This window comes from Curtobacterium sp. MCBD17_023, from assembly GCF_003224415.1.
In the GTDB taxonomy this organism is placed as follows: domain Bacteria; phylum Actinomycetota; class Actinomycetes; order Actinomycetales; family Microbacteriaceae; genus Curtobacterium.
Map to the genome: position 1 here is coordinate 1 of NZ_QKLJ01000013.1, position 57,671 is coordinate 57,671.

Consider the following 57,671-nt stretch of genomic DNA (forward strand, 5'->3'; position numbering starts at 1 on the left):
AGATGTGTATAAGAGACAGGCGCTACTCGGCGCGTCGGCGCCGAGCGACCTCCCACAGGGTCACGCTCGCGGCGATGCCCGCGTTGAGGGACTCGGTCGCGCTCGAGATCGGGATGGAGACGATCGCGTCGCACGTCTCGGTGACGAGGCGGGAGAGCCCCTTGCCCTCCGAGCCGACGACGATGACGATCGGCCGGTCGGCGAGCTCGAGGGCGTCCAGCTCGACGTCCCCACCACCGTCGAGACCGAGGACGAACAGCCCCATCGACTTCAGCGACTTGAGGGTCTGCGTCAGGTTCGGCGCCATCGCGACGGGGGTCCGGGCAGCGGCACCCGCGGACGTCTTCCACGCCGACGCGGTCACGCCGACGGAGCGACGCTGCGGCACGATGACCCCGTGCCCACCGAACGCGGCCGTCGACCGGATGATCGCACCGAGGTTGCGCGGGTCGGTGATGCCGTCGAGCGCGACGATGAGCGGGACCTGGTCGCGCGAGAACGCCCGCTCGACGAGGTCCTCGGCGACCGCGTACTCGTACGCCGGCACCTTGAGCGCGACACCCTGGTGCACGCTGTCGTGCCCCGTGATGCGGTCGAGCTCCGGACGCATGATCTCCATGATCGGCACGCCGCGGTGGTTGGCGAGCGCCAGGATCTCCTTGACGCGGTCGTCGACCTCGATCCGGGCGGCGATGTAGAGCGTCGTCGACGGCGTCTTCGTCCGGAGCGCCTCGAGCACCGAGTTGCGGCCGGTCACCAGCTCGCTGTCGTCGGTCTTGCGGGCGGGCGGTCGACCACCCGAGCGGGTCTGCGGCGCCGAGGCGCTGCTGCCGCCACGACGGGCACGCGCGGCCTCGAAGCGCTCCTTGGCGGCCTTGCGCTTGCCGGCCGGGTGGTACGGGCGGTCCTCGGCCTTCGGCGTCGGCTTGCGGCCCTCGAGCGCCTGCGCGCCCTGCCCGCCGGAACCGACCTGCTTGTTGCCCTTGCGGCCGGTCCGGACGGCGCCCGGACGACCCTTCTTGCTCCCCGAGACGTTCTTCATGCAGTTCTCCTGTTCGGCACTGCCGTGTTCAGGCGATGCTCCAGCGTGTTCCGGACGGTGTGTCCTCGATCGTGATGCCCGCGCCTGCGAGGTCGTCCCGGACGCGGTCGGCCGTGGCGAAGTCCCGTGCGGCCCTGGCGTCGGCGCGTTCCTGCACGAGGCGTTCGACGAGGGCGGCGAGCGGTGCTGCGGCGGTGTCGTGCGCACCACCCGACCAGTGCGGCGCCCGCGGGTCGATGCCGAGCACCTCCACCATCGCGGCCACCTGATGGTACGCGACACCGAGCGCTTCCGCATCGTCGGCGTCGAGCGCTGCGTTCCCGGACCGGACGGTCTCGTGCAGGACGGCCAGCGCCTGGGGCACCGCGAGGTCGTCGTCCATGGCGTCGGCGAACGCCTGCGGCACCGTCGGGGCGTCGGCGAGCCGGACCCCTTCGAGTCGTGCGGCACCGCGCTCGAGGAAGCCCTCGATGCGGTCGAGTGCGGCCTCGGCCTCGGCGAGGGAGCCCTCGTGGTGGTCGATCGTGGACCGGTAGTGGGCGGCGCCGAGGAAGTAGCGGACGACGACGGGGCGTGCGGCCGCCAGGAAGTCCGCGGCGAAGATCGAGTTGCCGAGGGACTTGGACATCTTCTGCCCGCCGACGGTCACGAGCCCGTTGTGCAGCCAGTACGAGGCGAAAGCGTCCCCCGCCGCGCTGGACTGTGCGAGTTCGTTCTCGTGGTGCGGGAACCGCAGGTCGAGGCCGCCGCCGTGGATGTCGAACGCCGGGCCGAGGTAGCGCCGGGACATCGCCGAGCACTCGATGTGCCACCCCGGGCGGCCGGCACCCCACGGCGAGTCCCAGCTGGCGGTGGACGGCTCCCCCGGCTTGCTGCCCTTCCACAGGGCGAAGTCGCGGGCGTCCCGCTTGCCCCGGGGATCGGCGTCGGTGGCGTCGACCATGTCGTCGCGTCGCTGACGGGTCAGGGCGCCGTACTCCGGCCAGCTCGCGGTGTCGAAGTACACGTCACCGCTGCCGTCCGCTGCCGGGTAGGCGTGCCCGCGCTCGATGAGGCTCGTGATGATGTCCTGCATCTGCGGGATGCTCGCCGTCGCGCGGGGCTCGTACGTCGGCGGCAGGATGCCGAGCGCGGCGTAGGCGGCGGTGAACTCGAGTTCGACGCGGTAGGCCCGCGCCCACCACGCCTCGTCGGTGCCCGCGGCGAGGTCGAGCACCTTGTCGTCGATGTCGGTGACGTTCCGCACGAGGGTGACCCGGTACCCGCGGTGACTCAACCAGCGACGCCAGATGTCGTAGACGAGCGCGGACCGGAGGTGTCCGATGTGCGGGGAGGACTGCACGGTCGGCCCACACACGTACATGCTGACCTGTCCGTCGACCAGGGGCACGAGGTCGACGACGTCGGCGGCGCGGGAGTCGTACAGGCGAACGGTCACAGGACAAGCCTAGAGGGGGACGCCCCCACCGCGACGGAACAGGGCAGAGCCTGTGGAGTGTTCAGACGGCCCGGACGACGGCCGTGGCGATCGCGGTGAGCCCCTCGCCCCGCCCGGTGAAGCCGAGCCCGTCGGTCGTCGTGCCGGAGACCGCGACGGGAGCGCCGACGACCGCGGCGAGGGCGTCCTGCATCTCCTCGCGACGAGCCCCGATGCGCGGGCGGTTCCCGACGACCTGGACCGTGACACGGACGGGGACGAGGCCCTCCGCGCGGAGCAGCTCGACGGCCCCGCGGACGAAGACGTCCCCGGTCGCTCCGGCGTACCGCGGGTCGGACGTGCCGAACCGCCCGCCGATGTCCCCGAGGCCGCCTGCGGAGAGGAGCGCGTCGCACACCGCGTGCGCGACGGCGTCCCCGTCACTGTGTCCGGAGAGGCCCGCTTCACCCGGGAAGTCGAGCAGACCGACGCGGCACGGGCTCGCGGCGTCGAAGGCGTGCACGTCGACACCGAGCCCGACCCTGAGGTCGAGCGACGGAGGCGTCGACGCGGCCGCCGCACGCTCGGCGACGACGGCCTCGGCACGACCGAGGTCCCACCGAGTGGTGATCTTGAACGCGTCGGCGTCACCGGGCACGGTCCGGACCGTCCCGCCGGCCGCCTGGAACACCCCGGCGTCGTCGGTCTCGGCGCGGGCTGCCCCGGCGTACGCGCGGCGGAGGTCCGCGAGCGGGAAGCCCTGCGGCGTCTGCACCCCGACCAGCGCCGAACGGTCGACGGTCTCGACCACGGTGTCCCCGTCGACACGCTTCACGGTGTCGGTGACCGGCAGGCCCGGGACGACACCGGCGCCCGACGCCAGCACCGCGGCGAAGACCCGCTCGAACTGGCTCGCCGGGGTGAGGCACCGCGCGGCGTCGTGCACGAGGACCGTGACGACGGAGTCCGGCAGGGCTGCCAGGCCGGCCTCGACCGACGCGTGGCGGTCCGCGCCTCCCGGCACGACCGCCGTGTACGCGACCGCGGCGCCCGCGACGGAGGCGACGAGTTCCCGGCACTCGTCGAGCCGGTCCGCCGGTGCCACGACCGCGACGAACGTCGGCTCGGTCAGCGCGAGCACCGTCCGCAGTGCGCGGACGAGCATGCGTTCACCGGCGACGGGGACGAACGCCTTGGCCGTCCCGAGCCCGAGGCGGGTGCCGGAACCCGCCGCGACGACGACGACCGCCCTGCTCACCCGATCGGGGAGCAGGACGGTCGTCGTCGTGTGGTCCAGCTGCGGTTCGCGCTAGGAGGCGAGGACCTCGTCGAGGACGGTCGATGCCTTGTCCTCGTCGGTCTTCTCGGCCAGGGCCAGCTCGGAGATGAGGATCTGCCGAGCCTTGGCCAGCATCCGCTTCTCGCCCGCGGAGAGTCCGCGGTCCTGGTCGCGGCGCCAGAGGTCACGCACGACCTCGGACACCTTGATGACGTCCCCCGAAGCGAGCTTCTCGAGGTTCGCCTTGTAGCGGCGCGACCAGTTGGTCGGCTCCTCGGTGAACGGTGCCCGCAGGACCTCGAAGACCTTGTCGAGGCCTTCCTTGCCGATCACGTCGCGGACGCCGACCAGGTCGACGTTGTCCGCCGGGACCTCGATCGTGAGGTCACCCTGCGTGACGCGCAGCTTCAGGTAGACCTTCTCCTCGCCCTTGATGACGCGAGTCTTGACTTCAGAGATGGTTGCCGCCCCGTGATGGGGGTAGACGACGGTCTCGCCGACCTCGAATTGCATGTATCAGGCTCCGTTCCCAGACCTTCAGTTTACCACAAGGGCCGTTCGGGTAATGGGCCGGGCCGGCGGCGACGGGCCGGGGCGCGCGGGGCACCGCCGACCCTGACCTCCGGCCGTGCCGGGGCCTGGGTAGGATGATCGCCAGGGCCGCACGGTCCGCCATCGTTGACTTCCGGAGGAACCTCTTGCGAGCTCGGGTACTCGTTTCCGTCGCCGTCGCCGCGTCCATCGCCCTCGGCGCCACCGGCTGCGAGTTCTTGTCGCCGGCGCGCACCAAGGAGATCCGCCAGATCACCGACGGCGTGGACGTGTCGACGGGCAGCATCGACGTGCGCAACGCCCTGCTCATCACGGACACCGGCGAGGACGCCCGCTTCGTCGGCACCCTGGTCAACACCGGGGACCGCGACCGCACCGTCACGCTCGAGCTCGACGGCACCGACCAGACCGTCGAGGTCCCGAGCAACTCGACCGTCGTGCTCGCCGACGACGAGCAGCACGACACGGTCGACTTCGACGACGTCACCGCGAAGCCGGGCTCGCTCGTGAAGATGTACTTCTCCTACCAGGGCGCCGAGGGCGCGTCGGCCACCGTGCCGGTCCTCACGAGCGCGCAGGAGGAGTACCAGACCCTCGCGCCGACCCCCACGCCGACGCCGACCGAGACCTCCCCCTCCGTCAGCGGCACGCAGCCGACCGGTGGCGCCGACGCCCCCGGCACGCAGGAGGGTCCGCAGACCGACTCGTCCGAGGGCGACAACGGCACGAACTGACGCAGCAGACACCCGGGAGGCCCGGGGCTGGTCCCGCAGGACCGGCTCCGGGCCTCCTGTCTGTCCGGACGCGGCTACGCCTCGATGCGGTACCCGAGCCCGCGGACCGTCACGAGGACCTCCGGGGTGCTCGGCACGCGCTCGATCTTCGAGCGGATGCGCTTGATGTGCACGTCGAGCGTCTTCGTGTCGCCGAAGTAGTCCGACCCCCACACCCGGTCGATGAGCTGCCCGCGGGTGAGCACGCGGCCGGCGTTGCGCAGCAGCAGCTCGAGCAGCTCGAACTCCTTGAGCGGCATCGGCGTCTCCGACCCGTCGACCGACACCGTGTGGCGCTCGACGTCCATCCGGATGCCGCCCACCTGCAGGATGCCGACGTCGCCCGGGTCGTCCTCGGTGCGACGGCGGAGGACGGCACGGAGCCGGGCCAGGAGCTCCCGCGTCGAGTACGGCTTCGTCACGTAGTCGTCCGCGCCGAGCTCCAGCCCGACGACGATGTCCACCTCGGAGTCCTTCGCGGTGAGCATGATGATGGGGACGTTCGACCGGGTGCGGATCTGCCGGCACACCTCGGTGCCGCTCAGGCCGGGGAGCATGAGGTCGAGCAGGACGAGGTCGGGGTCGTCCGTGTCGAACTTCGACAGCGCGGTGACGCCGTCGGCAGCGACGGAGGTGTCGTACCCCTCGCGCTGCAGCAGGAACTCCAGGGGTTCGCTCAGGGCCGGCTCGTCGTCGACGATGAGGATCTTGGTCACGATGGCTGCTCTTCCAGTTGCTCTTCGAGTGCTGTGGTCAGTTCGGGGTCTGCTTCGGGGAGCCGGATGGTGAACGTCGAGCCCTTGCCGGGCTGCGACCACACGCGGACGTCACCGCCGTGGTTGCTCACGATGTGCTTCACGATGGCGAGGCCGAGGCCGGTCCCGCCGGTCGCACGGGACCGTGCGGGGTCGACGCGGTAGAACCGCTCGAACACGCGGTCGAGGTCGGACTGCGGGATGCCGACGCCCTGGTCGGTGACCGCGATCTCCACGAAGCCCTTCACCCGCCGGACACCGACGCCGACGCGGGTGTGGTCCGGGGAGTACTTCACCGCGTTCGCGATGAGGTTCGACACCGCCACCTGCAGCAGGCCGGGGTCGCCGATCACCCGCAGCTTCGACCGCTTCGCACGGACGAGCTCGATGTCGCGGGCCCGGGCGACGACCTCGTTGCCGTCGATCGCGGCCTGCACGACCGCGTCGATCGCGGTCTCCTCGCTGGCCTCGAGCGCGTCGACGGACTGCAGTCGGGACAGCTCGATGATGTCCTTGGTCAGGGCGCCGAGCCGCTCCGACTCGGAGACGAGCTGCGCGGCGAACTTCCGCACGTGCGCGGGGTCGTCGGCGGCGAGCACCAGGGTCTCGGAGAGCAGGCCGATCGCGCCGATCGGGGTCTTCAGCTCGTGCGAGATGTTGGCGAGGAAGTCCCGTCGGACCTCGTCGATCCGCCGGCTCTCGGTGAGGTCGTCGGCCGTGACGAGCACGTACCGGTTGCCGAGCTGTGCCGCGCGGAAGCTGAGGTAGCCGATGACGTCGCCCCGTCCCCCGCGCGGGAGTTCGAGGTCCTCCGACCCCATCTCCCCGCTGCGCCGCACCTGGTCCACGAGTTCGGCGAGCTCGGCGTGCACGAGCTTGCGCCGGACCACCAGTCCGACCGCGAGTGCCTGCGGGGAGGCGGCGACGACGGTGTTCGACGGGTCGACGACGACGGCGGGGTTGTGCATCGTGGCGATCACTGCGGCGACGCCGTCGGGGAGGGTCCGTTCCGCCACGTCGGCAGCCCGTGCCGTGCGCTCGGCGGTGATGATCAGCACCACGACGCCCGCTCCGAACACACCGCCGAGGAGCATCGACAGTGGCACGAGCCACGCGTTGTCCATGCCGTCAGTGTAGGAGTCGTCACACGCGGTTCCGATCCCGTTCACCGCCCTCTCCGGGCCGGAACGCGAACCGTTCAGCCGCAGGTCACCGATCGTTCACCTGGGCTGACGACACTCGTCCGGTACGCAGAGAGAGGTTCTCCCCCATGCGCGAAGTGTTCCAGCAGGAGCTGCAGGACGTCCAAGAGCGTCTGACCGAGATCGCCGGACTCGTCGAGTCCGCGATCACCCGAGCGACCCAGGCGTTCAGCGACTCCGACGTCGCACTCGCCGAGGAGGTGATCGCCGACGACCAGAAGATCGACGAGGCTGCCTCGAACCTCGACGAGGTCGCGATCGACATCCTCGCCCGCCAGGCCCCGGTCGCGCGCGACCTCCGTGTCGTCGTGACCGCCCTCCGCGTGAGCTCCTCGCTCGAGCGCATGGGTGACATGGCCGAGCACATCGCGCAGCTCACGCGCCAGCGCTTCCCCGAGAAGGTCGTCCCGAAGGGCCTGCGTGGCACCTTCAAGCAGATGGGCGCACACGACGTCGCGATGTCGCAGAAGCTCACGCGCCTGCTCGCGACCGAGGACATCGCCCTCGCTGCCGAGATCCGCGACGAGGACGACGCCGTCGACGAGCTGCACGCGAGCGTCTTCGACTTCGTGCTCGGCGAGGCCTGGAAGGGCGGGCCGGTCGACACGGTCGACGCCACCCTGGCCTCCCGCTACCACGAGCGCTTCGCCGACCACGCGGTCTCCATCGCGAAGAAGGTCGAGTACCTGGCGACCGGCGACTGGGCCGGCGCCGCGGCGGTCACGACCTCGCCGGCCTGACGACTCCGGCCGCCTGACGACTCCGGCCGCCCGTCAGCTCCGCCTGCCGCTCACGCCGCCGAACCGGCGAGACGCCGCCGTACCCCGCGGCGTCCCGTGGGGTCGGCGGCGTCGTGCTGTCCCGGCGGTGTGCTGCGGTCGGAGACCTGGGAGGATCAGGGCATGGCCCAGGTCGCGATCATCGTCAACGGCATGCCCGGTTCCGGCAAGAGCACGGTGGGGGCCGCCCTCGCCGAGGTGCTCGGCTGCCCCTTCCTGTCGAAGGACCGGATCAAGGAGCCCCTGGCCGACATCGCCGGTCCGATGATCGCCCCGCGCACGCTCGGCGGTGTCGCCCTGGACACGATGTGGTCGATGGCCGGTGCGGTCGAGAACGGGGTCGTCGTCGACGCCGTCTGGCTGCCGTCCCGCGACCGCGGCTTCCTGGAGGCCGGACTCACCACCGCCGGGTCGCCGCGCGCGGTCGAGGTGTGGTGTGACGTCGACCGCGCCACGGCGGAGGAGCGCCTCCGCGACCGGTACGACCCGGGCACACTGCCGGTGCGCCACGAGGTGCACGGGGACCTGGCGTCGGTGCTCGCCTTCTGGGACGAGCACGGCGACGCGGCCGGTCCGGTCGGGGTGACGCCCGTCGTCCGGGTCGACACCGCCCGTCCCTACGACGTGGGCATGCTCGTGCAGGAGATCGCCGCGCACTTCGCCTGACGGACACAAGGCCCGCCCCGGCCGGGGACGGGCCTCCTGTCCGGACGCGACGCACGTCGCCCCGGGTGGTCCTACTTCTTCGCGCCCTGCGCGGCGACGGCCGCGGCGCCGGCAGCGGCGGCCTCGGGGTCGAGGTACACCGCGGGCTTCGTCGGACGGTGGTCGTCGTCGAGCTCGTACACGAGCGGGATGCCCGTCGGGATGTTCAGCCCCGCGATGTCGTCGTCCGAGATGCCGTCGAGGTGCTTCACGAGCGCGCGCAGCGAGTTGCCGTGCGCGGTGACGAGGACGGTCTTCCCCGCGGCGAGGTCCTGCGTGATGTCGGACTCCCAGTACGGCAGCAGGCGCTCGATGACGAGCTTGAGCGACTCGGTGCGGGGCAGCTGGTCGCCGAGTCCGGCGTAGCGGCGGTCACCGGCCTGCGACCACTCGGCGTCGTCGGCGATGGGGGGCGGCGGCACGTCGAACGAGCGGCGCCACTCCATGAACTGCTCCTCGCCGTACTGCTCGAGGGTCTGCGCCTTGTCCTTGCCCTGCAGGTCGCCGTAGTGGCGCTCGTTGAGGCGCCAGTCGCGCTTCACCGGCAGCCAGGCGAGGTCCGCCTCGAGCAGGGCGATGTCGGCCGTCTGGATCGCACGGGTCAGGAGCGACGTGTACAGGACGTCGGGCACGATGCCCGACTCGGCGATCAGCTCGCCGGCGCGCTTCGCCTCCTTCTCGCCGAGCTCGGAGAGCCGGACGTCGACCCAACCGGTGAACAGGTTCTTCTGGTTCCAGTCACTGTTGCCGTGACGCAGCAGGACGAGCGTGGAGGTCATGCGCCGAGTCTACCGAGCGGCGCTCCACCCGTACCCTGGTCCCATGCCCGGGAACGCCTCGCCGATCGGCACCGTCACGCGCGGGACGACCGGGCACAACCGGCTCCGCCGCGTCGACCGGTGGATCGCCACGCTCCCGGTGCTCCGCCGGACCGACGACCCGCTCGTCGCCGACGTCGGCTACGGCGCGAGCCCGACGACGACGCTCGAGCTCCGCGACCGGCTGGCCCGCGTCCGACCGGACGTCGAGGTCACCGGCATCGAGATCGAGCCCTCGCGCGTGGCCCTCGCGAACGCCGGCACCCGTGACGGCGTCACCTTCCGGCTCGGCGGCTTCGAGACCCCGACACCGGGCGGACGGCGGCCCGCCGTGATCCGCGCGTTCAACGTGCTGCGGCAGTACGACGAGTCGGCGGTCGTCGGCTCGTGGCGGATCATGCAGGACCGGCTCCAGCCCGGCGGCCAGCTCGTCGAGGGCACCTGCAACGAGGTCGGTCGCGTCGCCTCGTGGGTCACGCTCGACCGGGAGGCCCCGCACACCTTCACGGTCGCCCTGCGGTTGGCCGGGCTAGACGTCCCGAGCATCGTGGCGGAACGCCTGCCGAAGGCGCTCATCCACCGGAACGTCCCCGGGGAGCGGGTGCACGCGTTCCTCCGCGACCTCGACCTGGCCTGGGCGGTTGCGGCCCCGCTCGGCACGTACGGCCCGCGGCAGCGCTGGATCGCGACCGTCCGCGGGGTGCGGGACCGCGGGTGGCCGGTGCTGCACGGGGTGACGCGCTGGCGCCTCGGCGAACTCAGCGTCCCCTGGTCGGCGGTCGCCCCGGCGTGAGCGACGTCGGTGGGCGCGTCGCACCCGCCGACGGACATCGCACCCCGTCAGGACCGGGCGTGATGAGCGGGACGGGGCTCGGTGCGGGGCGCGGGCGGGGTGTCGGGCGCGGACGGGGGTGTGGGGCGCGGCCGCGCTCGGCCGGTCAGCCGCGGCGGACGGCCCCGAGCCGCGGGAGGCGCGGCACGTCGGCGGTCGCACCGGCCCCGGGAGGCACGATGACCTCCTGCGCGGCGGTCACCACGACGTCGTCGGCCGGAAGGGTCAGCACCGCCGACGGGTCCAGCGAACGCTTGACCACGGCGAGCCCCACCGGCCCGAGCTCGTGGTGCGTGGCCGAGGCGACGAGCCGCCCGACCTCGGTGCCGTCGAGCGTGACGGGGGTGCCCGGCGCGGGGACCACGCCGTCGGATCCGTCGAGGTGCAGCATCACGAGCCGCCGCGGCGGACGCCCGAGGTTGTGCACCTTCGCGACGGTCTCCTGCCCGCGGTAGCAGCCCTTCGACAGGTGCACGGCGGAGCGGAGCCAGTCGAGCTCGTGCGGGATCGTCCGCTCGTCGACGTCGGTGAGCGCCGGGCGCCAGGCGGCGATCCGCAGGGCCTCGAGCGCGAGGAGGCCGGCGACCGGCACGTCCGAGGCCGCGACGGCAGCGGCGGTGTCGGGGGTGACCACGGCGATGCGGAGGGTCCAGTCGGAGCCGGGGTGGGCCTCCAGGTCGGCGTAGCCCCAGCCGCCCGGCGTGACGGACGACCACGGGTCGACCCAGGTCGCGAGCGGCGCGGCGTCGCCGAGGGGGTCCGCACCCGCGAACCAGCCGAGCGTGGCGAGGTCGGCCGAACGGTCGGTGACCTCGACGCGGAGCATGAACCGCATCGACGACAGCCACGCGGCGAGCGGCGCGGCGTCGTCCGGCTCGGTGAGGAGCCAGGTCGTCTCGCCGTCGTCGACGACACGGGCGGCGTGTTCGACCCGACCGGACGCGTCGAGCACGAGCGTCTCGGTGCTGACGCCCGGCGCCAGGCCGAGCAGCAGCTGCGACGTGATCGAGTTCAGCCAGGACAGCCGGTCCGGGCCCGACACCGTGACGACCCCGAGCCCGAGTTCCACGACCGCGCGGCCCCGGGCGAGCAGGCGCTGCTCGCCGAGCGGGTTGCCGAGGTGCGCGGCCGGACCGGCCTCGGACGCCACGAAGCCGTCGTGTCCGGCGAACGGGGACGGCATCAGTCGACCTTCGCGAGCTGCCCCGAGGCGTGCGAGGTGAGCTCACGGCCGAGCGCGGCGATGTCCCACGCCCAGAACAGCTTGCCCTCGACGAGACCGTACATGCGCGTCGCCGCCGAGTACTCCTTGGCGTTGGCGGAGCGCATCACGGCGTCGGTGGCGAGGTCGATGCGGCCCTGCTTCACCCGGCCCACGTAGAGCTCGTTGACGCCCGTGGGGTGGATGATCGCCGCTTCGACGTCGAACCCGTCGGTCTGGTTGCGCAGCGTCTCGACGCTCTGCGTGGTCGAGAACGGCACCGGTCCGTCGCCGAGCAGCATCGCCGGACCGCGGTCACCGGGCTCGGACGGACGGTCGAGTCGCCAGTAGCCCATCTCGGCGGCGAGCGGCGTGCGGTCCTCGTCGAGCAGCCACGTCGTGGACGAGTAGTTGAGGTACGGCAGACCGTCGTGGCTGAAGCTCACGCGCTGGCCGAACTCGTACGTGCGGACGGTGTCGTCCTCGCCCACGGGGTACTCGACCACCCCGGTGCCCTCCCACACGCCGACCAGCCACGACAGCGGGACGAGTTCAGCCGAGAGGCCCTCCGGCAGTTCGATCACCGCTGGCCCTTGAAGAGCTTGACGATGACCGTCACCGAGATGAACGCGATGGCGAGCGACGCCAGGCCGAGCAGGCCCACGTAGAAGAGCTCGAGCGCAAGCAGCGAATCCATGCCGCAACTCTACGCGGCCGGCACCGACAGCGCAGGACGCTCAGCGAGCCAGCAGGACGAGCGCGGTGACGAGCACGACCACGAACGACCCGGACGAGGCGATGCTGATCCGCTCGACCAGACCGTCCTTCGTCTGCGTCGCGAGCTGGAGCACGAAGCTGACGAACACCGCCGCGACGAACACGAGCAGGAGCCAGGCGAACGAGTCCTTCGCCGTCAGGGTGAGCACGAGCACCGCTCCGACCACCGCGAGCAACCAGACCGGCACGACGGACGCCAGCCGCAGTCGGCGCTGGCTCGGCCCGACGGGCGGCTCGGCCGTCGCGGGGTCGCTCGTCTCGCTCACGTCCCCATCATGACAGTCCCGCGCTGGACCGTCCGTCCGGGTGGGTTCTGCGGGCTCACTAGGATGGCGCAACGACGTCTTCTCCCTCTGGAGGTCCTGTGGCACAGCTCCTGGTACTCACCTCGGCCGCGCCCGGCGACGTCCTCCCGAGCCTCGGCCTGCTGAGCCACCGGATCCGCCACGTCCCGGCCGAGGCCGCGCAGCTGGTGAACGCACCGCAGAGCGACCTCATGTTCGTCGACGCCCGCACCGACCTGGTCAGTGCCAAGGCCCTGTGCAAGATCCTCGCCACGAGCGGCTCGACCACCCCCGTCGTCCTCGTGGTCACCGAGGGCGGCCTCACCGCGGTGACGACCGAGTGGAACATCGACGACGTCGTGCTCGAGTCCGCCGGCCCCGCGGAGGTCGACGCCCGCATCCGCCTCAACGCCGGTCGCGCGTCGAAGAACCCGACCGGGTCGAAGATCCAGGCCTCCGGCGTCGTCATCGACGAGGCGAGCTACTCCGCCAAGGTGCGTGGCCGGCCGCTCGACCTGACGTTCAAGGAGTTCGAGCTCCTCCGGTTCTTCGCGTCGCACCCCGCCCGGGTCTTCACCCGCGAGCAGCTGCTCAGCGAGGTCTGGGGGTACGACTACTTCGGCGGCACCCGGACGGTCGACGTGCACGTCCGACGCCTGCGCGCCAAGCTCGGCGACCTCGAGTCGCTCATCGGCACCGTCCGCAACGTCGGGTACCGCTTCAACGTCCACGACGACGACGAACGGCTGCAGGGGCAGTGATGCTCGCCGTCGTCGAGCAGCTCGCCGACGCCGCGGTCGCGGACGGCGAGGCTCCCCCGTTCTCCGACCAGACGCTCGTGGACCTGCGGGCCGGTCGGGCGCGGGTGCTCGGTGACGACTCCGGCGTCGCCGTCGTCCGGGACGACGAGGTCGAGGTCGTCGTCCGCCGGGAGGCCCGGGGGCGCGGCATCGGGACCGGCCTCGTCGAGCAGGTGCTCGCCCTCGGCGACGACGCACCGGTCCGCGCGTGGGCGCACGGCGACCACCCGGCCGCACGCGCCCTCGCGGCCCGGTACGGCTGGTCCGCGGAGCGGACGCTGCTGCAGTTGCGCGCACCGGTGCCGACCGCGGCACCGGAGACGGGCCTCCCGGACGGCTACCGACTCGACGCCTTCCGCGCGGGCTCCACGGAGGACGAGACCGACTGGCTCGCGCTCAACGCGGCCGCCTTCGCCACGCACCCGGAGCAGGGCCGGATGACGCTCGAGGACCTGCGGGCCCGCGAGTCCGACGCCTGGTTCTCCGGCGACGACCTCGTGCTGCTGCGCGACGCCGACGGACGCCTGGCCGGCTCGTGCTGGCTCAAGGTGGAGGACGGCGTCGGCGAGTTCTACGCGGTCGCCGTCCGCCCCGACCTGCAGGGGCAGGGCCTCGGCGGCGTGCTCATGCGTGCGGGGTCCGCCCGGCTCGTCGGCCGCGGGCTCGACGCCGTCGCCCTGTACGTCGAGGGCGACAACACCCCCGCGCTGGCGCTCTACCGACGGCAGGGGTTCGTCGCCCACACGATCGACGTCCAGTACGCAGCGCCGGGGTCCGGCCGGTAACATGGGGCGGCCGGTGACGCGCCGGTGATCGTGGGTCTGGGGGATCTGTGGCGGAGGACGGACAGCACGCGCAGTACGGCCGTGGTGAGCCGCTCGGTGCGTCCTACCGCCTGGTCGAACTGCTCGGGACCGGAGCGTCCGGCGAGGTCTGGCGGACCGAGCACACCGCGACCGGCGAGCAGTTCGCCGCGAAGCTCCTGCGCGCCGAACTCGCCGCGGAGCCCGACGTCGTCGAGCGGTTCGTCCGCGAGCGTTCGGTGCTCCTCGCCCTCCGACACCCCTCGATCGTCCGGGTCCGTGACCTCGTCGTCGAGGGTGACCGGCTCGCGATCGTCATGGACCTGGTCCGTGGGGGTTCGGCCCGGGACCTGCTGCTCGCCGTCGGCACGCTCCCGCCGGCCGACGCGCTGACGATCACCGCGGAGACACTCGACGCCCTCGCCGCCGCACACGAGCAGGACGTCAGCCACCGCGACGTCAAGCCGGACAACGTGCTCCTCGACTCCGCGTGGACCGCGGGCAGGACCGGCGACGTGCGGGTGTCGGACTTCGGCATCGCCTCGGTCGTGGCCGAACGGGACCGCAAGACGACCGGGCTCCTCGGCACGCCGCAGTACATGGCGCCGGAGTCGATCAGCCAGGGCCGGTCCGGTCCGGCTTCGGACGTGTACGGCGCCGGCGTCATGCTCTACGAACTCCTGTCCGGGCGGACACCGTTCGCCGGACCGGGCACCGACTTCGCCGTCGCCTACCGGCACGTGACCTCGACCCCGCCGCGGCTCGACGTGCCCGACGCGCTGTGGTCGACGCTCTCGTCGCTCCTGGCCAAGGACCCGGCAGCGCGACCCTCCGCGGTCGACGCCGCGGCCACCCTCCGCCGGCTGGCACGCTCGCTCCGGGACGCGCCGGCCCTGCCGCGGGAGGACGACCCGGACTCGTTCGACGAGGTCGAGCGGCCGGCGACCGTGGTGCGCGGTGGGTCCGGCGCCGCGGGTGGCGCCGGTGGTGTGGGCGCCGGCGCTCTCTCGGCGGGTGCGTCCACGGCCGGTGCGGGTGACGGGGACGCGGGCAGCGCGCTCGCAGCCGTCGACGCCGGCCCCGAACCCGAGCTCGGGCAGGCCGGTTCGCAGACCGTCATCCGACCCCTCGCCCGCCCGCCGGTCGCCGTCGCCGCCGCCGAACCCGAGCCGCCCCGACGCCGCCTCCGTCGGCCGGACTGGCTGACGAACCGGATGCTCGCCCTCGGCGTCGTCGGGGTCGTCCTCGTCGTGGTGCTCGTCGTCGCCGCCGTCGTGTGGCTGCCCGGCGCCGGCCGGAAGGGCGCCCCCACCGGCACCGGCACCGCGCAGGCGGCGAGCGCGTACCAGCAGGACCGACCGCTCCCCACGGGGCTGACGACCACGCGCAAGGCCGTCGTCGACCCCCAGGCCGGCACCGTCGAGGTCTCGATCACGTACAGCGCGCAGACCGCACCGCTCAGCGGCCCCCTGCTCGAGGTCCTCCCCGGCGCGGACGAGGACGCCGAGTGCCCGGCGGTGACGTGGAACGGCGAGGGTGTCACGGCCAAGCGGAACCAGCCGTCCCTGACCGGGGTCGACACCGCGTGCGCGTGGAGCCTGACCGGGGTCGAGATCGAGGCGGGCGGCTCCGTCACCGTGCAGGCCTCCGTGCCGCAAGACGTGGTGGCGGCCAGTGGCTCGGGGGCGGGTTCGGACGGATCAGGGTCGGGTGCCACCAGGGCTGGCGGTTCCGGGTCTGGCGGTTCCGGGCTGCAGGAGTGGCTCGACGCCGTCGGCGAGGCGACCACCGCAGCGGTGACCGACCAGGAGGTGACCGGTACCGCGTACCCGGTGCAGCGCCTCCAGGGTGTCGACGTCCGCACCCCCGACCGCACCGTCAGCCAGACCACGCTGCCCGTGACGCTCGTGCCCGTGTGGCCGAGCGGTGCGGACGAGCTGAACCCGCTGTACCGCAGCCCGAGCGCCGGGAAGCCCTCGGAGATGCTGACCGACGTCGCGGGTGGTGAGTCCGGCGTGCGGTTCGCCGACGGCTGCTCGGGGGCACTCGCGGTGTCGTCGGACGGGCTCGTCGTGACCGCGCTGTCGGTCGCGCCGTCGTGCACGGTGCGGGCGACCGTGGGGAACTTCACGAACCTCGAGAGCCAGCCGTTCGGGATCACCACGCGAGACTGACCGGCAGGCCGCGGTCTCGGCGGGAGCCGCCCGGGCGGTCGGTCTGGGCGCGGAACCGACAGATCGCCGCGGGACCCTCGCGGTGATCTGTCGGTTCGATGTCTGAGTCCGGCTTCGGCCTCGGCCGCGGGCGCGGGCGCGGGCGCGGGCGCGGGCCGGTCCGTGCTGGCCTGAGCGAGCTGAGCCGGGAAGCAGTTCGAGGGGCGGAGGGGATCAGCTCGCGGCGGACGCCGTCTGCACGAGCCGCACCGCGCCTCCCGAGGCCGCGTACCCGCGCCCGGTCGTCAGCGCGACCGGAGAGCGTCGAGGCAGCGTGACGCCGAGGAGCTCGCCGTCGTAGTCGACGTCGGGCTGCAGGAGGACCCCGCAACGGGCCTTCCGGACCGCTCGGGTCCAGTGGCTGTACATCGAGCGGAGGTCCGCCGATCGCCCGGCGGCGACCACGCAGAGCCCGGGGCGCTCGGACGTCAGGAGCGACGCGATGCTCTGGTCGCCGTCGTCGAACCGTTCGGCGTCGTCGATGAGCAGCATCACCGGTCCACGCTCGAGCCGGAGGCCGGCCAGCAGCGCCGGGACCTCGTCGGCACCGACGGCGAGACGGTCGACCGCCCCGGTGTCGAGCGCGCTCGCGAGCGGTGAGCGTCGGTCGCAGACGGCCCACACGGCGGGTCGGGTCCCCTCAGCGCTCCGTGCGGCTGCGGCCAGGGCGAGGAGCACCGAGGACTTGCCGGAGCGCGCGGGTCCGGCGACGAGGACGTGCTCGCCGTCGTACACCTCGAGCACGGCGGTGCCGAGGTCGTCCTCCGCGATGCCGACCGGGAGCTGCCACGGCTCGGTGTCGAAGCGGGCGGGGACGGCGAGGTCGGTGACCGCGACCGAGCCCGGGAGCCGACCGACCGCGCTGGCCTTCGGCGTGACGTCGCCCCACTGCTCGCGGACCGCGCGGACAGCCTCGGCGAGGGAGCCCGTCGGCGTGCCCACGTGCGACTGCAGCTTCGCCGTCGAGTCGATGAACCGGCCGGGGACGGGCGGCGGCACGTCCTTCGGTCGGACGCCGATGGTCGCGTAGTCGTACGGGTCCGCGAGGCGGAAGAGCCACTTCTGCGTCGTCACCTCGTCCATCGCCGAGGGGACGGCCTTCGCCCGGGTGGTGGACACGGCGAACGAGATGCCGAGCGCCGGCCCCTCGGCGTAGACGCGGTAGAGCGCGTCGAGCAGCTGCTGTCCCTCGAAGTCCTGGTACTCGTCGCGGAGCGCCGCCAGACCGTCGAGGAGCACGACGGCACGACGACCACCCGGCGCAGCACGGCGGCGGTCGAGCTCGGTGCGGAGGTGTCGGAGCATGCGGGTCTGCAGCTCGGCAGCACCGGCACCGGACCCGACGTAGGCGCTCGTGTGCGGGAGGTCCGCCAGGGGCGCGAGGTCGCCGGCACCCATGTCGAGGACGAGCAGGTCGAGGTCGTCGGGGCTCGTCGTGCGGGCCAGCTGCAGCGCGATCGACGCGAGGGCCGTGCTCGTCCCGCTGCCGGGGATGCCCATGAGCATGAGGTTGCCCTCGGCGAGGTCCCACCCGGTCCGGACCTGGCGCTGGTTGTCGGGGTCGTCGGCCAGGGCCACCGGGACGCGGGTCGGTGCGGACGTCTGCTGTGTCGTGTCGGGTGCCGGCAGGAGCGCGTCGAGCGGGACGGACGTGCCGAGCGCTTCCGGCCAGATCGGCCGTGGCGGTGCGTAGCCGGCTTCGTCGTTGGCCGTGCGGATCGCGTCGATGAGGACGTCGAGGTCGGTGAGGTCGTTCGACGCCGGTGCGGAGAACGCCACGGGCGCGGGGACGCCGAAGACGTCGGTGGGGCGGACCGTGACGGGCTGCTCGGCGCGGGCGTCGCGGGCGCGACCGGTGACGAGCGCGGTCTGCACCGGCGTGATGTCGTCCTGGCCGAGCTTCACGTAGGCACGACCGGTCTGCTGCCGTCCGATGCCGGCGGCCGACGGCACGCCGATGACGTTCGTCGAGTCCTCGCGACTCTGCACGCGCAGGGCCACGCGCATGTTCGTGTTGGCGAGGATGTCCTCGCTGACGACACCGGCCGGCCGCTGCGTGGCGAGGACCATGTGCACGCCGAGGGTACGACCCACCGCGGCGATCGCCACGAGGGACGTCAGGACGTCCGGGAAGTCCTTCGCCAGCATCGCGAACTCGTCGACCACGAAGAGCAGTCGGGGCATCGGCTCGGACGGCTTGGTCGCCAGGTAGGCGTCGAGGTTGTCGATGTCGGCACCGGCGGCGGCGAACACCCGCTGGCGTCGCCCGAGCTCGGCCTCGAGCGCCCGGATGGCGCGGTCGGCCAGCTGCTCGTCGAGGTTCGAGATCGTGCCGATCGTGTGCGGCAGACGCTCACACGCGGCGAAGGCGGCGCCGCCCTTGAAGTCCACGAGCAGGAAGTTCAGGCGCGTCGGGTCGTTGCGCGCGGCGAGCCCGGCGACGAAGGAGCGCAGGAACTCGCTCTTGCCGGAACCCGTCGTCCCACCGACCAGGCCGTGCGGGCCGTCGCGGACCAGGTCGATCTCGAGGACGCCGCTCTCCGACGACCCGATCGGCGTCGAGAAGCCGGTCCGGGCGTCCCAGGCGGCACGGATGGCCGCGGGACCGCTCGGCTCGGAAGCAGAGTCGGGGGCAGCGCTCGCGAGCAGGTCGGGCAGCCGCACGAGCGACGGCAGCGAGGCACCCGGCACCAGGAGTTCCGGGTCGTCGAAGTGCGAGACGTGCCGGGCGCACTGCTCGGCGTCGGCCGGGCTGAGACCGGCGAGCACGACGTCGTCCACGCGCGTGCGGTCCTCCGGGCGGTACACCGTCGCGGCCGCGTCGGCCCCCACCGTGATGATCATCGTGCACGCGGCGGGGAGCTGCTGCTCGTTCGTCGCGATGACGATCCCGCTCGCCCGGCGGGGCCGCTCGCCCGGACGACGCACCTGGCCGAGCGCTGCCCGACCATGGCCGAGCAGGCTCCGGGCCGGGGCGTCGCGCCCCTCGGTGAGGACCTCGGAGTCGATGAGCACGAGGAGCTCCGGGGTCGGCAGCTCGTCGATGGACTCGCGCAGGCCGCGGAGCACCGCGGCGCCCTGGTCACGCTGCGCGGACATCCACCGCTGGCCGGTGCTGCTCCCCGCGACGCGGGTGTGCGGCAGCCAGGAGGCCCAGGACCAGTCGTCCTCGCGGCCCCTGTCGCAGAACACACCGACGGTCAGGTCGGCGGGTCCGCAGTGCACCGTCGCCTGGACCAGGAGGCTCCGGGCAAGTGCGAGGGCACCCTCGCGGTCGCCGACGATGCCCACGACGCCGGCGTCGCTGAGGTCCGCGACGACCGGGGCCGCCGTCAGCTTGCTCTCCTCGATGGCGGTCTTCGCCGCCTCCTCGAGCTTCATCTGCGTCGCGCGGGAGTCGAGCTGGGGACGCCAGGGCGCGTCGCCCGTGCCGGCGTGCAGGCTGAGGAAGTCGACGTCGTCGGCTCGGCGCTGCCACAGGGTCGTCGCGGGCAACAGCGCGCGCCGGACCACGGTCGCCGGATCGGGGACCAGTTCCTGGCGACGGGCGGCCTCGATCGCGGCGGCAGCGGTGATCTCCCCGCTGAAGTCGCGGACCGCCTCCGCGAAGCGCTCGTCCTCCTCCTTCAGGTTCTTCGCGCGCCGGTGCTTCTGCTCGAACCACATGCCGATCGCCGTGACGGGGCTGAGCAGGGCGAAGAGCGCGAAGCGGGCGTCCCCGAGCAGTGCGACCATCGCACCGGCGAGGACCAGCGGTGCGGCGACCGTGATCCAGCTGAACTTCGACGCCGGCGGCACGTCCCGCTTGCTCGGCGGCGACACGGGCTCCACGTCCCGGTTGCGCCCCGGACGCGGAGGACGGTTGAACGGCGCCGTGGCCGCGGGGGTGAGGTTCGGGAGCGAACCCGGAGCAGGAACCGGCGTCTCGTGCAGGTCCGGGCGCACGAGCAACACGGCGCCACCCACGATGACGCTCGTGCCGACCTCGACGAGGACGCCCTCCTCGTCGAGTCGCTCCCCCGCCACGACGGTGCCGTTCGTCGACCCGGAGTCCCGGATCCGGACCCCGTCGTCCTCGAGCTCGAGCGTGCAGTGCTCCCACGAGGCGCTCTCGGTGGGCAGGACCAGGTCGGCCTGCGGCGCCCGACCGACCACGAGCCTCCTGGACCGGGGGATCGGGACGACTGCCCCGGTGTCGAGACCGCCGGCCAAGGTGACGGTCCAGCCGTCGACCAGCTGGGGGCGTTCCTCGGGCGTCCGGGCGATGCGGGAGCCCTCGAGCAGGACGAGGTCGCGGATCGGGGTGTCCACGCTCGTCCGGTGTCCGTCGACCGCCAGGGTCGTGCCGGGCTCGAGGCTGATGCCCACGGCGGACTGGACGAGTTCGCCGAGACACGACGTGGCTGCCCACCCGTCGACCTCGACCGCTTCACGTCGGTCGTCGAGCTCGATCAACAGTCGCATGCTCGCTCCTCCTGGTCCGTGCGGTGGGGCGGGTACCGGCGGTCCGGTTGCCCGTCGTCTGGGGTGCGGCGACTCGTGCGCCGGTGCGCCGGTGCGTGGTCAGCGAGCGGTGGAGTCCTGGAACCACACGAGCGACGCGGTCGGTTCCGCGGTCGCCGGTCGGAGCCCGAGGGTCTGCGACGAGGCTGCGAGGACCGTCGCATCCGTCCGGAGTGCCTGCTGCTGGCGGAAGTCGAGCGCAGGTCCTGCGATCCCGTCGCCGGCGTCCAGACGCAGTGTGGCGAGCGCGTCGGTCACCTCGGACGGGTCGTCGCTGCGAGCCGAGCCGACGGCTCGCACCAAGGCCACGACCGCGTCATGGCTCCGCGAGTCAGCAGCCCAGGCCACCGCGGAGAACGGCTGGTCCGCGGTGAGGTTCTGCGCATCCGGGTCGTCAGCGAGCACCCGGACGCCGCCGAGGAACGCCGACATCGCACGGCCCTGCTCGTCAGAGGTGAGCGCACGCGCGTCGTCGGTCGCGACGCCCGCGGAGACGAACGTGCCCGACAGGCTGCCGTTCGCGTCGGCGAGCGCGGTGCCGAACGCCGGACTGGTCGCCTGCGGGGTGAGGACGACGGGCACCGTCACGTCCGCGGACTGCAGGGCGGCGACGAACGCCCCCTGTCGAGCCGCCGAGCCGCTGACGACGACCGCGTCCGAGTCCGCCGGAGCGGGGGCATCGGCCTGGTCGTCACCGGCTGCGGGCGTGGCGTCCGCCGTCACGGCACCGGTCCGCTCGGCGACGGTCGTCGCGAGCGCGGTGTCGTCGGCGGCGGCATCCGCGGTGAGCACGTGGGCGACCTCCAGCCCGGAGGGCGCACCGCCGCCGAGGTCGACCAGCAGCGGGGAGTCAGCGCCTCGGAGCGCGCGTTCCATGGCGGCGCTCGTGGAGGCCGGCGACGGCGCCGTCGACCACGAGTCGCTGCCACTGGATGCGTACGGGAGGACGACCGGCACCCCGGCGTCGGCGGCGGCCTCGAGTGCGCCGGAGACGTGTGCACCGGACGAGGCGACCACGATGCCCGAGACGCCGCTGTCGACGAGTGCCTCGACGGCACGCTCCCCACCGCCGGCGCTGCCGCCGTCGTTCCGCGTCACGAGTTCGACGTCCGTCCCGCCCAGCGTGAGACGACGTTCCGCGACGAGGGCACCTTGCGCCGCTTCGTCCCAGTCGGCCCCCTCGCCGTCGCCGAGCGTGACGACCACACCGATCTTCGTACCCTCGGGCACATGGGCGACCCGGATCGGGACCGGCACGGTCGCCGGGACGGCCTCGGCCGCGGGCGTGTTCCGGTCGACCACGAACACCACGACCGCCAGGACCACCGCGATGACGAGCACCGCGATCGCGACGATCACGAGCGGCTGGCGCGGCCGCCGGTCGTGCTGCATGTCGTCGACGGCGTGCGTCATCGTGTGCCCCCGATGGTGAAGGTGTACAGCGTCGTCGAGGTCGCGCTCTCCGGCACGTCCATCCGGAACGCCGGCAGAGCGGTCGCCGCGTCGAGCGATGCGCGGAACTGCTCCTGCTGGAGGAGGATGCCTGCCACGTCCTCGGCGCGCACGTTGGCGTACCCAGCTGCGTTCTGCGAGGCCAGGGCGAGCTGGTAGTCGGCGGAGTCGGACTTCGCCGCGCTCGTCGCCATCGCGCCGAGGATGCCGGAGCCGTTGACCTTGCGGTCACCCAGGTCGAGCATCACGCGGTTGAGGTCTCCGGTCAGCAGCGTGCTCGCGCCCTCGACGTCGCGGGTCGACGCCGTGGTGCTCGCGTCGATCCGCGCCAGGCTCTGCTTCGTCTGCTCGTCCACTGCGCTCGCGAGGGCCGAGTTCTCCCGCTCGAGCTTGCCGCGCTGCTCGTCGATCGTGCCCTTGGCTCCGGATGTCACCTGCTTCGACGTCGAGCGGAGGCCGGCGATCGACTGGTCGAACGCCTTGAGCACGGCGGCGTTGCTGGTCCCGGCCTGCTTCGACACGTCGCGGACCTGCTGGTCGATGAGGGCGTCGATCTTCTTCGCTGTCTCGTCGTTCGCCTCGGCGAAGGCGTCCTTCACCTTCTTGCCGAGAGCGTCCTGCTCGGTCTTGAGGGTGTCGAGCTTGGCGCTGATGTCATCACCCGCTGTGTTGGCCGCGGCGGACGCCGCACGCAGTTCGTCGAGGGTCCCACTCGTGCTGGTGTCGTTGTCGTCGATCTTGTCCACGGCCTCCACGCGAGCGCTCTCCGCCCGGTTGAGGGCATCCTGCAGGTCCGCGATGACCGCACTGATCCCGTTCTCCGACTTCGTGAGGTCCGTGCTGTCGATCACGGCGTCCCAGTCGCTCGCCTGCGCGTCGAGCCGCTCGTCCATCGGGTCGGAGTACCCGAGCGGCGGGCTCAGGGTCCTGCCGTCACCGTCGTCCACGCACGGCGTGCGAGTCAGGTACGACCGGAGTTCATCAGCCTGCTGCTCGGTGAGGCCGGGCAAGGTGGGGAGCAACCCGGTCGGGTCAGTGGGCGCGATCAACCGGCAGATCCGCTCGGCGAGGGCGGCGTTCTGCCCCTGCAACGACCGGTCTCCGGCGGAAGCGTCGAGTTCGCCGATGACGCCCCGGGCGCCGACCGCACGATCGTGGACCGCGCCGATCGCGCGGACGAGCGGATCGACCGTCTTGAGTGCGTCCTGGATACGCTCGCGGAGTGCGGTCAGCGCGACCTCGCGCTCGTCGACCCCGCCGGACGCCTCGGACGCCAGCTCGTCGAGGACCTGGTCGATGGCAGCCAACTGGGAATCGAGTGCGTCGTAGCTGTCGATCGCCTGCTGCGCCAATTCCGGCTGCAGGCTGGCCGCCAGGTCGTCCCCGGTCGACACGAGTCCGGTGAGCGCCGTCGTGATCGTCGTGGACGAGGCGAAGAGTGCGCACGTCAGAGATGACTTCGCGTCGTCGGCGGCGCACTTCTCCGCTGTCGGCTCACTGGGCCCGACGGACGATGCGAGCTGCACACTGACCTGCTGCTTGCACTCCTCGCTCGCCGTCGCGTACCCCTCCAACTGCGACGACACTCGCAGGAGGTTGCCGTAGACGCTCGCGCCACCATCCGCCTGCTGCGGAGCTGCCGCACAGCCCTCGCCGTCGATCGCCGGACTGGGAGCGGTGGCGGAGGTGTCACCGAGCAACGCGTCGAGGCTCGTGGTCGTCTCCTGCAGCTGCTGCAACACCGTGGACTGCGTCGCACTGACCGTCGAACCGAGGTCGGACTTGAGCGAACCGAGCTGGCCGGACAACGACTTCATCGTGCTGGCGAGCGACGTGCTGCTCTCCTTCAGCCGGTCAGCCGTCCGGACACCGAGTGTGGACGACGTCGTCTCGAGGTTCGACCGGACCTCGGTGATCGTGCTCCCGGCGCGCGCGAGGACCTCGTTCACCTGCGAGATCAGGTCGATGGTGCGCCGCTGGAGCGCCAGTTCAGAGTCCGTGTCGGACCCGAAGGCCGCGTTCACCACCCCGGTGGAGGACAGGTCGGTCGAGATGCCCGGCTGCGCGGCCAGGTCGAAGGAGGGCGTGGCGAAGTCGTCGACGTTCGCCACCAGGTGCAGGGTCGTGCTCGCCCCCGACGTGGGCGGCGCGAGCAGGCGCCCCCACTGCACGACGGCATCGCCGTCGCCGTTCGCGCTGACGACGCCGTCGGTCGCGGCCCGGTCGTCAGCGGTCTCGGTGACGACACTGTTCGGCCGGGTACCCGGCAGCACCGTCGACGCGGCGATGCTGAAGGGAGCACCGACGAGCGCCGGCGTCGTCCGGGAGGCCCCGGCCACGTCGTAGGTCAGGTTCCGCGACCGGACGGTCAGGTTCTCGACGGTCAGGTCGATCTCGACCCGACCGGAGTAGCCCGCCAGGTCTGCGAGGTCGGTCCCGCTCTTCTTCGCCGTCGTGTACTGCGTGGTCACGCGCAGCGGCAGGTCGCCCGCGGCCTTCGCCGCCTCGTGCTCCGTGACCGAGGACGACGAATCGTCCTTGCCGACCGAGATGGCGGTGTCGGAGATCGTGGTGATCGATCCGTCCGCCGCGAGGCGCGTGTCCACGGTCTGCAGGACACGGGACGGGTTCTCCACCGCGCGATCCGTCGACGTGCACCCCGCCAGGACAACCGCAGCAGCGCCCGCCATCGCGACCACCGCGAGCGCGCGGCTGTTCCTCGTTCGTACCCCTGGATGCAGCGTGCGCAACGACATTGGCGACCGTCCCCCTCAAGAACCGACAAGCGACTCGATCCTAACGGGGCTGCGCCGCGGAGGGACGACTGTGCACAGGCGCCCGGGTCCCCCGTTCGGGCGACACGACCAATGGCGACGACTCGCGGGCCGTTCGGCGTTCGGCGTTCGGCGCAGCGATCACCGAGACCCGAGCTACACCGACTGCGCGAAGGTCAGCACCAGCGCCCCGAGCTCGCTTCCGACAGGCCAGGAATCCGCGACCAGCCGTCCGGCCTCCCGCACCAACGACCGGGACACGGGGCTCCCGTGTTCCTGCACCAGAGCCCGGGTGAGGACGGACTGCACCGCGTGGATCTGTTCGTCAGAGGCCGCGTCTTCAGCACCGCGATCGTCCAGGGTGTCGATCAGGTCGAGCAAGCTCATGTCGTCCCTCCAGTCGCGCCTGCGCCGACCGAGCGCCGAACTCGAGAACGACGGTATCCGAGGAGTTCCGGCGCGGCACCGAACACCCGCGACGAAGCCCTCACCTCGAGGGAGCCGCCACCGGCATCAAGAATGTACTCCTCTCCGGTCTCGAAGCTGATGCGATGTCACCTCGGTTGTCCACCGTGACGCCCTCGCGCAGCACGAACCGCCCGCAACCGCCCTGTTCGATGAGCTCTTGAGGAACCGATGCTCCGACGCCGCTAGCCGAGCGCGTGGACCCCCTAACCGCCTCCGCTGAGGAGATGAAACACGACAAACGGACGCGATGTGCAACGTCGCACGACTGGAATACCGCAGAGCCTGCGAGGAGGAACGCACTCGCGAAGACGATCGCGAAGGCCCACACGAGGAACAACACCCACGCCTTGGCCTTCGACATCTTCGGTAGGGACCCGGTTGCTGTTGCCTTCGATGACTTCACGCTGACGAAGCGGACACGATCACTGGCGGCGAGTTGAGCCCTGATCGGCACGGGCGTCAGCGCTCAGATGCGATGAAAGTCCTTGACGTACAAAGCTTGGCGGTTGCTGTTGAGAAACGGGTGCAGACAGTACGAGCCCGCGCCGACATCGAAATCACACGCCATCCCCGGCTTACCTCCCTCCGGCTCGGCCGGACTGACGGGAATCCGACCGCAGTCGGAAGTCGTGACCTCAACCTCGGCGGATGACCGCCCTAGTCCTGGTGACGCCGCAACCGCTCAATCAAACGACGGACGCACTGTCAGCACCTGCGCACCCTCCCACCAGTCAGGCTCCGGCCGTACGGATTTGCCGAGCTCGAATGCCGTCGCAATCGTGACGGCTTTCTCGACATCGATGAGCAAGCCCCGATTCACGGGCGCGACGACGTTTCCCAGCCGCACTTCAACTTCTCCGACGTCAGTTGGTTTCGCTGGCATTCGCCAGGACGCATCGTCACGCACGTCTCCCGCTTCGAAGAGCACGAAACGCCCGGCAGCTCCATGACAAACATCCAGGCGCCCGTGGCCCTTAACCAACGAGACCAATGTGCGCTCCTGGCCGTCAAGAGCGCGGATCTTGGCTTCAACTTGAGGGACAGTCGGGGACCATTCGCGGAAGGACTTGCCCCTCACGTCCCAATCGAGGTGGTGCTGCTTGGCCTCTGGTTCCGTTCCCCGCTGGCCACGGAGTTGCCCGATCATGGCGCCGGCGAACCACCCCGCCAGGACAGACAAGAACCACGCTGCCCTCGCAAGAGGGAAGTTCGTCAGCCCGGCCACGTCGAGGAGAGGAATGCCAACCGCCACGAGCATGAGCACTCCCAAGAGCCATCCGCGTCCCATTGCTGCAAACACGGCGCCGACGACGAACGGGAGCACGACGCTTGACAACACCAGGTGAGTCGGTGTGAAGCCACGCATCGCTGAGGCAAGGGCCAGGGCGAGGAAGACGACCATGATCCCTGAGTTCCATATTGCCGTCGTCTGGGACATCGGCGTCATTCTCTGCCGACGCCGTTCGGACTTAGCCACTGAACATCTCCCAGACAGCGTCGCCGATGCCCCCGACAGTGGCACCCGACGCGGTCGAACCCCAGAGAGCAACGCTGTTCTGCTGGGAGCTGAACAGCCCGTCAGCGGTTCGGGGCTGTGTGTAGGGCATCTTCCTCAATACTTCCATGTTCGTCTGTTCGAATTGTGGGCGTACCGCTGGCAGGTGAACCGACCCGCCGCCCGAGATGGTACTGAAGGCCATGTCCTGCCAAGTCATGTCATGCCCGTCGATCATGGACGAAATGCCGGCACCGCCGACCGAGCTCGCCGAGCCGATCAATGAACTTGCTCCCTTCGCCACGAAGCCCTCCACAGGACGCCCCAAGGTTTCCGCGATGGTACCGCCAGCGGGACCGCTCAGGCCGCCCAGCGAGCCGCTGACGAATCCACCGACTGAGGAGGCCACAAGACCCCGACCGGTCACCTGCTCGCCCTTGGCAACCGATGTCCCTGCATAGACCGCCGTGGACATGCCCGATGAAATACCCCCGTTCACCGCCATGTTCGTCGCGAGGGACTTCACGACCTGACTGGTGGGCGCCACTCGCTGAGCGACGAACTGCGTGGCTGGTCCGCCGAAACGAGCGCCTTTGAGCAACGTGCCCATCCCCGCACCTACTCCGCCCATGACTGTCATAGCGCCAGCCTCAACCCAATTGACAGTGCCAGTGGTTGCCTTCTGGTATATGACGTCCGCGCCTCCGCTGATGAGCATCATGCCGAGCGGTCCACCGAATCCGGTGGCCATTGCCAGTACCCCGAGAGCAACGGCGCCACCACCGACCAGGTATGCATTGTCATTCATCAACGTCTTCAGACCGCCCTGGTGCGCATCCCGGTACGCCTGCAGGTCCTTGTCCGTCGCCGGCCGCAGCCCGAGTGGGTCGACCGCGTGCAGCGGATCGTTCCCCGCGTACGAGTAGGGGTTCCCCGACCACCCAGCTCCGACGACCGGAGCGAGCGGGTCCGTCGACAGGAAGCCCTTCGCCACGGGGTCGTACACCCGGGCCCCGAGCCACTCCATCCCCGCGATGCTCAGGCTGCCGCCCGGGGTCAGCCCGACGCCGGACGGCAGGGCAGCTCCGCCGCCGATCCCGTTCGTCGATGCGAGGAGCGCCCAGGGGTCGGTCGCATCGGTCGCACGCGCCCCGCGCCAGGTCGATGCCGTCCAGTTCCCGTCGATGGCCACGATCCCGCCCGGAGCCTCCAGGACAGGCGTCGCGCCGACGGAGGCCAGGACTGGGACACCCGCAGCGGTGTCCCACCAGGTGACGGATCCTCCGACCTCCGCGACCTCGCCCAGGGCGTCGGTCCACACCTCGAGTCGGCCGGTCTCGTCGTACGTCGCGTCTCGTTCGACGACGCCGGCCAGGAACCCGAGGTCCGACCATGCGTACTCGGTGGTCGAACCGTCCGGAGCAGTCCGCCGGACGCGCCGTCCGAGTCCGTCGTGCACGTACTCGGTCCGCGCACCGTCAGCACCGGTGGTGGCGACGAGTTGCCCGGCAGCGTCGTACTCGTGTCGGAGTTCGGCACCGCCGACGGTCTCGGCGACGAGGCGTCCCGCGGCGTCGTACCGCCAGGTCCGCCCACGGCCGCTGTCGTCGAGCGCACCGACCAGCTGCGCCGCGGCGTCATGGGTGTAGGTCCTCCGGCCGTCCGCGCCGGTGATCCCCGCGATGCGGTCGTCCTCGTCGCGGTCGATGCGGGTCGTCGTGCCGCCTTCCGGCGTGGTCACGGTGTGTTCGACGAACGCCCCGCGCTCGTAGGACCACGACTGGACGACGTCACCGGTCGAGGCCTGGACGATGCGCCCGAGGGTGTCCAGGGTGAACGCGGCGGGCGTGAGTCCTTCCCGTTCGACGCCGACGACGCGGCCTGCGGCGTCCCTGCGCCATGTCGTGCGATTGCCGTCGGGGTCCGTGCGCGCCGTACGACGTCCGTCGGCGTCGTACTCCCACGACATCGCCCGCCCACCCCGGCTCCGCCGGACGAGCAGACCTCGCCGGTCGAAGCACAGCTCGTGCTCGATTGCCCGTCCGAGGCCGCGCGTGTGGTCGGTGACGACCACGGTCCGTCGAGCCCTGTCGTGCATGGTCTCCGCCACGAGAGCACCGTCCACCGAGAGCCGCCGCTCACGTCCTGCAGCGTCGTACGCCCATTCGACCACCCCGCCGTCGGGGTCCGTCTGCTGGATGCGGCGGCCCGCGGCGTCGAGTCGTGCTGTGGTCGTCCTGCCGAGCGGATCCGTGATGGCGGTCAGCCGTCCGGCGCCGTCGTAGGTGTACCGGGTGATGCCACCCACCGGGTCGGTCGCGCTGGTCAGGCGCCCGTCGACGTCGTACGTGTACGCGGTCACTCCACCGACGCCGTTCTCGGCCTCAGTGAGCTGGCCCGCGGCGTCGTAGCGGAACCGACGTCGACCGTGACGTGCGTCGTGGACGGAGACGAGCCTCCCGGCCGCGTCCCAGCGGTAGCGAGCCGTTCCTTCTCCGGGTGCGGTCCGCGCGACGACGCGTCCGACGACGTCGTACTCGATGCGCTCGACGTCACCCGTCGGCAAGATCCGCGCGACGACCCGTGAGTCTGCGTCGTAGGTGATCGTCGTCCGCGCCCCGAGTGGGTCGGTGGCGGCCGAAGGCCGGCCACAGGCGTCGTACTCGTAGGTCGTCCGCCCACCGCTCGGCGACGTGATCGCGCTGATCCGGCCACTCGGGTCGCGCTCGATACGGGTGAGGCCACCCTCACCGTCCACCAGCTCGACCGGTCGGCCACAAGCGTCGTACGTCACGAGTTCGGAACCGGTCTCGTCGGACGTCACCTCGACGGGCCGTCCGAACTCGTCGGACCGGACGGTGGTCGTCGCGAACGCGTCCGACAACGTGGAGATGCCAGTGGCCGGGTCCTCCGAGAACTCCTTGCGGACTCCGGTGGGGTCGGTCACGGCGTGCAGGTCGCCGTTGACCCCGTACTCCCGGCGCCACACTGCGCCGGTGGGGTCGACGACGGACTGGAGGCGCGACAAGGCGTCGTGCGCGAAGGTCCAGGACGCGCCGCTCGGCAGGGTGACCTGCAGCGGGTTGGCCTGGTCGTCGTAGGTCCGGCGGGTGGTCCGTCCGAGCGCGTCGGTCGTGGAGGCGAGTTCACCGTCCGCCCCGTAGGCGAGGACGGTCCGCGCATCGATCGGGTCGGTCACGGCGCTGACGCGTCCACCCGCGGTGTACTCGACCGTCCACGTCGCGCCGTCGGGGTCACGGCGAGCGACGACCTGACCGGCGGCACCGTAGCGGTACTCCGTGCGGGCGCCGGTGGGGCTGATGGTCGCGACGGCGTGACCGGCGGCGTCCCGCTCGATCCGTGCGACGTGCCCGGCAGCGTTGGTCACGGCGACGAGCTCGCCCGACGCGTCGTGGTCGAGGCTGAGCGTGACACCGGTGGGGTCGACGACCCGGAGGAGCAGGCCGTGGTCCCACGTGAGTTCGGTTCGTCCGCCCATCGGGTCGATGACGACCGACGGGTCACGCTCGTCACCGTCGTACTCGTACGTGACGACGCTGCCGCTCTCCGTGACCACGGTCGTGACGCGGTCGGCGTCGTCGTAGCCGTACGTCAGGTCCCCACCGGTCGGCGTGACCGTCCGCGTACGGCGGCCTCGCGCGTCGTAGGCGTGCACGGTGACCGAACCGTCGCGTTCCGTCGCTGACACGAGGTTGCCGTGCGGGTCGTAGCTCATCGACTGTCGACGGTCATCCGAGTCGATGATCCCGACGAGTCGACCCTTCGGGTCCGCGATCCAGGCGTTCGAACGCGTCCCGTCCTGGTCGGAGACCACGGTCACGCGGCCGGGGAGGTAGGCGAACCGGACTCGGCGGCCGTGCGGGCTGGTCTGCTCGACGACACGACGCTGCGCGTCGTACACGTTGTCGACCTCGAGCACGCCGTCGGCACTCGTGACCGTCACGATGAGGTCGTCCTCGTCCCAGCCGTACGTCCTGGTCCCGAGCGGGGTCGCGGCCGAGACCAGGCGCCCTCGGTCGTCGTACCCGTACTCCACCCGACGTCCGTCGGAGGCCCGCAGCACGGCGACACGACCGTCGACGTACTCGACGTCCACGAAGCGACCGCGTTCGTGGCGGAGACGCACGACGGCGTCGGAAGCGTCCCGTTCCACCGCCACGGCTGTTCCGGGTCCGGCGCTCTCGCCGACCCAGAGACCAGTCGGGGTGAAGTCGATACGACCACCCTCGTTGTCCCGCACGACCAGGAGGTCTGCCTCCGTCGTGAGCCACCGGTTCTCGCCGACGCCGCGCGCCCAACCGGTGCCGGCCCGGGGGAAGCGGACGAGCCGGCCGTCGGCACCGACGAAGGACGCGCCCTCGTCGTCGAGGAGCAGGCGGGTCTCGAGGACGGACGCCCACCCCGGGCCGAAGACCCCGACCCGCTGGTCGAGGGAGTTGTACATGCGCGAGACCCTGAGGGACGCGGATGCGCCGTCGAAGGAGAGGTCGAGCTCTGGCTCGAGGAAGTTGCCGGTCGTCGTGTTGACCGGGTCCATCGAGTAACCGGTCGTCGGCTGCGCGCCGTAGGCGGTGGGCGGATCGATCTGCAGGTCGGTCCGGTTGGCCGACACGCCCGCGGCCTGCAGAGCTGCGCCGAGCGCTGCGTCGGACACGGTCGAGACCGCGCCTTCACCCCCGGCGGCGGCGAAGGCGTCGGCGATGGTCTTCGCCCAGGCGACGTCCTGGTCGTTGGCTGCGAGCCACCGCTCGAAGCCGGTGACGAGCCCGTCCGCGTTGATCGTGCCCCAGGAGCACAGGGACGCGAAGTCGGACAGCTTGCCCCGGAGCAGCCCGGGCTTCCCGGACAGCTCGGAGTTCAACGACGCCGAGCCCGTGGCGAAGGACCGGAGGTCTTCCGGCTTCGCGGACGACGTCCCGCCCCCGCCGCCGCCGGAACCCGGGGAAGGCGTCTGCCTCGGCTTCGGCTGCATCTCCGCGGGGCCGAACGGAGGCGCGGGCTTGTTCTCGATGTCCGGCGGGTTCCCGGTGCCGAACGTGTCGTCCCACCACTTCTCGAACCCGTTGCGTTCAGCCTGCTGCTCCTGCCACTCACGGGCCTGGCGACGCCGTTCGCGTTCTTCTGCGGCGAGCTTCTTCATCTGGTCGACCCACCCCGCGACCGTGCGCATCAGGTCTGAGAGGGTCGTACCGTCGCTCTTCGCGATCGTCGCGTTCTCGGTGAACAGCTGCGAGAAGTGGCCGCGGAACTCCTGCGAGGCCGTCGACACGTACGACTGACGACTCCCGATCTGACCGTCGATCGCACTCGCCGCGCCGCGCATGGCGCTGGCGAGCGCATCAGCGGTGGCGTCGTCGAACTCGATCGGATCGGTGTTGGCGTGCAGCTGTCCTGACACGGTTGTCGTCCCCCCGGAAGAAGTGGTGCTGGTCGTGATGGTCCGCGTCGAACGCGGGAACCCGGGCCGTCGAACCAGTCGACGACCCGGGCGCTGTCGGTCGGTGTTACGCGCCGCCACCCGCGGTGAAGATGTCCTGCGAGATCTTGTCGAGCTGCGTCCGGAGCTGCTCGAGCTCCGTCTTCGCCTTGTCCAGCGCAGCCTTGGTCTCCGGCCACGTCGAACCACGGAAGTTCGCAGCCAACGGCCCGTCCCACACGTTCGAGTCGGACAGGATGCGCCCCTGCGCATCGAGCTGCGAGATCTGGTCCGTGAACCCACCGTTCACGATGGACTGGATCTGACGGATGGCGGTCTTCGCCTGCTCGGTCGAAAGCACACGCGACATGGTGAACCCCTCTTCTCTTCGTACCTGCACCCCCGCGCAGAAGATCCCCCGGAGGCTCTGACGGGGTCCACAGTACCGAGTCGTCCATCCGCTCGTACGCTCCTGTGGACAGCTGATCCGCCGTCCCGACGACTGCCCGTTCACCCTCTGTCTCCACAGGCGCAACCCGGGCCGCTCCCGGTGCAGGGTGCTGGTGGCAGGATGTGGCCATGGACACCGAACCGCAGCTGGACGGCGACTCCGTCGCGAACGACCTCGACGACTTCGACGAGGTCGTGGAGATCGAGCACGAGTCGCTGCCCTCGGACCGGTACTTCGACCGTGAGCTCAGCTGGCTCCGCTTCAACCAGCGCGTGCTCGAGCTCGGTGAAGACCGGACGCAGCCGCTGCTCGAGCGTGCGAACTTCCTCGCGATCTTCGCGTCGAACCTCGACGAGTTCTTCATGGTCCGCGTCGCCGGCCTGAAGCGCCGCATCGACACCGGCATCGCGGTCCCCACCAACGTCGGTCGCGCGCCGAGCGACGTCCTGCGCGACATCGCGATGAAGGCGCACGAGCTGCAGGAACGGCACGCCAACGCCTTCATCGGGTCGCTCAAGCCCGACCTCGACGCCGCCGGCATCCACGTCGAGCACTGGTCCGACCTGGGCGAGGACGACCGCCTGCGGATGCGTGAGTACTTCAGCGAGCAGATCTTCCCGGTGCTCATGCCGCTCGCAGTCGACCCGGCACACCCGTTCCCCTACATCTCCGGCCTCTCGCTCAACCTGGCGGTGCGGGTGCGCAACCCGAAGTCGCAGCGGCAGGAGTTCGCGCGCCTCAAGGTGCCGCAGAACTACCCGCGCTTCATCAAGCTCCCGGACGACAACTCGGGGCGGCTGCGCTTCATCCCCCTCGAAGACCTCATCGCGAACCACCTGCCGGACCTGTTCCCGGGCATGGAGGTCCTCGAGCACCACGTGTTCCGCATCACCCGCAACGAGGACGTCGAGATCGAGGAGGACGAGGCCGAGAACCTCATCCAGGCACTCGAGCGAGAGCTCCTCCGCCGTCGCTTCGGTCCGCCGATCCGGCTCGAGATCACCGAGGACATGGACCCGGTGACGCTCGACCTCCTGGTGCGCGAACTCGACATCACCGAGCAGGAGGTCTACCGCCTGCCGTCGCCGCTCGACCTCGGCGGACTGTTCGAGATCGCCAAGATCGCCCGTCCCGACCTGCACTACCCGCGTCACGTCCCGACGACCCCGGTGCAGTTCCAGCCGGGCGAACCGAACACGAAGCCCGACCTGTTCCGCGCGATCGCCGCGCGCGACGTCCTGGTCCACCACCCGTACGAGTCCTTCGCGACCAGCGTGCAGGCGTTCCTCGAGCAGGCCGCAGCCGACCCGAACGTCCTCGCGATCAAGCAGACGCTGTACCGCACGTCGGGCGACTCCCCCATCGTCGAGGCCCTCATCGACGCCGCAGCTGCCGGTAAGCAGGTCCTCGCCCTGGTCGAGATCAAGGCGCGCTTCGACGAGCAGAACAACATCACGTGGGCCCGCAAGCTCGAGAAGGCCGGCGTGCACGTCGTCTACGGCCTGGTCGGGCTGAAGACGCACTCCAAGCTGGTGCTCGTCATCCGGCAGGAGGGCGGGACGCTCAAGCACTACAGCCACATCGGCACGGGCAACTACAACCCGAAGACCTCGCGGATCTACGAGGACATGGGCCTCTTCACCGCGGACGACACGGTGGGCAAGGACCTGACGCGCCTGTTCAACGAGCTGTCGGGCTACGCCATCGAGAAGAAGTTCAAGCGACTGCTGGTCGCGCCGCTGCACCTGCGGAAGGGGCTGGTCAAGCGCATCCAGACAGAGGCGCAGAACGCCCGCGAGGGGAAGCCCTCGGGCATCCGCATCAAGGTCAACTCGATGGTCGACGAGCAGATCATCGACGCGCTGTACCTCGCGAGCCAGGCCGGTGTCCCCGTCGACGTCTGGGTCCGCGGGATCTGTTCGCTGAAGCCGGGACTCGAAGGGGTCAGCGAGACCATCCGCGTCCGGAGCATCGTCGGACGGTACCTGGAGCACTCCCGGGCCTTCGCGTTCCACAACGACGGCGACCCGGTCGTCTTCATCGGCAGCGCAGACATGATGCACCGCAACCTCGACCGTCGCGTCGAAGCCCTGGTGCGGCTCACCGCTCCCGCGCACATCGACGAGGTCCAGGGGATGTTCGACCTGGCGATGGCCGAGACCACCAGTTCCTGGCACCTGGAGTCGGACGGCGAATGGACCCGCCGCTCGACGGACGAGGACGGTCGACCGCTCGACGATGCCCAGAACGTGCAGATGCGGACGATCTCGGCGCGGAAGCGCTCGACGCGGTGAGTGGAGGGCAGGCAGGCCCGGTCGTCGCGGCCGGAGCCGTGGTGTGGCGCGAGCAGGACGGCGTCCCGCTCGTGCTCCTCATCCACCGGGAACACCACAAGGACGTCTCGTTCCCCAAGGGCAAGGTCGACCCGGGCGAGAGCGTCCCGGAAGCAGCTGTACGTGAGATCGACGAGGAGACCGGGTACCGCGTGTACCTCGGCGCTCCCCTCGGTCGTGCCGAGTACGTCCTGCCCAGCGGGCGCGACAAGGTCGTGCACTACTGGTCGGCACGGGTGAGCCGGAAGGAGTTCGAGCGAGCGGGGGCCTTCCGTCCGAACGACGAGGTCGCCGCCGTCGAGTGGGTGTCGATCGACGACGCCCGCGCGCGGCTCACCTACGAGCGGGACGTCGCGATCCTCGAACGCTTCGCCGAGCGTGCGGCAGCGGGCGAGCACGACACCTTCGCCCTGATCGCCCTGCGGCACGCGAAGACCGTCCCCGGTTCGGACTGGGACGGGCCCGACGCGACCCGCCCCCTCCTGCCGGTCGGACGAGCGCAGGCGAAGGCCGTGGCGGCACCGGTCGCGGCGTTCGGCCCGAAGAAGATCGTCAGCAGCACCGCCGCGCGGTGCCTCGCGACCGTCGAGCCGCTGTCGACCAAGACGAAGCTCGGCGTCTCGGACACCCCGGACATCAGCCAGGACGCCCACGAACGCGGCACCGCCGACATCAAGGGCGTCGTGCGGAAACGCCTCGACAAGGGCAAATCCGCCGTGCTGTGCTCGCACGGCCCCGTGCTGCCGGACATCATCTCCCGGATCGCGAGCGACACCGCCGATGACCGGGCGCGGTTCGACCTCCGCCGGGCCGCCATGCTCTCCGTCGGGGACTTCGCCGTCCTGCACATCGCCGGCCGCAAGCTCGTCGCGGTCGAGACGCACCGCAACACCGTCAGCGCCTGACCCAGGGCCGGAGCAGCCCGTCAGCGAGCAGGACGGGCAGCCCGGAACCAGTCGTCCGTCATGACGGGCAGCCCGGAACCAGCCGTCCGTCATGACGGGCAGCCGGGAACCGGGCCGTCCGACAGGCCGGGCTGCCACCCGGCCGGGCCGTCGGACAGGCGAAGAGTCCAGCGTGGCAGGACCCGCGTCCGGCACGGACGCCGACCATCGGGACCCACCTCAGCCGGTGACAGGCCCGCGGTGTCCCCCCGAGCCTCCCGGCTAGAGGGCAGCTTGCCCCTGATCCTGCCCGCGCACGCCGACCCGCGTCCGCCGACCCGCGCCGGGTGAACCCCGCGTTCACCTCCCGTTCACCAGGGAGCGTCATCCCGGTCACCTCTCGTCCCTACAGTCACTCCCGGGTCAGCACCGGCCCGGGGACCACACAGCGGTCCCACTGCACTCACCTCCCGAAGGGACCCCTGTGAACATCAAGCGAATCGGCTCGGTCGCGGCAATCGCGATCGCCGGCGCCGTCGTGCTCTCCTCCTGCGCGGCGAACGAGGACACCGCGGGCAGCGACACCTCGTCGTCCGCCGCCTCCTCGGGTGTCGACTACTCGAACCTCTCCGGCACCCTGACCGGCTCGGGCTCCTCCGCGCAGCAGACCGCCGAGGCCACCTGGGCCGCCGGCTTCCAGGAGCAGGCCTCCGGCGTCACGGTGAACTACACGCCCGACGGCTCCGGTGCCGGGCGCGAGAACTTCATGTCCGGTGCCGCTGACTTCGCCGGCTCCGACGCCGCGCTGAAGGAAGAGGAGCTCTCCGGCGAGTTCAAGAACTGCGCCGCGGACTCCAAGGGCATCGACATCCCCGTCTACATCTCCCCGATCGCGATCGCCTACAAGGTCGACGGCGTCTCGGACCTCACCCTCGACGCCAAGAGCATCGCGGGCATCTTCTCCGGCAAGATCACCAAGTGGAACGACGACGAGATCGCCGCGCTGAACGACGGTGTCGACCTGCCGTCGTCGAACATCACGGTCGTCCACCGTTCGGACGACTCGGGCACCACGCAGAACTTCTCCGAGTACGTCGCGGCGAACGCCCCCGACGTCTGGACCGAAGAGCCCAGCCAGACCTTCCCGTTCCAGGTCGGCGACAGCGCGAAGGGCACCTCCGGTGTGGCCTCGGCCATGCAGGGCGCCTCGAACGCCATCACCTACATCGACGACTCCGGCGCCGGTGACCTCGACAAGGCGAAGCTGATGGTCGGCGACACGGCCACCGAGCTCTCCGCCGAGGGCGCTGCCCAGGTCGTCGCCGACTCCGACATCGCCACGGGCCGCGAGGAGAACGACCTCGCGATCGACATCGACCGCAAGGACACCGCTGAGGGTGCCTGGCCGCTCGTGCTCGTCTCCTACGCCATCGCGTGCCAGGAGTACGAGGACAAGGACAAGGCCGACCTCGTGAAGGCGTACCTCGGCTACGTCGTGTCCGAGGACGCGCAGAAGGCCGCGGCGACGGAGGCCAAGTCGGCCGCCCTGTCGTCCGACCTCGCGGAGAAGGCCGCAGCGGCGGTCGCCTCCATCAAGTAAGTCCCGCAAGCGCCCGGACGCCGGTCCCACCCACCTGACCGGCGTCCGGGCTCTCGCCCGTCCCGACGCGAGCTGCCTCCGCGCCCGTCGCGACACCCACGAACCACCTCTCCCCCGAACCCTCGCGCTCACCCCGACGCGATCCTCCGACAGGAGCCCCATGACGACCGCACCGGTCCGAGACCAGGACACCGCCACCCCGTCGAAGCCCAAGGCCGTCGTCCGCATCGGCGATCGGGTGTTCTCCACCGCCTCCGTCGTGGCGGGCAGCCTCATCCTCTTCGTCCTCGCGCTCGTGGCCGCGTTCCTCGTCTGGCAGAGCATCCCTGCGTTCTCGGCGAAGGCCGGCGACCTGCCGAACGACGCCGCGAACTTCTGGGACTACGTCGGCCCGCTCGTCTTCGGCACGGTGTGGTCGGCGTTCTTGGCGCTCGTCATGGCCGTGCCGCTGTCGCTCGGCATCGCGCTCTTCATCTCGCACTACGCGCCGCGCCGCCTGGCACCGGTGCTCGGGTACGTCATCGACCTGCTGGCCGCGGTCCCGTCGGTCGTCTACGGACTGTGGGGCATCGTGGTGCTGGCACGGTTCGTCCGCCCGTTCTACGAGTTCCTCAACGAGCACTTCGGCTGGATCCCGCTGTTCTCCGGTCAGGTCTCCGGGACCGGGCGCACCATCCTCACCGCGTCGATCGTCCTCGCGGTCATGGCGATCCCGATCATGACCGCCGTCATGCGCGAGATCTTCCTGCAGGCGCCGACCCTGAACGAGGAAGCGGCCCTGGCCCTCGGCGCGACGCGCTGGGAGATGATCCGGATGTCGGTCCTGCCGTTCGCCAAGTCCGGCATCGTGTCCGCGATCATGCTCGGACTCGGTCGTGCACTCGGCGAGACGATGGCGATCGCGCTGGTCCTGTCGGTGTCGACGAACATCACCTTCAACCTGATCGGGTCGCTCAACCCGTCGACCATCGCGGCGAACATCGCGCTGCAGTTCGCCGAGGCCTCGGGGACCGCGCTCAACGCCCTGGTCGCCTCCGGCCTGATCCTCTTCGTCATCACCCTGGTCATCAACATGCTCGCGCGGTACATCGTCCGCAAGCGAGTCTCCTGACGGGAAAGGTCGCACCCCGATGTCCCTCGCACTCCGTCAGCCCGCTGGCAACGTCTTCGCCAACGGGAAGCTCCACAAGTCCGTCCCGTGGCTGCTCCTCATCGGCAGCTGGGTCGCCCTCGGCCTGGTGTTCGCCCTGCTCGCCGCCAGCGGCGCCACGGAGGACTTCAACATCGTGGCCGCGGTCTTCCTCGGCACGGTCCTGTTCGACGTCCTCATCGTCGTCCTCTCCCGGATCGTCGAGGGTGGGCGGAAGGCCGTCGACCGGCTCATCACCTCGCTCGTCGTCACCGCCTTCGTGATCGCGGTGCTGCCGCTGATCTCCCTGCTCTACACGGTGCTCGCGAAGGGCCTGGCCCGCTTCGACGCCCGGTACTTCTCGTACTCGATGCGCGGGGTCATCTCCGAGGGCGGCGGCGCGGTCCACGCACTCGTCGGCACCCTGGAGATCACGCTCTTCGCAGCGCTCATCAGCGTGCCGATCGGCCTCCTGACCTCCATCTACCTGGTCGAGTACGGCAAGGGTCCGCTCGCCCGAGGGATCACGTTCTTCGTGGACGTCATGACGGGCATCCCGTCGATCGTCGCCGGCCTCTTCGCCTACTCGCTCTTCGCGCTGATCCTCGGCCCGGGCTCGCGCTTCGGACTGGTGGGCTCGATCGCCCTCGCGGTGCTGATGATCCCGATCGTCGTGCGCTCCACCGAGGAGGTCCTGAAGATCGTGCCGATGGAACTCCGCGAAGCCTCGTACGCGCTCGGTGTCCCGAAGTGGCTCACGATCGTGAAGGTCGTGCTCCCCACGAGCCTCGCCGGCATCACGACCGGTGTCATGCTCTCGATCGCCCGCGTCATCGGCGAGACCGCACCACTGCTCGTCACGGCCGGCTTCACCTCGAGCATGAACTACGACCTGTTCGGGGATCCGATGATGACGCTGCCGGTGTTCGCGTACACGCAGTACTCGCAGCAGGGCGCCAACCCGGTGCCGTTCGTCGACCGGGCCTGGACGGCAGCGCTGCTCCTCATCCTCATCGTGATGGTGCTCAACCTGCTCGCCCGCTTCATCACCCGCCTCTTCGCCCCGAAGCTCCCGCGCTAGCGCGGGACACCGGACTCCCCCTCCACCCGACTTCCCGCCCCGGCGGTTCGACCACCCAACCAGAAGGATCCACGTGTCCAAGCGCATCGAGGTCGACGGCCTCAACGTCTACTACTCGAAGTTCAAGGCCGTCGAGGGCGTCGACATGACGATCGAGCCCCGCACCGTCACCGCCTTCATCGGCCCGTCCGGCTGCGGCAAGTCGACCTTCCTCCGCACCCTGAACCGCATGCACGAGGTCATCCCCGGTGCGTACGTCGAGGGTTCGGTCAAGGTGGACGGCGACGACCTGTACGCCCCCGGCGTCGACCCGGTCATCGTCCGTCGTCAGGTCGGCATGGTCTTCCAGCGCCCGAACCCGTTCCCGACGATGTCCATCAAGGACAACGTGCTGGCCGGCGTCAAGCTGAACAACAAGCGCATCTCGCGGTCCGAGGCCGACGACATCGTCGAGCGCTCGCTGCAGGGTGCCAACCTGTGGAACGAGGTCAAGGACCGCCTCGAGAAGCCCGGCATGGGCCTGTCCGGTGGTCAGCAGCAGCGTCTCTGCATCGCCCGCGCGATCGCCGTGCAGCCGGACGTGCTCCTCATGGACGAGCCGTGCTCAGCGCTCGACCCGATCTCCACCCTCGCCATCGAGGACCTCATCGAGGAGCTGAAGAAGGACTTCACGATCGTCATCGTGACCCACAACATGCAGCAGGCCTCGCGTGTCAGCGACAAGACCGCGTTCTTCAACATCGCGGGCACCGGTCAGCCCGGTCACCTCATCGAGTTCGACGACACCGCGACGATCTTCTCGAACCCGTCGGTCAAGTCGACCGAGGACTACGTCTCGGGTCGCTTCGGGTGATCAACCGCCGGTCGGTCCGCTGACCACCAGCCGGGAGGCCCGGTGCACGTCCGCCACGGACGGCACCGGGCCTCCTGTCGTTGCGTCCACAGGCACGGCCTGCGTCCCACGAGACACACCCGTCTGAGCGGCACGCCCCCGTCGACACTCGACGCCCCCGTCCCCACACGACGCCCCGTCTGCGCGGCACGCCCCGTCTGCACGAGACACTCCGTCCCCACGGGACGCCCGCGTCTGCACGGCACGCCCCCGTCCGTACGAGACGCCCCGAGCGCAGCGGAACGCCGCCGATTTCGGCGGCGTCCGGCCCACTCGGCGGCGTCCGGCCCACTCCGGAGCGTCTGGCGCACTCGGCGGCGTCCAGCCCCCGGCGGCGTCCGGCTCACCCGGCGGAGTCCGGCTCACCCGGCGGCGTCCGACCCACTCGGCAGCGTCTCGCGTGCCTGGCGGCGTCTCGCCGCTCGGCGGACCGGCCGCACCACGAACGGACGGGAGGCTCCGCACCAGCTGGTGGGAGCCTCCCGTCCGTGGCGCAGGCGCGTCGGCGCTCAGGCCTCCGAGGTGGGCACGGCCACGACCGGCTCGGAGGTCGGCTGGTCCGACCCGCCCGCCGGCTCGACCGTGATGCCGATCGTGTCACCGGCGACCATCGTGCCGCGGAGCACGGCGGACCGGACGCCGCCGTCGACGTCGTGCATGAGCCCGGCTGCCTCGATGGTGCCGCCGGACTCCTGCGAGCCGATGTACCAGAGCTCGTAGGTCTTGCCCTTCGGCGCGGCCTTGACCCCGTCGAGGATGACCGCGGAGCGTCCGAGCTGCCCGGACCACACGACCGTGGCGGTCCCGCCGCCCTTGACCTTCGCGGAGCTGCGCTGGAAGTCCGGCGCCGCGTAGATCTGGTCGAGGCCAGAAGCCGCCTGCGTGGTGGCGGGTGCACCGCCGTCGTCCGAGAAGAGCGACGGGCCGACGCCGAGGCCGACACCGAGGAAGACGACGGCCACGGCGGCGGCGGCGCTGAGGGCGGCCGCGGGACGCTGGAACCAGCGGGCGCGGGCCTTCGTCGCGGCGCGACCGGTGTCGGAGGCGAGGTCGGCGACGGGCGCGGGTCGGGCCTCCTGGACGGGCTCGACGATGCGCTCCTCGTCGGAGGCTGACTGGTCGAGCGCCGGCAGCTGCGGCGTCTGGGCGATCTTCGCCATGAGCGAGGCCTTGAGGTCGGCGCGGGGCGTGACCGGGGGCACGGCGTAGGCGAGGGCGAGGGCGGTCTCGCGCAGCGAGTCGGCCTCGAGTCGGAGCTCGGGAGCGGTGCGGAGGGCCTGCTCGACCGAGTGGCGCTCCTCGTCGCTGAGCGCGTCGAGGGCGTGGGAGCCGGTCATCAGCTCCGGGTCGTCGTGTCGTTCGGTCATGAGTTCACCCCCATCTCGTCACGGAGTCGGATCATCCCGTCGCGGAGACGGGTCTTGACGGTGCCGATCGGCACCCCGAGTCGCTCGGCCATCTCGCTGTGCGAGAAGCCGCCGTAGTAGGCGAGTTGCACCGCCTGCCGCTGGAACTCGGTGAGTCGGGAGAGCGCCCGGCTGACGCGTTCGTGCTCGAGTCGGATCTCGACCGACTCGGAAACGGAGTCGAAGTCCGTCTCGAAGTCGCGGATGCCGATCTTCGTGTCCCGGTCGCGGGAGGACTGAGATGCCCGCACCCGGTCGACCGCTCGGCGGTGCGCCATCGTCAGCACCCAGCTGGCGGCACTGCCGCGGGCCTGGTCGAAGCGCGTGGCCTGCTGCCAGACCTCGAGGAAGACCTCCTGCGTGACCTCTTCCGACTGCGCCCGGTCCTTGAGGAGCCGCGTCACGAGTCCGAGGACCCGGCCGGACAGCTCGTCGTACAGGTCGGAGAACGCAGCCTGGTCGCCGGTCGCGACCCGGATGAGCAGGTCGTCCGCCGACACCGGTTCCGGGGCGGCGGGAGTCCAACCATCCATGTCGCCTTCCACGAGAGTGAGCATTGCAGGTTTTCCTCCTTCCCGTGTGTACGGCGTCCTCCGCGCGCACTGGACAGTGCGCTCGGCGACGGCGGTCGCGGTGGTCATCAGTCGGGTCCCGTTCGGATCGGGTGACGGCAGCGGTCGCTGCGCGGGTGGTGCCGGGTTCAGGTGCCGAGGCCCCGTGCGACCCACAGGGAATTGACCCGGGAGCGGGCCCGGGTCGCACGGGGACCTCGTGTGATCGTCGTGCGACGGTCACGCTGATGATTCGGCACCCTCGCGCCGTCGGTTTGGGTCAGGATCGCTTCGGATGTCCGCTGCGGTCGGCGGACAGTCCTGCGGGCGCTGCGGCGGTGGTCGGCGTGATCTGGACGGGCGTCGGCCGCACCGCGCCGACGCGTCCGTTGCAGGCCCGGTCGCGGGTGCTGACGGGAGGCCCGGTCGCGGGTGCTGACGGGAGGCCCGGATGCGGCAACAGCCCGGGCACCGCGGGTGGGCGCGGGCTGGGCACCGCGAGTGGGTGCGGACCGGGCACCGCCACGGGGTGCGAGCGCGGCACCGCGACCGGTTGCGGGCTGGGAGCGCGAGCGGACCCGGAGCGCTGTCCACGGCGCGCGCGGTGGCGGATCTGTCCCCCCAGAGTGAACACCTGGGTACGGACGGGGAGGTGTCTCGTACACTTGATCTCGCCGGGCCGCAGCAAGCCCCGGGCTCCAATATTCGCCGCTCCGAGCGGCCTCGCGCCGAGAGGCGCTTCTGCGGCCCGGTCTTCTCATGTCCGGGCTCGGACCCGGGTGACCCGCGTCCGCCCGACGCGGCGGCGTCCTGACGGACGTCTCGACCGCCGAACGGTGCTCGTGTCCGTCACCGTGCAGGCGAGCGGCAGGATACGAGGGCGGTCAGTCCAGGCTGTCGCGACGCCACAGCGCCGCAGCGGCGGACAGGTCCTCGGCCAGCTCCGCGAGCCGGTACGCGCGCGTCGTCAGCGCCGATGCCCGCTCCTGGGCCGTGCGGTCCGAATCATCCGCGACCGAGGTCGCCCCCGCGGCGGTCAGCCGCGCGAACGCGGCCCCGCGCTCGATCGCCACCGCGAAGTCGCCCGTGTACAACCCGTGCAGGATCCGGTCGGACAGGGTGAGGATCTCCGCCGGCCCGGTCGGTTCCTCGGCACCCGCGACGGCCTGGTCGATCGTGCCGATGAGCTGCGTGCCGCGCTCGAAGAGGTAGGCGATCTCCTCGGGGTTCTGCCGGATGACGGTCCGCACCAGGTAGATGCGCCAGAGCGCTCCCGGCAGGGTGTGCGCGCCGACGCGGGCCCACAGTTCGGCGATCGCGTCGATGCCGTGCACGTCCGTGTACGTGACCAGCCGCTCGACGACCGCGGGGTCCGGGTCCTCCCGCACGCGGTGGAGGAGCGCGTTCGCCGTGTCGTGCGCGACGCGGTTCACCAGCGCCGGGTCCTCGCCGCCCTGGATGGCGGCGAACTCGGCGTCGGTGAACTGGACGGGTCGGTGGTGTTCACGAGGCACCGCGACAGTGTAGGCGCTGCTCTCCCGATACCCTTGGTCGCGAGGGCCTCTAGCTCAGTTGGTAGAGCACCGGACTTTTAATCCGAGGGTCGTGGGTTCGAGCCCCACGGGGCCCACCTCTGGTCGGGACGCCCACCGCCCTCTTCATCCGAGGGTCGTGGGTTCGAGCCCCACGGGGCCCACCTCTGGTCGCCTCCCGTCCGACGGCGCCGCCCCGTTCTGGGGTCGACACGTGTCTCGCGAACGGGACATGATGCTCGTTGTGGGGGTACCACGCCGCAGCGCGCCTGTGGTGTGGTGCTGTCATGCCCAGCGCCACCATGGACTCCGCACAGCACGACGACGTCTTCACCCGCACCCAGATCGTCGATGCGATGATCCGCGTGCTCCACGAACTGCCCCTGCACGAGGTCACCCCCGCTCGCGTCGCCGCGGAGGCCTCGATGAGCGTCGAGACGATGACCGGCTCGTTCCCGAGCTGGGACGGCCTGCTCCTCGCGAGCATCGACCGGTGGAACGACCAGCGCACGACGGGGCTGATGCCGATCGCCGCCGAGCTGGGCACGGTCCGGTTCCTCCGCGCGATCGTCATGAAGAACATCGAAGACCCGTCGCTCATGCGGTTCCTCACCGCGATGCTGAACATCGCCGCGGCACCGAACCACCCGCTCGCGCCGATGCTGCACAGCCGGTGGCGCCGGTTCCAGAGCTTCGTGCAGGAGTCCCTCGTGCAGGACATCACCGTCGGCCGCGAACCGCACACGATGGAGCCGGCTCGCGGTGCCGAGCAGCTGATCGCGACGTACGAGGGCCTGCAGCTGCAGTCGATGGTCCGTCCGGAGATGGACCTGCTCGAGTCCTTCGACCGAGCCGTGACGCGTCTCCGCGAGGGATGGTCCCGCGCCTACGTCCCGCCCGTGTGGGACCTCTCGCAGGCGAGCTGATCCCGGGGTACAACTCGCCCCCAGGTGATCCTTGGTTGCCGCACTGTCCACATCGGTGCCCCGCTCAGCAGTCTGTTGGATTCACCCGGATATGGTCGTTCTCGTTCCGCTCACCGCGGGACGTCAGCACTGAACGAACCACACCGAACGGGGTACACCGTGATCGAGCCCATCGACGCCACGCAGACCAGCTCCACCGGTGACGCGCGCCGCCTCGTGGAGCTCGCCGCCGCCACCGGGACGAGCATGAGCGACGAGCTCCTGTTGGACACCCTCCGACGCAACGCGAAGGTCAGCATCCGGCACATCCGTGCCGACTTCGCCGAGGTCGCGACCGGCACCGCCGTCCTCGGGTACGTCTGCCGACAGCGCAAGGACTTCCTCGCGCTGCGCGGTGACGACCCGGCATGGGCGCAGGAGATCGGCCGCTACCCGAGCGAGTCACTCGCGGTCGAGGCCCTGCGGATGCGTCGAGCCTGACCCGACCGCCGCAAGCGACCGGCCTGCCGGTCCGGTCCGGTCCAGCCTGCCGGGCCGGCCAAGCCTGACCGGCCGGTCCAGCCCGCCGGCCGATCCAGCCGGCCCGGCCCGGCCCACCCAGTCGGCCAGGCCGATCCAGCCCGCCCGGCCGATCCAGCCCGCCCGGCACACCCCGCCGGCCAGGCCGACCGCGTCACCCCGGTCAGGACCAGACGCGTCGGATCCCCCACGAGCCGGTCCACGTCTCGTCGGCCTCGAGCCACCGCAGCCCCTCCCCCGAGTTGAGCGCGTCCGCGGGTGCGGTCATCGGCTCGACCGCCACGGCGAGCCCCTTCCCGTCACCGCGGGGGAACTCGCGAGACGTGAAGACCTGCACGTAGGGGAACGACGCGTCTTGCCACAGCTCGACGCCGTCGCCCTCGGGCCCGTGCAGTGACGTCCGACGGATGCCGTCCGCGTCCGGCTGCACGTCCGTGTACGCAGTGTCCAGGTCCGCGTCACCGGCACGGAGCCCCTGGCGCAGGTCGACGTCCGTCCCCTCGACCGGGCGGGTGCCGTTCGGGATCTTCCGCTCGTCGACCGTGAAGGCGGTCGCGGCGTCGAGGCGGATCACCAGGTCCTCCGCCGGGGTGTCGCCGGCCCGGAGGTACGGGTGCGACCCGACCGCGAACGGCGCCGGGCGACCGGAGCGGTTCGTGATCGTGTGGGTGATGCGGATGCCGTCCTCCACCAGCTCGTGGCGCACACGCGTCTCGAGGGTGAACGGCCAGCCGTGCTGCGGGTGGATCGTCGCCTGCTGCTCGATCGACGACTCGGTCTGCTCGACGACGCGGTACGGCGCGAAGCGGAGCAGCCCGTGCGAGGCGTTGCCGTACTTCGGCTCCGAGATGTCGAGCTGCTGCGCCGCCCCGTCCAGCTGCCACACGCCACCGGCCACGCGGTTCGGCCACGGCACGAGGACGATGCCGTTCGCCCCGGCCGGGGCCTCGCTCGCGGGGAAGGGCTCGGTGAGGTCGAACCCGGCGACCCGCAACTCGCGGATGCCGGCGGCGACCTCGGTGACGACGGCCTCGACGACGCCGTCGGGTCCCGCGTGCCGCAGGTGGTACTGACCGCCGGTGGGTGCCGCTGTGCTCATGGGTGCTGCTTCCTCTCCGATGTGCGGGTCGTGCCCGCTGGTCCGTCCGCGACCACCACGTGGACCCCGGCCGCCCGGATCGGGTCGACCGCGTCCGCGCTGGCTCCCGCGGTGACGACGACGTCGACGTCCTCCAGCGTGCTGACCACGCCGATGTCAGCCCGGCCGAACTTCGACCCGTCCGCGACCACGACGGTACGCCTGCCCGCCGCGGCGAGGACCCGCTTCGCCTCGGTCTCGGGCAGGTTCACGTTCGTCAGCCCGTGCTCGACGTCCAGCCCGGTCCCGCTGAGGAACACCAGGTCGGCGGACAGCATCGGCAGCACGGTGGCGTTGAAGGGCGCGACGAGCGAGTGCTGCATGGGCCGGAGCGTGCCACCGGTGACGACGACGGTGAAGCGCGGCACCGCCCGTTCGAGCGCGAGGGCGGTGGTGAGCGAGTTCGTCACGACGGTCAGGTCGACGAGGTCCTCGCGTGCGACGAGCGCCTCGGCGACGGCCGCCGGGGTCGTCCCGACGTCGAGGACGATGCACTGCCCGGAGCGCACGAGGTCAGCCGCCGCTCGGCCGATCGCGGCCTTCGCGGTGCTGTTCTCGACGGCCGTCACCTCGAGCGGACGCTCGCGTGAGCCGGCCCCGAGGCGGACCGCACCGCCGTGCACCCGGCGGATCCGGGCCTCCCGGTCGAGGGTGGCGAGGTCCTGCCGGACCGTCACCTCGCTCGTCCCGACCGCAGCGGCCAGGTCAGCGGTCCGGACCATGCCGCGGGCGCCGTCGAGGATCGCCACGATGCGCTCCTGGCGCAGCAGTGCGGGCAGCACGGGAGGCTCGTCGGTCGTCACAGAATGAGTTTCGTCTGCTTCCACTTGCTTTCGCAAGTCTTCGTACCGGAGTACAGTGATGCGGTGATCACGAAACGTGCGACGACGCTCGCGGACGGCCGCGACCTCTTCTACTTCGACGACGCGGACTCGACGCTCCCCGCCGAGCGGAGCATCGACCAGCGCGTCCTCGACCCGCGGCCCGAGACCGCGCGGATGCGGCAGGACGTCCTGACCGGTGAGTGGGTCTCCATCGCGGCGAGTCGGCAGAACCGGGTGTTCCTGCCGCCTGCCGACCAGGACCCGCTCGCACCGCAGACCGCTGCGAACCCCTCCGAGATCCCGAGCCGGTACGACGTCGCGGTGTTCGAGAACCGGTCCCCGTCGTTCGGTCCGATGCTCGAGGCGGACGACGCTCCGGAGTCCCTCGAGTCCCTGTCCGACGTCGGTCTCGACCGTCAGCTCCGGAGCGTCGGCCGCTGCGAGGTCGTGTGCTTCTCCCCGGAGACGAGCGGCTCGTTCGCGTCGATCTCCGAGTCGCGGGCCCGGACGGTCGTCGAGGCCTGGGCCGACCGCACCGCCGCCCTCTCCGCCATGCCCGGCATCCAGCAGGTGTTCCCGTTCGAGAACCGTGGCGAGGCGATCGGCGTCACGCTCCACCACCCGCACGGGCAGATCTACGCGTACCCGTACGTCACGCCCCGCACGCAGCGGCTGCTCGCGTCGATCGAGCGCTTCGGCCCGGACCTGTTCGAGCAGCACCTCGCGAACGAGCGTGCCTCCGAGCGCGTGGTGCTGCAGGGCGAGCACTTCACCGCCTTCGTGCCGTTCGCCGCACGCTGGCCGATCGAGGTCCACATGCTGCCGCACCGCCACGTGCCGGACTTCGCCGGGCTGACCGATGCCGAGAAGGACGAGCTCGCACACATGCACCTGCGGCTCACCCGCGGGCTCGACGCGCTCTACGACACCCCGACGCCGTACATCGCCGCGTGGCACCAGGCGCCGGTGCACACCGCGCGCGACACCGTGCGGCTCATGCTGCAGATCACGTCCCCGCGTCGCGCGGCGGACAAGCTCAAGTTCCTGGCCGGCAGCGAGGCCGCCATGGGCGCCTGGATCGGGGACCTCGTGCCCGAGAAGGCGGCCGAGTTCATCCGAGGAGGGATCGAACGCGCATGACGTTCCAGCAGGTCTACGGGTACGAGCCGGCGGTGCGGTACTCCGCTCCCGGTCGCGTCAACCTCATCGGCGAGCACACCGACTACAACGACGGGTACGTGCTGCCCTTCGCGATCGACCGGCGCACGGTGGCGTCGATCGCCCAGCGCGACGACCGGCTGATCCGGGTCGCATCGGCGTTCGAGCCGGACGCGGTGCACGAGCTCTCCCTCGACGAGCTGTCGCCCGAGAACATGGACGGCTGGTCGGCCTACGTCTTCGGCATCGCCTGGGCGCTCCGCGAGCAGGCCGGGGCCGACCTGTCCGACAGGACCGGCTTCGACGTGTTCATCGACTCGGACGTGCCCGTGGGCGCCGGCCTGTCGTCGAGCGCCGCGATCGAGTGCGGCGTCGCGCTGGCGTTCACCGACCTGTGGCAGCTCGGCCTCGACCGCAAGGTCCTCGCGAAGGTCGGGCAGTACTCCGAGAACCACGCCGTCGGTGCCCCCACCGGGATCATGGACCAGTCCGCCTCGCTCCTCGGCGAACAGGACGCCGTCGTGTTCCTCGACTGCCGCACGCTCGACACCGAGGTCGTCGACCTGGCGCTCGAGGCGAACGGCCTCGAGGTGCTCGTCATCGACACCCGCGTCGAGCACGCCCACGCCACCGGTGGGTACAAGGCCCGCCGCGAGTCGTGCGAGCGCGGCGCCGAGGTGCTCGGCGTCCCCGCGCTCCGTGACGTGTCCGTCGAGGACCTCCCGCGCGCGCAGGAGCTCCTGGACGACGAGACCTTCCGCCGCGTCCGGCACATCGTCACCGAGGACCAGCGCGTCCTCGACACCGTGGAGACGCTCCGCGCGGACGGGCCCCGCGCGATCGGGTCCCTGCTGGTCGCGTCGCACGAGTCGATGCGCGACGATTTCGAGATCTCGGTGCCGGAGCTCGACCTGGCCGTCGACACCGCGATGGCGAACGGTGCCGTCGGCGCCCGGATGACCGGTGGCGGCTTCGGCGGTTCGGCCATCGCGCTCGTCGACCGGGAGGCCCGTGAGCGCATCGCCGCGGCCGTCACCGCCGCCTTCGCCGACGCCGGGTACCGCGAGCCGACCGTGTTCACGGTGCACGCGGCGCAGGGCGCCCGGCGCGACGCGTAGCGGCGCGGCCGCGCGGTGCCCGGCGCGCGGAGCTGGCCGGGCGCGCTTCGCGCTGAGCGACAGTGCGCGGCCCGGCGGCCGCGCGGACTGTCGCTGACCGCGAAGGGCCATGCCGGCGGTGCCGGTGCCGGCCGGGCCGGCACCGGGCCTCCCGGCCGCCACGCTCCTGCAGACCGCGGCGTCACCTGCATCCGCACAACGAGAACCGGCTCGCGCCACGGACGTCCGTGGCGCGAGCCGGTTCTCGTTGTGCGGGGCCGATCTGCGCCAGCTGACGGCGGCGGGCCTACCGCGTCCGCGCACCTACTTCAGGTGGCGCTCCGCGGCCTCGACGACGTTCTTCATGAGCATCGCACGGGTCATCGGTCCGACCCCGCCCGGCGTCGGCGACAGGAAACCGGCGACCGACGCGACCGCGGGATCGACGTCGCCGCGGAGCTTCGCCTTCCCGGTCCCCGGGTCGACGATGCGACTGATGCCGACGTCGATGACCGCAGCACCGGGCTTGACCCAGTCCGGCTGCACGAGCCCGGCAACCCCGGCCGCGGCGACGATGATGTCCGCGCGGCGGCACTCGGCGGCGACGTCCTCGGTGAGCGAGTGCGTGAGGGTGGCGGTCGCCTCGAGCCGGGTGAGCAGCAGCCCGAGCGGACGACCGACCGTCAGCCCCTGCCCGATGATCGTGACGTGCTCGCCCCGGATCGGGACCTCGTACGCCTCGAGCATCGCGACGATGCCGCGCGGGGTGCACGGCAGCGGGGCGTCGATCGTGCCGGCACCACCGGGCACGGCGAGCACGAGCTCACCGAGGTTCGTCGGGTGCAGGCCGTCGGCGTCCTTCGCCGGGTTCATCAGCTCGAGCATCGGGATCGGGTCGATGCCCTGCGGCAGCGGGAGCTGCACGATGAACGCGGTGACCCGCGGGTCGTCGTTCATCTGCAGGATCGCAGCCCGGATGTCGGCCGCACTCGCGGACGAGGGCAGGTCGATGCGGACCGAGTCGAGCCCGATCTGCGCCGAGTCCTTGTGCTTGCCGGCGACGTACGACACCGAGCCCGGGTTCTGGCCGACCATGATCGTGCCGAGACCGGGACGGAAGCCGTGGTCGTGCAGGCGGTCGATGCGGACCTTCAGGTCGTCGAGCGTGCGCGCGGCGAGGGCGGTGCCGTCGATGCGGACGGCACTGCCCTCCCCCGCCCAACGCTCACGAGGGAGCGCGGCGCTCACGCGTAGAGCGGGAACGCGTCGGTCAGGGCCTCCACCCGGGCCGAGAGCGCTTCGATGTCCGGGTTCGGCATGAGGGTCAGCGCGATGATGTCCGCCACCTCGGTGAACTCGGCGTCGCCGAACCCGCGGGTCGCGAGCGCCGAGGTGCCGATGCGGACACCCGAGGTGACCATCGGCGGACGCGGGTCGAACGGCACCGAGTTGCGGTTCACGGTGATGCCGACCTCGTGTAGCAGGTCTTCTGCCTGCTTGCCGTCGACCTCGGACTCGCGCAGGTCGACGAGCACCAGGTGCACGTCGGTGCCGCCGGTGAGGACGTCGATGCCCGCGGCCTTGGCGTCGTCCTGCGTCAGCCGCTCGGCCAGTGCCTTCGCACCGCGGAGCGTGCGCTCCTGGCGGTCCTTGAACTCGGGCGTCGCGGCGAGCAGGAACGCGGTGGCCTTGGCGGCGATCACGTGCATGAGCGGGCCGCCCTGCTGCCCCGGGAACACGGCCGAGTTGAGCTTCTTGAAGAGCGACTCCTCGTTGGACAGGATGATGCCCGAGCGGGGACCGGCGAGGGTCTTGTGCACGGTCGAGGAGACGACGTGGGCGTGCGGGAGGGGCGACGGGTGCAGGCCCGCGGCGACGAGACCGGCGAAGTGCGCCATGTCCACCCAGAGCGTCGCACCGACCTCGTCGGCGATCTCGCGGAACTTCGCGAAGTCGAGCTGACGGGGGTACGCCGACCAGCCGGCGATGAGGACCTTCGGCTGGTGCTCGATCGCCTTCGCGCGGATGTCGTCGTAGTCGACCTCGAACGTCTCCGGGTCGACGCCGTAGGACACGGCGTTGTAGATGCGGCCGGAGAAGTTGAGCTTCATGCCGTGGGTCAGGTGGCCGCCGTGGGCGAGCTCGAGGCCCAGGATGGTGTCGCCGGCGGAGGCGATGGCGTGCAGGACCGCGGCGTTCGCGCTGGCGCCGGAGTGCGGCTGCACGTTCGCGTACGCGGCACCGAAGAGGGCCTTCGCGCGGTCGATGGCGAGCTGCTCGGCGATGTCGACGAACTCGCAGCCGCCGTAGTAGCGCTTGCCCGGGTAGCCCTCGGCGTACTTGTTCGTGAGCACCGAGCCCTGCGACTCGAGGACGGCGCGGGGCACGAAGTTCTCGGACGCGATCATCTCGAGGGTGTCGCGCTGACGGCCGAGTTCCTGCTGGAGGACGGCCGCGATCTCCGGGTCGACCTCGGCGAGCGGGGCGTTGAAGGTGGTCCGGGCTGCGTCGGCGGACGCGGCGGCGGGGGTGAGATCGGTGATGGACACGGGACTCCTCGTTGTCTGGCCGCCGCGCACACGCGTACGACGGGGTGGACGGGTGGGCGCGGCCCAGGCGTACGGCTGCGCTCCGTGTCAGGTGTCGCTCCCCGATGGTGACCCATCCAACGCCAGTCGCGACCGTTCGATCGTACCGAGGCCGCAGGTTCGTGTCACCCTTGTCCCCATGACCATGCTGAGTCCGGACCTCGACGAGCGCACGTCGGTGCGGGCCGACGTCCCGTGGACGACCGTGGTGTGGGACGACCCGGTGAACCTGATGTCGTACGTCACCTACGTCTTCGAGTCGTACTTCGGGTTCCCGCGGGCGAAGGCCGAGCGCCTCATGCACCAGGTCGACTCCGACGGTCGGGCGGTCGTCGCGACGGGGCACCGCGAGGAGATGGAGCGACACGTGGAGGCCATGCACGGGTACGGCCTGCAGGCGACCGTCGACCGGGCCCCCGCCGCGTGATCCCCTTCGTCCGTCGCGCCGACGGCGTGCACCTCGGACTGGCCTCCGGCGAGCGCGCCGTGTTGACGTCCCTCGTGGAGCAGTTGCGCCAGGTCCTCGACCACGACCTGGCGACGGACCCGGTGGCGACGCGGATGTTCCCGGACGCCTACCCGGGGGACGACGAGGCCAGCGCCGAGTTCCGCCGGTACACGCAGGACGACCTGCGCACCGCCAAGTCCGCCAACGCGGCCGTCGTGCACGAGTGGCTGACGGGCACCCGGGACGGAGCGCTCACCCGCGCCGACGAGCAGGCCTGGCTCCGGTCGCTGACCGACCTGCGGCTCACCATCGCGGACCGCCTGGGCATCGTGGACCGGGACACCGCGGACAACGGCCTGGACGGGGACGACGGCAGCATCGGCCTGCGGGACGTCTACGACTGGCTCGGGTACGTGCAGGAGCACCTGGTCGTCACGATCTCCTCCCGCTGACGGCCAGGAGGCCCGTTCCACCACCGCCACGTGCCTCCCGTCCGGTCGCGCGCGGACGCGCGCACGCCCCCGGTACCCTGATCCGGTGACGACCCCGACGCCCGAGACCCCCACGCACTGGACCCTGACGCTGGTCTGCGACGACCAGCCCGGCATCGTGCACGCCGTCTCCGGAGCGGTCGTCGCCGCCGAGGGCAACATCACCGAGTCCCAGCAGTTCTCCAGCGCCGACACGGACACCTTCTTCATGCGCCTGCAGGTGATGGCACCGGTGGACCGCCAGACGTTCCAGGAGGCCCTCGCCCCCGTCGTCGAGCGCTACGGCATGCGCGTGCAGCTCGACGTCGTCGGCCGGCCGATGCGCACGCTCGTCCTCGTGTCGAAGGCCGGCCACTGCCTCAACGACCTGCTGTACCGGCAGCGCGGCGGGCAGCTGCCGATCGACGTGCCGCTCGTGCTGTCGAACCACACCGACCTCGCCGAGCTGGCGTCGTTCTACTCGGTGCCGTTCGAGCACCGACCGGTGTCCGACGCCGGGTCGAAGGCCGCGATGGAGCGCCGGATCCTCGAGGCGGTCGAGGAGCACGACATCGAGCTCGTCGTCCTCGCCCGGTACATGCAGATCCTCTCCCCCGAGCTCTGCGCGGCCCTCGCCGGTCGTGCGGTGAACATCCACCACTCGTTCCTGCCCGGCTTCAAGGGCGCGAACCCGTACCGGCAGGCGCACGCCCGCGGGGTGAAGCTCATCGGCGCGACGGCGCACTTCGTCACGAGCGACCTCGACGAGGGCCCGATCATCGAGCAGAACGTCGTGCGGGTCGACCACACCAAGGAGCCCGCCGAGCTGGTGTCCATCGGTCAGGACGAGGAGTCCCGCACCCTGACCCAGGCCGTCCGCTGGATCGCCGAGGACCGTGTGCTCCTCGACGGCGCCCGCACGATCATCTTCAAGTAGGTCCGCCGATGCGCGACGCTCCCCGCAGTCCGGTCGACCCTGGCGACGACCCCGTGCCCGCCTCGGCCCCCACGCCGCGTCCCCCGGTGGACGTCTGGACCGTCCTCCGGTTCCTGGTGTGCGCCTTCGGCCTGCTGTCCCTGGCGTACTGGGGCTACCTGTCGTGGCCGTACCCGTTCCCGGCGGTGTTCTTCATCGTCGGCGCCCCGCTCTTCGCGGCCGTCGTCTGGTACCTCTTCCGGTCACCGCGCTCCCCGATCGAGACCGACGTGGTCGGGAAGACCGTCGTCGAGACCGCCCTCGTCGTCGCCGCCGGTGCCACCTGGATCTCGCTCGGCCACCCCGTCGTCGGGCTCGTGTTCGTCGTCGTCGCTGCGGTCAGCGGCGTGGTCGCGTTCCGGCGGGAGACCGCATGACCGACGCGGGCCGCGGGGCCGGTGGGGAGGCCCGGAGGACGCTGGTGCGCGCCGCCCGCCTGGTCGACGTGGCCGGGTCCGTCGAGGACGGGTGGGTGCTCGTCGGCGGCGACACGATCCTCCAGGTCGGGTCCGGAACCGCACCCGCGGCGGAGGAGGTCGTCGACCTCGACGACGCGGTCCTGACGCCCGGCTTCACGGACCTGCACGGGCACGGCGGCGCGACCGAGGCGTACGAGGACGAGTCCTTCACCCGGGCCCTGGCGGTGCACCGCGCGCACGGCACCGCCCGGTCGGTCCTGTCGCTCGTCGCGAACCCCCTGCCCGCGTTGGTCGCGTCGCTGGCGCAGGTGCGGGCCGTGATGGCGACGGATCCGCTCGTGCTCGGCGTCCACCTGGAGGGGCCGTTCCTCTCCCCGCACAACAAGGGCGCCCACAACGAGGACCACCTCATCGCGCCGACCCCGGCGGACGTCGACACCCTGCTCGAGGCCGGCGAGGGCGTCCTCCGGCAGATCACCATCGCGCCCGAGCTGCCGGGAGCGGTCGACGCCGTGCGCCGGTTCGTCGCCGCGGGCGTCACGGTCGCGGTCGGACACACCGTGGGGACGCTCGACCAGGCGCGTGCCGCGTTCGACGCCGGCGCAACCGTCCTGACGCACGCGTTCAACGCGATGCCCGGGCTGCACCACCGCGCGCCGGGACCGATCGGGGCGGCGGTGTCGGACGACCGGGTCACGCTCGAGCTCATCCTGGACGCGGTCCACGTGCACCCCCTCGTCGCCGCGACGCTGTTCCGCGCCGCCCCGGGTCGGGTCGCGCTCATCACCGACGCGATGGGTGCGGCGGGAGCGGCCGACGGCGACTACCGCCTCGGGTCGCTCGACGTGACCGTGACGGACGGGGTCGCGCGCGTGGCCGGGACGGACACCATCGCGGGGTCGACCCTGACGCAGGACGTCGCACTCCGGAACGCCGTGACCCTCACCGGGCGGACGCTGCCCGAGGCCGTGGCGGCGCTCACGAGCACCCCGGCCGCGGCGATCGGGCTCGGGGACCGGCTCGGCCGACTCGCGCCGGGGTACGCGGCGGACCTCGTCGCGCTGTCGCCGACGCTCGAGGTGCGGCGGGTGTGGGGCGGCGGGCGCGAACTGCGCTGACGATCGGCGCTCCGGTCCGCGGACGTCTGTGACACTCCGTGACGGCATGCGGCGCCGGCCTCGACCCGGCTGCATAGGCTCCCTGCACCGGCGGACCCACCGCCGCCACCCGGAGGAGCACCGATGCCCGAGCAGTCCATCGCCGAACAGGTCGACACGTTCAACGAGGGCTTCACCGCCCAGATCGGCCCCGACCTGAGCGCGGTGTTCGACCGGGAGCAGGCAGCTCTCCGTGCAGCGGGCGTGCCGAGCACCGCCTCCGGCGTGGGCGACACCGTCCCCGACGCCGCGCTGCTGACGGCGACCGGCACCGACACGTCACTGGCCGCCGAGCTCGACGGCTCCCCCGCCGTCGTGGTGTTCTACCGCGGCGCCTGGTGCCCGTACTGCAACCTGACGCTCCGCACGTACCAGCAGGACCTGCTGCCGGAACTCACCGCCCGCGGGGTCCGGCTCATCGCGATCTCACCGCAGACGCCCGAGGGCTCGGAGCAGGCGATCGCGAACGGCGAGCTGGCGTTCCCCGTCCTGTCGGACCCGGCGAATGCCCTGGCCGCGCAGCTCGGCATCGTCACCGAGCCGGACGGGCCCGCGCGGGAGGCGCACACGCAGCTCGGCTTCGACGTCGCCGACAGCAACGTCGACCACACGGCGCAGATCCCGTTCCCGTCGGTGTTCGTCGTCGACGGCGACCGGGTCGTCCGGTTCGCCGACGTGCACGTCGACTACACGACCCGCACCGAGGTGGCGGAGGTCCTCGACGCCGTCGACCGCGTCGCCGGGTAGCGGCTCGCCGGAGCTGGTCCGGCCGTCCTCAGCGGTCGACCGGCACAGCGGTGTCGCGGATCCATGACGCGATCATCGCCGTGGCCGTCGAGAACTCCGTCAGCGCCGGACGGTTCAGGAAGGCATGGCGGGTACCCGGCAGGACGTGGTGTGCCACGTCGACACCGGCGGCACCGAGCTCCGCCGCGAAGAGGTCTCCCGAGGCCGCCATGTTGTCGTGCTCGGCGTTGATGAACAGCGCCCGCGGGAACCCCCCGACGTCGTGGCCGCCGGGGAAGGCGAAGCGGTCCGACAGCCCACCGCCCCGACCGACGTAGTTGCGGTTCATCACGTCCAACGCCCACGGCGCGTGGGTGATCCGCCGGTGCCGACGCGAGCGCCGCCGCGCGTCGTGGTGTCGGGGGTGGACCGGGTGGAAGAACCCGTAGGCGAACACCGCTCCGGCCGGCGGGGAGGACCCGTCGTCGAATGCGCGGAGCGTCGCGGCGGCCGCCAGGCACGCTCCGGCACTCGCGCCGCCGAGGACCACGCCGTCCGGGGACCGGGCGGCGACCGTCCGGTACGCCTGCAGCACGTCGTCGAGGGGCAGCGGGAACCGCACCCGGGGACGTCCCGCCCGCTGCCGGACCCATGCCAGGCCGGGGACCGGCGCCAGGCGGTGGTCCACCGTGGCCACCGGGACGCCGAGCCGGGCCAGTTCCTGCGCGACCGCGTGCGCCTCGGGCTGGTCGAGCCCGCCCCGGAAGAACCCGCCGCCGTGGAGCCAGAGGAGCGTCGGGGTGTCCGCGGTCCGGGCGGGGGACGCCTCGTACCACCGGATCGGGACGGCGTGGTCGGACTGCCCGGTGGTGCCGCTGGCCGCAGGCCCCCCGGCGTGCGTCAGCTGGCGCCGCCTCACCGGTCGCGCGGCCGGTCGCGCTCCGCGGTCGCCCACGTCGTGTCGGCGGTGTCACCGACACGGAGCGACAGCGTGCCGCCCCGGTT

The 57,671-nt window shown here is 71.4% G+C and carries 49 protein-coding genes, 1 tRNA gene and 1 riboswitch (1 of these 51 running past the window's edge); of the genes, 24 read left to right on the top strand and 26 right to left on the bottom strand.

Annotation, left to right across the window (positions count from 1 at the left end; translation table 11 throughout):
- Window positions 1–22: 22 nt before the first annotated feature.
- The 4 genes from rlmB to DEI84_RS12560 all read right to left on the bottom strand — a co-directional run bounded on the left by rlmB (window position 23) and on the right by DEI84_RS12560 (window position 4,251).
- The gene (gene rlmB, locus DEI84_RS12545; RefSeq protein WP_110824107.1) at window positions 23–1,042 is read right to left on the bottom strand and encodes a 23S rRNA (guanosine(2251)-2'-O)-methyltransferase RlmB; all 1,020 of its coding nucleotides are present in this window, start codon (window positions 1,040–1,042) and stop codon (window positions 23–25) included.
- A 28-nt stretch (window positions 1,043–1,070) separates the two neighbouring features.
- The gene (gene cysS, locus DEI84_RS12550; RefSeq protein ID WP_110891073.1) at window positions 1,071–2,480 is read right to left on the bottom strand and encodes a cysteine--tRNA ligase; all 1,410 of its coding nucleotides are present in this window, start codon (window positions 2,478–2,480) and stop codon (window positions 1,071–1,073) included.
- Window positions 2,481–2,541: 61 nt separating this feature from the next.
- Entirely contained in the window at window positions 2,542–3,717 is a 1,176-nt protein-coding gene (gene ispD / locus DEI84_RS12555) for a 2-C-methyl-D-erythritol 4-phosphate cytidylyltransferase (protein WP_110891074.1), read from the bottom strand.
- A gap of 51 nt (window positions 3,718–3,768) precedes the next feature.
- Window positions 3,769–4,251 (bottom strand): CarD family transcriptional regulator, encoded by a 483-nt coding sequence (locus tag DEI84_RS12560; protein ID WP_017888066.1) that lies wholly within the window; start codon window positions 4,249–4,251, stop codon window positions 3,769–3,771.
- A 185-nt stretch (window positions 4,252–4,436) separates the two neighbouring features.
- On the opposite strand from DEI84_RS12560, the gene DEI84_RS12565 reads away from it, so the two are divergent.
- Window positions 4,437–5,024 carry a hypothetical protein gene (locus DEI84_RS12565; RefSeq protein ID WP_110891075.1) on the top strand — a complete coding sequence of 196 codons (588 nt, stop codon included), beginning with the start codon at window positions 4,437–4,439 and terminating at the stop codon, window positions 5,022–5,024.
- A 74-nt stretch (window positions 5,025–5,098) separates the two neighbouring features.
- Here DEI84_RS12565 and DEI84_RS12570 read toward each other — a convergent pair whose 3' ends face one another.
- Window positions 5,099–5,779, bottom strand: coding sequence for a response regulator transcription factor (locus DEI84_RS12570; RefSeq protein ID WP_110824111.1), 681 nt, complete (start codon window positions 5,777–5,779; stop codon window positions 5,099–5,101).
- Window positions 5,776–6,942, bottom strand: a complete 1,167-nt coding sequence (locus DEI84_RS12575) for a cell wall metabolism sensor histidine kinase WalK (RefSeq protein WP_110891076.1) — start codon at window positions 6,940–6,942, stop codon at window positions 5,776–5,778. Before DEI84_RS12575 ends, DEI84_RS12570 begins: the two co-directional genes overlap by 4 nt.
- A 146-nt stretch (window positions 6,943–7,088) precedes the next feature.
- Between DEI84_RS12575 and phoU the strand changes: the two genes are divergently transcribed.
- Both phoU and DEI84_RS12585 read left to right on the top strand, forming a co-directional pair.
- Window positions 7,089–7,760, top strand: coding sequence for a phosphate signaling complex protein PhoU (gene phoU / locus DEI84_RS12580; protein ID WP_110824113.1), 672 nt, complete (start codon window positions 7,089–7,091; stop codon window positions 7,758–7,760).
- 162 nt (window positions 7,761–7,922) lie between these two features.
- A complete protein-coding gene (locus DEI84_RS12585) occupies window positions 7,923–8,465 on the top strand; it encodes an AAA family ATPase (protein WP_110891077.1) in 543 nt (180 codons plus the stop codon).
- A gap of 71 nt (window positions 8,466–8,536) precedes the next feature.
- On the opposite strand, the gene DEI84_RS12590 is transcribed toward DEI84_RS12585, so the two are convergent.
- On the bottom strand, window positions 8,537–9,283 hold the full coding sequence (locus DEI84_RS12590; RefSeq protein WP_110824115.1) for a phosphoglyceromutase: 747 nt from the start codon (window positions 9,281–9,283) through the stop codon (window positions 8,537–8,539).
- Window positions 9,284–9,326: 43 nt separating this feature from the next.
- Between DEI84_RS12590 and DEI84_RS12595 the strand changes: the two genes are divergently transcribed.
- Window positions 9,327–10,115: a class I SAM-dependent methyltransferase gene (locus DEI84_RS12595; protein WP_110891078.1), complete on the top strand. Its 789-nt coding sequence runs from the start codon at window positions 9,327–9,329 to the stop codon at window positions 10,113–10,115.
- A 145-nt stretch (window positions 10,116–10,260) separates the two neighbouring features.
- Here the strand turns inward: DEI84_RS12595 and DEI84_RS12600 are convergent, their stop codons facing one another.
- From DEI84_RS12600 to DEI84_RS12610, 3 genes are all read right to left on the bottom strand, one after another.
- The gene (locus DEI84_RS12600) at window positions 10,261–11,337 is read right to left on the bottom strand and encodes a folate-binding protein YgfZ (RefSeq protein ID WP_110891079.1); all 1,077 of its coding nucleotides are present in this window, start codon (window positions 11,335–11,337) and stop codon (window positions 10,261–10,263) included.
- Window positions 11,337–11,939: an FABP family protein gene (locus DEI84_RS12605; protein ID WP_110891080.1), complete on the bottom strand. Its 603-nt coding sequence runs from the start codon at window positions 11,937–11,939 to the stop codon at window positions 11,337–11,339. The genes DEI84_RS12600 and DEI84_RS12605 overlap by 1 nt, the downstream gene beginning before the upstream one ends.
- Before the next feature lie 153 nt (window positions 11,940–12,092).
- On the bottom strand, window positions 12,093–12,398 hold the full coding sequence (locus DEI84_RS12610; protein WP_110824119.1) for a hypothetical protein: 306 nt from the start codon (window positions 12,396–12,398) through the stop codon (window positions 12,093–12,095).
- Window positions 12,399–12,496: 98 nt separating this feature from the next.
- Between DEI84_RS12610 and DEI84_RS12615 the strand changes: the two genes are divergently transcribed.
- The 3 genes from DEI84_RS12615 to DEI84_RS12625 are packed head-to-tail and all read left to right on the top strand — an operon-like array spanning window position 12,497 to window position 16,193.
- Complete coding sequence (locus DEI84_RS12615) at window positions 12,497–13,177, top strand: response regulator transcription factor (RefSeq protein WP_110824120.1); 681 nt, start codon at window positions 12,497–12,499, stop codon at window positions 13,175–13,177.
- A complete protein-coding gene (gene mshD, locus DEI84_RS12620; RefSeq protein ID WP_110891081.1) occupies window positions 13,177–14,001 on the top strand; it encodes a mycothiol synthase in 825 nt (274 codons plus the stop codon). The genes DEI84_RS12615 and mshD overlap by 1 nt, the downstream gene beginning before the upstream one ends.
- 47 nt (window positions 14,002–14,048) lie before the next feature.
- Window positions 14,049–16,193 carry a serine/threonine-protein kinase gene (locus DEI84_RS12625; protein WP_110891082.1) on the top strand — a complete coding sequence of 715 codons (2,145 nt, stop codon included), beginning with the start codon at window positions 14,049–14,051 and terminating at the stop codon, window positions 16,191–16,193.
- Window positions 16,194–16,406: 213 nt separating this feature from the next.
- Here DEI84_RS12625 and DEI84_RS12630 read toward each other — a convergent pair whose 3' ends face one another.
- From DEI84_RS12630 to DEI84_RS12665, 7 genes are all read right to left on the bottom strand, one after another.
- Complete coding sequence (locus DEI84_RS12630; RefSeq protein ID WP_110891083.1) at window positions 16,407–20,696, bottom strand: FtsK/SpoIIIE domain-containing protein; 4,290 nt, start codon at window positions 20,694–20,696, stop codon at window positions 16,407–16,409.
- A gap of 99 nt (window positions 20,697–20,795) precedes the next feature.
- Window positions 20,796–22,148 (bottom strand): amino acid ABC transporter substrate-binding protein, encoded by a 1,353-nt coding sequence (locus DEI84_RS12635; RefSeq protein WP_110891084.1) that lies wholly within the window; start codon window positions 22,146–22,148, stop codon window positions 20,796–20,798.
- Window positions 22,145–24,823 (bottom strand): hypothetical protein, encoded by a 2,679-nt coding sequence (locus tag DEI84_RS12640; RefSeq protein WP_110891085.1) that lies wholly within the window; start codon window positions 24,821–24,823, stop codon window positions 22,145–22,147. Before DEI84_RS12640 ends, DEI84_RS12635 begins: the two co-directional genes overlap by 4 nt.
- A 294-nt stretch (window positions 24,824–25,117) precedes the next feature.
- Window positions 25,118–25,348: a hypothetical protein gene (locus DEI84_RS12645; RefSeq protein ID WP_110891086.1), complete on the bottom strand. Its 231-nt coding sequence runs from the start codon at window positions 25,346–25,348 to the stop codon at window positions 25,118–25,120.
- A 763-nt stretch (window positions 25,349–26,111) separates the two neighbouring features.
- Complete coding sequence (locus DEI84_RS12655; RefSeq protein WP_146236367.1) at window positions 26,112–26,867, bottom strand: hypothetical protein; 756 nt, start codon at window positions 26,865–26,867, stop codon at window positions 26,112–26,114.
- A 31-nt stretch (window positions 26,868–26,898) separates the two neighbouring features.
- Window positions 26,899–32,343, bottom strand: coding sequence for a DUF6531 domain-containing protein (locus DEI84_RS12660; RefSeq protein ID WP_110891089.1), 5,445 nt, complete (start codon window positions 32,341–32,343; stop codon window positions 26,899–26,901).
- Window positions 32,344–32,449: 106 nt separating this feature from the next.
- A complete protein-coding gene (locus DEI84_RS12665) occupies window positions 32,450–32,731 on the bottom strand; it encodes a pyrophosphorylase (protein WP_110823592.1) in 282 nt (93 codons plus the stop codon).
- Between the two features lie 209 nt (window positions 32,732–32,940).
- Here DEI84_RS12665 and DEI84_RS12670 point away from each other — a divergent pair, with 209 nt between their 5' ends.
- The 6 genes from DEI84_RS12670 to pstB all read left to right on the top strand — a co-directional run bounded on the left by DEI84_RS12670 (window position 32,941) and on the right by pstB (window position 40,692).
- Entirely contained in the window at window positions 32,941–35,106 is a 2,166-nt protein-coding gene (locus DEI84_RS12670; RefSeq protein ID WP_110891090.1) for an RNA degradosome polyphosphate kinase, read from the top strand.
- Entirely contained in the window at window positions 35,103–36,050 is a 948-nt protein-coding gene (locus DEI84_RS12675; protein ID WP_181420447.1) for an NUDIX domain-containing protein, read from the top strand. Before DEI84_RS12670 ends, DEI84_RS12675 begins: the two co-directional genes overlap by 4 nt.
- Window positions 36,051–36,513: 463 nt before the next feature.
- Window positions 36,514–37,629 (top strand): phosphate ABC transporter substrate-binding protein PstS, encoded by a 1,116-nt coding sequence (locus tag DEI84_RS12680; RefSeq protein WP_110891092.1) that lies wholly within the window; start codon window positions 36,514–36,516, stop codon window positions 37,627–37,629.
- Window positions 37,630–37,789: 160 nt separating this feature from the next.
- Window positions 37,790–38,740, top strand: a complete 951-nt coding sequence (gene pstC, locus DEI84_RS12685) for a phosphate ABC transporter permease subunit PstC (RefSeq protein WP_110891093.1) — start codon at window positions 37,790–37,792, stop codon at window positions 38,738–38,740.
- Between the two features lie 19 nt (window positions 38,741–38,759).
- Window positions 38,760–39,839, top strand: a complete 1,080-nt coding sequence (gene pstA / locus DEI84_RS12690; protein WP_110891094.1) for a phosphate ABC transporter permease PstA — start codon at window positions 38,760–38,762, stop codon at window positions 39,837–39,839.
- A 73-nt stretch (window positions 39,840–39,912) separates the two neighbouring features.
- Window positions 39,913–40,692 carry a phosphate ABC transporter ATP-binding protein PstB gene (pstB, locus tag DEI84_RS12695; RefSeq protein WP_110824139.1) on the top strand — a complete coding sequence of 260 codons (780 nt, stop codon included), beginning with the start codon at window positions 39,913–39,915 and terminating at the stop codon, window positions 40,690–40,692.
- A 548-nt stretch (window positions 40,693–41,240) separates the two neighbouring features.
- Here pstB and DEI84_RS12700 read toward each other — a convergent pair.
- The 3 genes from DEI84_RS12700 to DEI84_RS12710 all read right to left on the bottom strand — a co-directional run bounded on the left by DEI84_RS12700 (window position 41,241) and on the right by DEI84_RS12710 (window position 44,202).
- Window positions 41,241–42,098, bottom strand: coding sequence for an anti-sigma factor domain-containing protein (locus tag DEI84_RS12700; RefSeq protein WP_110891095.1), 858 nt, complete (start codon window positions 42,096–42,098; stop codon window positions 41,241–41,243).
- Entirely contained in the window at window positions 42,095–42,694 is a 600-nt protein-coding gene (sigK, locus tag DEI84_RS12705) for an ECF RNA polymerase sigma factor SigK (RefSeq protein ID WP_110824141.1), read from the bottom strand. The genes DEI84_RS12700 and sigK overlap by 4 nt, the downstream gene beginning before the upstream one ends.
- Window positions 42,695–43,572: 878 nt before the next feature.
- Window positions 43,573–44,202, bottom strand: a complete 630-nt coding sequence (locus tag DEI84_RS12710) for a DNA-directed RNA polymerase subunit beta (protein ID WP_110891096.1) — start codon at window positions 44,200–44,202, stop codon at window positions 43,573–43,575.
- A gap of 43 nt (window positions 44,203–44,245) precedes the next feature.
- Here DEI84_RS12710 and DEI84_RS12715 point away from each other — a divergent pair.
- From DEI84_RS12715 to DEI84_RS12725, 3 genes are all read left to right on the top strand, one after another.
- A tRNA-Lys gene (locus DEI84_RS12715) sits at window positions 44,246–44,318 on the top strand.
- 189 nt (window positions 44,319–44,507) lie between these two features.
- Window positions 44,508–45,146 carry a TetR/AcrR family transcriptional regulator gene (locus DEI84_RS12720; protein WP_110824143.1) on the top strand — a complete coding sequence of 213 codons (639 nt, stop codon included), beginning with the start codon at window positions 44,508–44,510 and terminating at the stop codon, window positions 45,144–45,146.
- Window positions 45,147–45,305: 159 nt separating this feature from the next.
- The gene (locus DEI84_RS12725; RefSeq protein ID WP_110824144.1) at window positions 45,306–45,626 is read left to right on the top strand and encodes a hypothetical protein; all 321 of its coding nucleotides are present in this window, start codon (window positions 45,306–45,308) and stop codon (window positions 45,624–45,626) included.
- 202 nt (window positions 45,627–45,828) lie between these two features.
- Here the strand turns inward: DEI84_RS12725 and DEI84_RS12730 are convergent, their stop codons facing one another.
- Both DEI84_RS12730 and DEI84_RS12735 read right to left on the bottom strand, forming a co-directional pair.
- A complete protein-coding gene (locus DEI84_RS12730) occupies window positions 45,829–46,764 on the bottom strand; it encodes an aldose 1-epimerase family protein (protein ID WP_110891097.1) in 936 nt (311 codons plus the stop codon).
- On the bottom strand, window positions 46,761–47,606 hold the full coding sequence (locus DEI84_RS12735; RefSeq protein WP_110891098.1) for a DeoR/GlpR family DNA-binding transcription regulator: 846 nt from the start codon (window positions 47,604–47,606) through the stop codon (window positions 46,761–46,763). Before DEI84_RS12735 ends, DEI84_RS12730 begins: the two co-directional genes overlap by 4 nt.
- A gap of 3 nt (window positions 47,607–47,609) precedes the next feature.
- Here DEI84_RS12735 and galT point away from each other — a divergent pair, with 3 nt between their 5' ends.
- Together galT and galK are read left to right on the top strand one after the other, a co-directional pair.
- Window positions 47,610–48,767 carry a galactose-1-phosphate uridylyltransferase gene (gene galT, locus DEI84_RS12740; RefSeq protein ID WP_110891099.1) on the top strand — a complete coding sequence of 386 codons (1,158 nt, stop codon included), beginning with the start codon at window positions 47,610–47,612 and terminating at the stop codon, window positions 48,765–48,767.
- Entirely contained in the window at window positions 48,764–49,903 is a 1,140-nt protein-coding gene (gene galK, locus DEI84_RS12745) for a galactokinase (RefSeq protein WP_110891100.1), read from the top strand. Before galT ends, galK begins: the two co-directional genes overlap by 4 nt.
- Before the next feature lie 303 nt (window positions 49,904–50,206).
- Here the strand turns inward: galK and DEI84_RS12750 are convergent, their stop codons facing one another.
- Window positions 50,207–51,130, bottom strand: a complete 924-nt coding sequence (locus DEI84_RS12750; RefSeq protein ID WP_110891101.1) for a tetrahydrofolate dehydrogenase/cyclohydrolase catalytic domain-containing protein — start codon at window positions 51,128–51,130, stop codon at window positions 50,207–50,209.
- Entirely contained in the window at window positions 51,127–52,431 is a 1,305-nt protein-coding gene (gene glyA / locus DEI84_RS12755) for a serine hydroxymethyltransferase (RefSeq protein ID WP_309146392.1), read from the bottom strand. Before glyA ends, DEI84_RS12750 begins: the two co-directional genes overlap by 4 nt.
- 54 nt (window positions 52,432–52,485) lie before the next feature.
- Window positions 52,486–52,571, bottom strand: a riboswitch (ZMP/ZTP riboswitch).
- A gap of 38 nt (window positions 52,572–52,609) precedes the next feature.
- Between glyA and clpS the strand changes: the two genes are divergently transcribed.
- The 6 genes from clpS (at window position 52,610) to DEI84_RS12785 (ending at window position 56,687) form a co-directional block, all read left to right on the top strand.
- On the top strand, window positions 52,610–52,897 hold the full coding sequence (gene clpS / locus DEI84_RS12760; protein WP_110824150.1) for an ATP-dependent Clp protease adapter ClpS: 288 nt from the start codon (window positions 52,610–52,612) through the stop codon (window positions 52,895–52,897).
- Entirely contained in the window at window positions 52,894–53,370 is a 477-nt protein-coding gene (locus DEI84_RS12765; RefSeq protein ID WP_110824151.1) for a DUF2017 domain-containing protein, read from the top strand. Before clpS ends, DEI84_RS12765 begins: the two co-directional genes overlap by 4 nt.
- An 85-nt stretch (window positions 53,371–53,455) precedes the next feature.
- Complete coding sequence (gene purU / locus DEI84_RS12770; protein ID WP_110891102.1) at window positions 53,456–54,325, top strand: formyltetrahydrofolate deformylase; 870 nt, start codon at window positions 53,456–53,458, stop codon at window positions 54,323–54,325.
- An 8-nt stretch (window positions 54,326–54,333) separates the two neighbouring features.
- Complete coding sequence (locus DEI84_RS12775) at window positions 54,334–54,741, top strand: YrdB family protein (RefSeq protein ID WP_110891103.1); 408 nt, start codon at window positions 54,334–54,336, stop codon at window positions 54,739–54,741.
- On the top strand, window positions 54,738–55,901 hold the full coding sequence (gene nagA / locus DEI84_RS12780) for an N-acetylglucosamine-6-phosphate deacetylase (protein WP_110891104.1): 1,164 nt from the start codon (window positions 54,738–54,740) through the stop codon (window positions 55,899–55,901). The genes DEI84_RS12775 and nagA overlap by 4 nt, the downstream gene beginning before the upstream one ends.
- A 123-nt stretch (window positions 55,902–56,024) precedes the next feature.
- Window positions 56,025–56,687 (top strand): peroxiredoxin-like family protein, encoded by a 663-nt coding sequence (locus tag DEI84_RS12785; protein ID WP_110891105.1) that lies wholly within the window; start codon window positions 56,025–56,027, stop codon window positions 56,685–56,687.
- Window positions 56,688–56,715: 28 nt separating this feature from the next.
- Here DEI84_RS12785 and DEI84_RS12790 read toward each other — a convergent pair whose 3' ends face one another.
- The gene (locus DEI84_RS12790) at window positions 56,716–57,585 is read right to left on the bottom strand and encodes an alpha/beta hydrolase (RefSeq protein ID WP_181420448.1); all 870 of its coding nucleotides are present in this window, start codon (window positions 57,583–57,585) and stop codon (window positions 56,716–56,718) included.
- Window positions 57,582–57,671: the 3' portion of a GH92 family glycosyl hydrolase gene (locus DEI84_RS12795; protein WP_220032897.1), read on the bottom strand. It continues 2,382 nt past the right edge of the window; the window shows 90 of its 2,472 coding nt (coding positions 2,383–2,472); its start codon lies off the right edge, out of view; it ends in the stop codon at window positions 57,582–57,584. The genes DEI84_RS12790 and DEI84_RS12795 overlap by 4 nt, the downstream gene beginning before the upstream one ends.

Coding starts and splice junctions, on each gene's coding strand:
- rlmB (WP_110824107.1), bottom strand. CDS start 1,042: ATGAAGAACGTCTCGGGGAGCAAGAAGGGTCGTCCGGGCGCCGTCCGG.
- DEI84_RS12560 (WP_017888066.1), bottom strand. CDS start 4,251: ATGCAATTCGAGGTCGGCGAGACCGTCGTCTACCCCCATCACGGGGCG.
- DEI84_RS12575 (WP_110891076.1), bottom strand. CDS start 6,942: ATGGACAACGCGTGGCTCGTGCCACTGTCGATGCTCCTCGGCGGTGTG.
- phoU (WP_110824113.1), top strand. CDS start 7,089: ATGCGCGAAGTGTTCCAGCAGGAGCTGCAGGACGTCCAAGAGCGTCTG.
- DEI84_RS12585 (WP_110891077.1), top strand. CDS start 7,923: ATGGCCCAGGTCGCGATCATCGTCAACGGCATGCCCGGTTCCGGCAAG.
- DEI84_RS12590 (WP_110824115.1), bottom strand. CDS start 9,283: ATGACCTCCACGCTCGTCCTGCTGCGTCACGGCAACAGTGACTGGAAC.
- DEI84_RS12595 (WP_110891078.1), top strand. CDS start 9,327: ATGCCCGGGAACGCCTCGCCGATCGGCACCGTCACGCGCGGGACGACC.
- DEI84_RS12600 (WP_110891079.1), bottom strand. CDS start 11,337: ATGCCGTCCCCGTTCGCCGGACACGACGGCTTCGTGGCGTCCGAGGCC.
- mshD (WP_110891081.1), top strand. CDS start 13,177: ATGCTCGCCGTCGTCGAGCAGCTCGCCGACGCCGCGGTCGCGGACGGC.
- DEI84_RS12630 (WP_110891083.1), bottom strand. CDS start 20,696: ATGCGACTGTTGATCGAGCTCGACGACCGACGTGAAGCGGTCGAGGTC.
- DEI84_RS12635 (WP_110891084.1), bottom strand. CDS start 22,148: ATGACGCACGCCGTCGACGACATGCAGCACGACCGGCGGCCGCGCCAG.
- DEI84_RS12645 (WP_110891086.1), bottom strand. CDS start 25,348: ATGAGCTTGCTCGACCTGATCGACACCCTGGACGATCGCGGTGCTGAA.
- DEI84_RS12655 (WP_146236367.1), bottom strand. CDS start 26,867: ATGTCCCAGACGACGGCAATATGGAACTCAGGGATCATGGTCGTCTTC.
- DEI84_RS12665 (WP_110823592.1), bottom strand. CDS start 32,731: ATGTCGCGTGTGCTTTCGACCGAGCAGGCGAAGACCGCCATCCGTCAG.
- DEI84_RS12670 (WP_110891090.1), top strand. CDS start 32,941: ATGGACACCGAACCGCAGCTGGACGGCGACTCCGTCGCGAACGACCTC.
- pstC (WP_110891093.1), top strand. CDS start 37,790: ATGACGACCGCACCGGTCCGAGACCAGGACACCGCCACCCCGTCGAAG.
- pstA (WP_110891094.1), top strand. CDS start 38,760: ATGTCCCTCGCACTCCGTCAGCCCGCTGGCAACGTCTTCGCCAACGGG.
- DEI84_RS12700 (WP_110891095.1), bottom strand. CDS start 42,098: ATGACCGAACGACACGACGACCCGGAGCTGATGACCGGCTCCCACGCC.
- sigK (WP_110824141.1), bottom strand. CDS start 42,694: ATGCTCACTCTCGTGGAAGGCGACATGGATGGTTGGACTCCCGCCGCC.
- DEI84_RS12720 (WP_110824143.1), top strand. CDS start 44,508: ATGCCCAGCGCCACCATGGACTCCGCACAGCACGACGACGTCTTCACC.
- DEI84_RS12730 (WP_110891097.1), bottom strand. CDS start 46,764: ATGAGCACAGCGGCACCCACCGGCGGTCAGTACCACCTGCGGCACGCG.
- galT (WP_110891099.1), top strand. CDS start 47,610: ATGAGTTTCGTCTGCTTCCACTTGCTTTCGCAAGTCTTCGTACCGGAG.
- galK (WP_110891100.1), top strand. CDS start 48,764: ATGACGTTCCAGCAGGTCTACGGGTACGAGCCGGCGGTGCGGTACTCC.
- clpS (WP_110824150.1), top strand. CDS start 52,610: ATGACCATGCTGAGTCCGGACCTCGACGAGCGCACGTCGGTGCGGGCC.
- DEI84_RS12775 (WP_110891103.1), top strand. CDS start 54,334: ATGCGCGACGCTCCCCGCAGTCCGGTCGACCCTGGCGACGACCCCGTG.
- nagA (WP_110891104.1), top strand. CDS start 54,738: ATGACCGACGCGGGCCGCGGGGCCGGTGGGGAGGCCCGGAGGACGCTG.
- DEI84_RS12785 (WP_110891105.1), top strand. CDS start 56,025: ATGCCCGAGCAGTCCATCGCCGAACAGGTCGACACGTTCAACGAGGGC.